We start from the raw sequence: 53,229 nt of genomic DNA, 5'->3' as shown, positions 1-53,229 counted from the left end.
CGGCGACCTACTTTTGCTCTTGGGCAAAAGTAGGCAAAAACCGCTGGCTCCTGCATCCGGCCCCTGCGCTGCGCTCCGGGGTTCCCTCGCTCCGGCATTACTCCCGGTGGGACGCGGCGAAGGGCCATCCATGGCCCTGCGCCGCTTGCCGGGCATCCATGCCCGGCACCCACCTCCGTAATGCCTCCCCTCGGCCTCCTGACGTCGCGATTGGCGGCGCCTGGACTGTTGCGAAAGAAAAGCAAAAGTGGCGGTGGCGGAGCCTGCGATGGGCCGCAAAGCGGCCCTTTGAGTCTGGAGGGGCTCCACCGTTTGAAGGCTTGGGGCTGCTTTGCAGCCCATCGCAGGCTGTCGCCAGCTCCCACCGAGGTTGCGCCGCTCTCAAGACTTGCGAAAGCCCTGTGGGAGCCGGCTTGCCGGCGATGGGCTGTACAGCTGCCTCACAAATCTGAGGTCATTACCGTTGGATAAACAACGCCAGCCCTCAAGGATTCTGCGCCAAATGCCCCGCCGTCAACACTCGCTTGGCCTGCAGGTACGCCCGCGCCCAATAGCTGTTGGATAGATAATCCAACCGCACCGTCCCGCCGCTGGAAGGTGCATGCACGAACCGCCCCTCTCCCACGTAGATCCCCGCGTGGCTGACCTGCGAGCCGCCACCGGTGGCGAAGAACACCAGGTCACCCGACTGCAACGCATTGATGTCGACATTAGGCGCCCGCATCACGATCATTTCACGCGTCGACCGCGGCAGCTTGATCCCCGCCGCATCCCGGTACACATAACCGATCAACCCACTGCAATCGAACCCCGAGTCCGGCGTATTGCCACCCCAGCGGTATGGCGTGCCCACCAAACCGATGGCGCGGAACAATACATCCTCCGCCACGGGGGAAAAAGCAGGTTGCGGGTTGAACGTTACCGTCGGCTTGGCCACCGGTGCAGGTACCGGGGCCCGGCTCGAGCAGGCCGCGAGCAATGCCGCCAGGGAAAGGAATGCGAAGCGCGCCAACATCGCCATGGTCAGAACATCCTGTCTGGAACCGTCCGGCCGCAGCCGAAGCCAAAAGAGTTGAGGAATTAGATTAGACGCTTTCTATAAATGCGCACGGCGGCGAGCTTTTTCAGCATCGCCGCCGCGGCAGGGTACAGCATTTTGATATCAGTTGCGCGAGATCGTGGTCGGCGCCATGGCCAAGGCGCGCTTGGCCTCGATGAAGGTCTTGCTCCAGTAGCGATCGCCCAGGTTGTCGATGCGCACACCACCGCTGCGGCGGCTGCTGGAGTGGATGAACTGGTTGTCACCCAGGTAGATGCCGGCGTGGCTCACTCGACCGCGGCCGTTGGTGCTGAAGAACAGCAGGTCGCCTGGCTTGAGCTTGTTGCGGGCAACCTTTGGCGCGTCGACGTTGATCATCTCGCGGGTCGAACGCGGCAGTTTCACGCCAGCTTCCTCACGGAACAGGTAGCCGATGAAACCACTGCAGTCGAAACCGGACTTCTCCGAGGTACCGCCATAACGGTAACGGGTGCCGATCAACGACATGCCACGCTCCAGGATACTGTCGGCCAGGGCCGGCAGCTCATAGGGCTTGCTGTTGCTGGAAAAGGCTTCCAGGTCGTCTTCAGTGGCCACCGGCTCTTCACCGAAAACGGAAGAGGCAGATGGCTTGGTCAGCTCGGCGGTGTGCGCGGCGAGCGATTGTTGATCCTGTGGCTGGGAAACAGGGCCTTGGGAGGCGCAGCCAAAAAGCAGGGTCACGAGTGCAAATGGCACGAGGGGTGCGAAGCGCGTCAGCATGGGCACGACCGTGTCTGTAATCCTTTAGAAGGGGGAAACTATGCCCTCTATCATGGCCATTTGCAAATTTTATCGAAAAAAATGTGACTTTTCTGTTTTCAGGCTCTGGGGCGCTGTTTTCAGGGTGCTACCAACCCAGGGTTTCCTTGAGGAACGGGATGGTCAGCTTGCGTTGCGCCTGGAGAGAAGCCTGGTCGAGACGCTCGAGCAGATCGAACAGCGCACTCATGCTTCGAGCGCCACGGGTGAGGATGAAATGGCCGACTTCGTCGGTCAGGTGCAGGCCGCGGCGCGAGGCCCGCAACTGCAAGGCGCGCAGCTTGTCTTCGTCGGACAGGCCGCGCATCTGGAAGATCAACGCCAGGGTCAAGCGCGACTTGAGGTCGGGCAACTTGATCGGCAGCTCGCGCGGTGAGCTGGAGGCTGCCAGCAACAGGCGCCGGCCACTGTCACGCAAGCGGTTGAACAAGTGGAACATGGCCTCTTCCCAATCGGCCTTGCCGGCGATCACGTGCAGATCGTCGATGCACACCAGTTCGTATTGCTCCAGGTAATCGAGCAACGTCACGCCACGGTCGAGCAATTGTGCCAGGGGGAGGTAGACAGCCGGTTCGCCCAATTGCTGGAAACGGTGGGTCGCGGCCTGGAGCAGGTGCGTACGACCAACACCCTGCTTGCCCCATAGATAGATGAGGCTCTCGGTCCAGCCGGCGTCGGCTTCGCAAAGCCGTTCGACGTAACCCAATGCCGCGGCATTGGCGCCCGGATAGTAGTTGATGAAGGTGGCGTCATCGCGCAGACGCACACCCAGGGGCAACTGGATCGGTTTCATGCTGGCTGGCGGTCGCGAGGACCACAGGGGGCCTTTGGTGAACAGTGTGCAAAGTCTATACCCGCAACGCGGACGGCACAATCTGTGAGGGTAATAGGGCAAGTAAAATCAATGGGTTGCATGACATTTTGGCCTTGCCGGCACGGTTGCATGACAAGGGCTTCGCCCTTGATCGCGCGGCAAGCCCGCGCCTATAAGGGCCGCGACGCGGCCCCTGCCCTGCTAAAGCTTCGGGTCGATATCCCCGGCGTACATGTCCGACTCCTTGTAAAGGTCATGCACATGCCGCAGCAATACCATGATCACCGCCGCCACCGGCAAGGCCAGCAGCACGCCGGTGAAGCCGAACAGCTCGCCACCGGCCAGGATCGCGAAGATCACCGCAACCGGGTGCAGGCCGATACGGTCGCCTACCAACAGCGGCGTCAGCACCATGCCTTCGAGCGCCTGACCGACCATGAACACTGCGACGATGCCGAGCATCGCGTAGGGGTCGCCGCCGAACTGGAACAGGCCCGCGACCAATGCCGCGCCGATACCGATGATGAACCCCATGTACGGCACGATGGCCGCAAGCCCGGCCAACAGGCCGATCAGTAACCCCAGCTCCAGGCCCACCAGCATCAGGCCGCCGGCGTAGATCAAGCCAAGCGCCAGCATCACCAGCAGCTGGCCGCGAACGAACGCCCCCAGCACCTCATGGCACTCCCCCGCCAGGCCCATGACCTGCGCTTCGCGCTGGCGAGGCAGCAGGCTGCGCAGCTTGGCCATCATCACGTCCCAATCGCGCAGCAGGTAGAACCCCACCACCGGGATCAGCACCAGATTGGCCAGCCAGGCGAGCAAGGCCAGCCCCGACGCCGTGGCCTGGGACACCACCACGCCGACAATATCGGTGGTCTGGCCCATGTGCGCACCAATGGCGGCCTTGATCTTGTCGAATCTCCAGAAGCCATCGGCCAGGCCCAGCCGGCCCTGCACCCAAGGCAGGGCCACATGCTGCAGCCAGTCGAGCATCTGCGGTGCCAATTCGTACAAGCGCACCAACTGCTTGGCCAACATCGGCACCAACACCAGCAGCAAGGCAAGGAACAGCAGGGCGAACAGACTGAACACCACCACCACGCCCCAGGTCCGAGACAGCCCCAGGCGCTCCAGGCGATCGACCAGCGGGTCGGCCAGGTAGGCGAGCAGGATGCCGACCAGGAACGGCGACAGGATGTTATGCAGGCAATAGAGGAGCACGGCGACCAGCAACGCCACACCCAGCCACGCCCAACGGCGCATATCGATCATGCGTTGCACTCCCTACCAGCGAAAGCGCAGGCCGTCGAACGGCTTGGGCGCAGCCGGCTGGGGCGTGCCCGGTGGCTGCGGCGCCGCAACGGCATCGGGCAGCGGCGCAGGCGCCTGCTCGGGCGGCAGCTCCTGGAGCTTGGCCAGGCCCAACTGGGCACGCAGTTGTTCGCGGTTGCCGGTGACGCTGTAGGTCAGGGTGTCGCCTTCGGCCTGGTGCAGGCGTGGGCCGTAAGGCTCGAGCACGCGGCCGAGCTCGGCATAGCGCTGCAGGTTCATGCCCTGCACCTGGATCTGCAACTGGCTGCTGGCCCCCGGGCGGGTGACGTAGCGGGGGGCCAGGCGACTGCTGATCGCCAGCATCACCGCATCGGCCAAGGCTGCCTGGTCGGCGGCCTCGACGCTCCCCTGCTCGCGCTGGTCGCCCAGCCACAGCTGCCATTTACCCCGCCACTTGCCGTCCGCTTCCTGGGCATGCACCGCCAGCATGGCATCAGCGTTGTAGCGTTCGGACGCTTCGCGCAAGGGCGCCGGGTCGTTGCCCTCCAGTTGCTTGGCGTCAGCCACCAATTGTTCCTGCAGGTCGCCCAGCGGCAAGCGCAGCGGCAGGCCGCGATGCTGGGCGGCACGGCGCAACGGCCCGGCGGCCGACTGCCCGTCCCCCACCAGGTTGCTGCCCTCGACGCTGTCGTTCAGCCACCAGCCGAGGATCGATGGCCGGTTGCTGCCCCACAGGGCCAGCCCGGCCTGGCGCAGGGCGCGCTCGGTACTGCCAGGGTCGAACTCCACCACCAGGGTTTCGGGCGGGCCCGCCTCGGTGCCGACCTGGTTGATGATTTGCTGTGGATCTTTGCGCAACGCCGCAAGGCCTGGGCTCTGGGCCGCCTTGGGGTCGCCGGTCAGACGCAGTACCAGGGTGTCCAGGGCCTTGCTGGTGGCCTGGGCGCGGGCTTCGCTGCCCTGCCCGTCGATCGGCTCACGGACCTGATAGAGCCCGGAGACGGTTTCGGCCTGTGCGACGGCACTGCCCACGACCAGGCAAGCGACCGCCAGGTGATTGAGAAAACGCATGGAGGATTCCTGTCCAGATGACCAAGGGGCGCCGGGCCCCGACCTGCCGTTGTGACCCCGGCACGGCGCAAAACGCTCCGCCGTGCCAGCCGATTCGGCCCACCGCCATTCCTATTACCTTATACAGGCACCGCCCCGGCAACCAGTCGCAGCCTGTGAAAGGATGTTTTTTGCCAGATTCACGCCCTGCCCGTCGGCCTGAGGATGGCCGCTGCCCGGCAACCCTGATAAAATCGCGCGCCTTCGCAGACCAGTGACGTACAGGCAGCCGCCGCCCTTCGAGCCGGCCTTGGCCGTCGCGGTCGTTTTCCCGAATCCCTCCCTCCTAAAGGCCTGGATCAATGAGCAAGCAACCCTCCCTGAGCTACAAGGACGCCGGTGTAGACATCGACGCCGGCGAAGCACTGGTCGAACGCATCAAGGGCGTGGCCAAGCGCACCGCACGCCCTGAAGTCATGGGTGGCCTGGGCGGCTTCGGCGCCCTCTGCGAGATCCCGGCCGGCTACAAGCAGCCGGTTCTGGTCTCCGGCACCGATGGCGTGGGCACCAAGCTGCGCCTGGCGCTGAACCTGAACAAGCACGACAGCATCGGCCAGGACCTGGTCGCCATGTGCGTCAACGACCTGGTGGTCTGCGGTGCCGAGCCGCTGTTCTTCCTCGACTACTATGCCACCGGCAAGCTCAACGTCGATGTAGCCGCCACCGTGGTCACTGGAATCGGCGCCGGCTGCGAGCTGGCCGGCTGCTCCCTGGTCGGTGGTGAAACCGCCGAAATGCCAGGCATGTACGAGGGCGAAGACTACGATCTGGCCGGCTTCTGCGTCGGCGTAGTGGAAAAGGCCGAGATCATCGACGGCTCCAAGGTCGCCACCGGCGACGCCTTGATTGCCCTGCCGTCCTCCGGCCCGCACTCCAACGGCTACTCGCTGATCCGCAAGATCCTCGAAGTATCCGGCACCGACATCGAGAACACCCAGCTCGACGGCAAGCCACTGGCCGACCTGCTGATGGCGCCGACCCGTATCTATGTCAAGCCGCTGCTCAAGCTGATCAAGGACACCGGTGCGGTCAAGGCCATGGCCCACATCACCGGCGGCGGCCTGCTGGACAACATCCCACGCGTGCTGCCGGCCAATGCCCAGGCCGTGATCGACGTGGCCAGCTGGCAGCGTCCAGCGGTGTTCGACTTCCTGCAGGAAAAAGGCAACGTCGACGAGCACGAGATGCATCGCGTCCTGAACTGCGGCGTCGGCATGGTCATCTGCGTGGCGCAAGACAAGGTCGACACTGCCCTGGGCGTGCTGCGTGACGCTGGCGAGCAGCCATGGGTCATCGGCCAGATCGCCGAGGCGCCGGCCGGTGCCGCCCAGGTCGAGCTGCAGAACCTCAAGGCGCACTGATGCCAAGCAAGACCTGTAATGTCGTGGTACTGCTGTCGGGTTCCGGCAGCAACCTGCAAGCACTGATCGACGCCAACCGTGGCGACGCTAGCCCCGTACGCATTCGCGGCGTGATTTCCAATCGCGCCGACGCCTACGGCCTGCAACGCGCCCAGGCGGCCGGCATCGAAACCGCTGTGCTCGCGCACGGCGACTTCGAGGGCCGCGAAGCCTTCGATACTGCGCTGATGGCGCTGATCGACGGCTTCGAGCCGGACCTGGTGGTGCTCGCCGGCTTCATGCGCATCCTGAGCGGCGGGTTCGTCCGCCACTACCAGGGCCGTCTGCTCAACATCCACCCGTCGCTGCTGCCCAAGTACAAAGGGCTGCACACCCACCAGCGGGCACTGGAAGCGGGCGACGCGGAGCATGGTTGCAGCGTACACTTCGTCACCGAGGAACTCGATGGCGGCCCCTTGGTCGTACAGGCAGTGGTACCGGTTGAGCCAGGCGATACACCCGACAGCCTGGCCCAGCGTGTTCATCGCCAGGAACACCAGATCTACCCGCTGGCGGTGCGCTGGTTCGCCGAAGGACGCTTGCGTCTGGGCGAACAGGGTGCATTACTGGATGGCCAGCCCTTGGCGGCCAGCGGTCACTTGATTCGACCCTAGGAGAATTTATGCGTCGCGCCCTGCTCTTGGCTCTCGCTGTACTCGCCCTGCCGCTCCAGGCAGCTGATCTGAAGCCTTTCTCGGCCAGCTACACCGCCGACTGGAAGCAGCTGCCCATGAGTGGCACCGCCGAGCGCAGCCTGGTGAAGAATGCCAACGGTACCTGGGACCTTAATTTCAAGGCTTCCATGATGATCGCCAGCCTGACCGAACAAAGCACCCTGCGCCTGGACAACGACACCCTGCTGCCGCAGAAGTACCACTTCGAACGTGGCGGCCTGGGCAAGGCGAAGAAGGTCGATCTGACCTTCGATTGGAACAGCAAGAAAGTCACCGGCTCCGACCGTGGCGATGCCGTCAGCCTGCCGCTCAACCGTGGTGTGCTGGACAAATCCTCTTACCAGCTGGCCCTGCAGCATGATGTGGCCGCCGGCAAGAAGAGCATGACCTACCAGGTGGTCGATGGTGACGAGATCGACACCTATGACTTCCGCGTGCTCGGCACCGAGAAAGTCACCACCAAGACCGGCCAGGTCGATGCCGTGAAGGTCGAGCGCGTGCGCGACCCGAGCCAGAGCAAGCGCATCACCGAGCTGTGGTTCGCCAAGGACTGGGACTACCTGCTGGTGCAACTGCGCCAGGTCGAGACCGATGGCAAGGAATATGTGATCGTGCTGCAGGACGGTACGGTCGATGGCAAATCGGTGAAGGGCAACTGATCACCACTGCCTGCAATACCCAAGAGCCCCGCTTGATGCGGGGCTTCTTTTTACCTGGGATTTGTTCGCTGCCTGGGCCGGCCCTATCGCGGGACAAGACCGCTCCCACAGATTTTGCCGCTGTAAGCCTATAGGCTTGTCCCGCGACTAGGCTTGTCCCGCGACAGGCAGCCCAGGATGAAACTTGTTTCATCGTCGTTTTAATTTACTTAGCCTGCTAACAAACTCTATAAAAGAGACCTGCGACACGTTGCCGCAGCCAATCGAAAGTGGAGTTTACCGATGACAGTCCAAGTAACCGAACGCGACGAATCGAAAATGTCCCACGAAAGCCAGGCCCATGGCCTGCGGATCTGGGACGTGCACCAGCAAGGCGAACTGGTGGGCATGTTCCACTCCGAACAGGAGGCCCAGCAATATCGCAGCGAGCTGGAATGCCTGGAGAACCAGCGCACTACGCAGTGACCTCAGAGCATAGAGGGGCCGCTTCGCGGCCCTTTCGCGGCACAAGGCCGCTCCTACAAGGACCGTGCGAGTCCTGTAGGAGCGGGCCAATTACCACATGAGGTCGTCTGGAATCTTGTAGGCGGCGTACGGATCGTCCTCGTCCGCTTCCTCGACATGGGTGTTGAGCAGCAGGATACGATGCGGGTCACGTTCCTGGATCTTCACTGCGGCTTCGCGCGGGATCACCTCGTAACCGCCGCCGAAGGAGACGATCGCCAGAGCACCATTGCTGAGCTTGGTGCGCATCAGGGCATTGACGGAGATGCGCTTGACCTTCTTGTCATCGACGAAGTTGTAGTAGTCCTCGGTGTTGAGCTTGGGCAGCCGGGTTGCCTCGATCAACTGCTTGATCTGCGCGGCACGGGCCTTCTGCTCGGCCTTTTCCTGCAGTTGGCGGTTCAGCTCCTGGTCTTTCCTGGCCTTCTCGGCCATGGCTTCCTTGGCCTGGCGCTGCTGGGTGTCGTCGACTTCGACCTGCCCTTTGTGCTCCAGACGTTTCTGTTTCTTCTCGGCTTTGTTGACCTGCTTGACCTGTTTCTGGTTGACCAGACCGGCCTTGAGCAATTGGTCGCGAAGGGAAAGGCTCATGTATTCACTCACTTATGCAACAGCTCAGCCGCAGCTGGGCAGGTTCTTTTCCTGACGCTTGGCTTCGCCCCACAGGGCGTCCAGCTCATCAAGAGTACAATCTTCGATCGGGCGGCCACTGTCGCGCAATGCCTGTTCGATGAAGCGGAAACGTCGCTCGAACTTGCGGTTGGCCCGGCGCAGGGCATTTTCCGGGTCGTGCTTGAGGTGCCGGGCGAGGTTGACGGTGGCGAACAGCAGGTCGCCGATTTCATCCTCGAGGGCATCGTCATCGCCGTCGGCCATGGCCTGCAGCACTTCATCCAGTTCTTCACGGACCTTGTCCAGCACTGGCAAGGCGTCAGGCCAGTCGAAGCCGACGGTGGCCGCGCGTTTTTGCAGCTTGGCCGCGCGCGACAGGGCCGGCAACGCCGCCGGCACGTCATCGAGCAGCGACAACTGCTCGGGCTCGCTCTTCTCGGCACGCTCCTGGGCCTTGATCTCTTCCCAGCGCGACTTGACCTGGGCCTCGCTCAGGCTGGGCGTATCCAGTGGCGCGTACAGGTCCCCGGTGGGGAAGACATGTGGATGCCGGCGGACCAGCTTGCGGGTGATGCTATCGACCACGCCATCGAAGGCGAAGCGGCCTTCTTCCCGGGCCAGCTGGCTGTAGTAGACCACCTGGAACAGCAGGTCGCCCAACTCGCCTTGGAGGTGTTCGAAGTCGCCACGCTCGATGGTGTCGGCGACTTCGTAGGCCTCTTCGAGGGTGTGCGGGACGATGCTCGCGTAGTTCTGCTTCAGGTCCCAGGGGCAGCCGTGTTGCGGATCGCGCAGACGGGCCATGAGGTGCAGCAGGTCGTCGAGGGTGTAGGACATCGGGTTCTCTCATACGGCGCAGGCTTCGCCTGCGATCGCGGGGCAAGCCCGCTCCTACAGGTACAGCGCACCCCTGTGGGAGCGGGCTTGCCCCGCGATGGGCCGCAAAGCGGCCCCGGGGTCTCAAGGGGTACGGTTACGCCGCGTCTCGATGATGTTCGGCAACTGCGAGATCCGGCCCAGCAGGCGCCCGAGGGCATCCAGACCGGGGATCTCGATGGTCAGCGACATCAAGGCGGTGTTGTCTTCCTTGTTCGAGCGGGTATTGACCGCCAGCACGTTGATCTTCTCGTTGAGCAGTACCTGCGACACGTCGCGCAGCAGCCCCGGGCGGTCGTAGGCACGGATGATGATGTCAACGGGGTAGGTCTGCACCGGGATCGGCCCCCAGCTGACCTGGATCATCCGCTCCGGCTCCTTGCCGGCCAGCTGCAGCACCGAGGCGCAGTCCTGGCGGTGAATGCTCACGCCACGGCCCTGGGTGATATAGCCGACGATGGCGTCGCCCGGCAGCGGCTGGCAGCAGCCGGCCATCTGCGTGAGCAGGTTGCCGACGCCCTGGATCTGGATGTCGCCACGCTTGCCGGAACGGGTGCCGCTGGCCTTGCGCGGGATCAGTTCGATCTGCTCGTTGCGCTCGGGCTCGAGCAGCTGCTGGGCGGCATTGACCATGTGGGCCAGGCGCAGGTCGCCAGCACCCAGGGCGGCGAACATGTCCTCGGCGGTCTTGACGTTGGCCTTCTCGGCCAGGCGCTCGAAGTCGACCTGGGGCAGGCCCAGGCGGCTCAGCTCACGCTCGAGCAAGGTCTTGCCGGCGGCGACGTTCTGGTCGCGGGCCTGCAGCTTGAACCAATGGACGATCTTGGCCCGGGCCCGGGATGTAGTGACATAGCCCAGGTTGGAGTTCAGCCAGTCACGACTCGGGCTGCCGTGCTTGCTGGTGATGATTTCCACCTGCTCGCCGGTCTGCAGGCTGTAGTTCAGCGGCACGATGCGGCCGTTGATCTTGGCGCCCCGGCAGTTGTGGCCGATCTCGGTGTGTACGCGGTAGGCAAAGTCCAGCGGCGTGGCGCCCTTGGGCAGGTCGATGGCATGGCCGTCCGGGGTGAACACATAGACCCGGTCCGGCTCGATATCGACCCGCAGTTGCTCGGCCAGGCCGCCGATGTCGCCCAGCTCCTCGTGCCACTCGAGCACCTGGCGCAGCCAGGAGATCTTCTCTTCGTAGTGGTTGGAGCTGGACTTGACGTCGGTACCCTTGTAGCGCCAGTGGGCGCAGACGCCCAGCTCGGCCTCCTCGTGCATGGCGTGGGTGCGGATCTGCACCTCGAGCACCTTGCCCTCCGGGCCGATCACCGCGGTGTGCAACGAGCGGTAGCCGTTTTCCTTGGGGTTGGCGATGTAGTCGTCGAACTCCTTGGGGATGTGCCGCCAGAGGGTATGGACAATACCGAGCGCGGTGTAGCAGTCGCGGATCTCCGGTACCAGTACGCGCACCGCACGCACGTCGTAGATCTGGCTGAACTCCAGGCCCTTACGCTGCATTTTGCGCCAGATGGAATAGATGTGCTTCGCCCGGCCGCTGATGTCGGCGTTGACGCCCGTGGCCAGCAGCTCGTTCTGCAGTTGGTTCATCACATCGGTGATGAAGCGCTCGCGGTCGAGGCGACGCTCGTGCAAGAGCTTGGCGATCTGCTTGTACTGATCGGGTTCGAGGTAGCGGAAGGACAAGTCCTCCAACTCCCACTTGATGTGGCCGATGCCCAGACGGTGGGCGAGCGGTGCATAGATGTCGAACACTTCGCGCGCCACGCGCAGGCGTTTTTCGTCATCGGCGGCCTTGACCGCACGGATGGCGCAGGTACGTTCGGCCAGCTTGATCAGGGCGACGCGCACGTCGTCGACCATGGCCACCAACATCTTGCGCAGGTTCTCCACCTGGGCCTGGGAGCCAAGCACCAATGACTGGCGCGGGCTGAGGCTGGCGCTGATGGCCGCCATGCGCAGCACACCGTCGATCAGCTTGGAGACCACCGGGCCGAACCGCTGGCCGACCTCGGCCAGGGTCACTTTGCCTTCGCGCACCGAGCGATAGATCACGGCCGCCACGAGGGAGTCCTGGTCGAGCTTGAGGTCCGCGAGGATTTCAGCGATCTCCAGGCCCGCCTGGAAGCTGGACGTGCCATCGGCCCAGGAATGCTTGGCCGGGTTGCCCTTCTTCTCGACTTCCTGGGCAAAATCGCAGGCCTCCTTGAGCGCCTTGCGGTCCAGCGCCGAGTCGACGCTCACCACATGATCCAGCCATGCTTCGAGATTGATACTGCCGTCGGTATTGACCGGCTGGTGCACTCTCACCTGTACCATCTTTCTTTTACCTTTCCATACAGCGCACCCCACGGATGCGCTGGCAATCACCGTACGACGCCCATTCCCTGGACACCGCACCAAGGGGCCAGCCTGGCTAGCCCGCTTCGAATAACGCCATGGCCTCGACATGTGCCGTCTGAGGAAACATGTCGAGAATCCCGGCCCTTGTTAACCGGTACCCCTGCCCTACCAGCACCTGGGCGTCTCGCGCCAGCGTGGCCGGGTTGCAGGACACATAGACCAACCGCTTGGCCTTGAGGCGTGCGATATTTTGCACCACCTCGAAAGCACCGTCGCGCGGTGGATCCAAGAGTACCGCAGAAAAGCCCTCGGCGGCCCATCCGGCGCCATCCAAAGGCTGCGATAAATCGGCCTGAAAAAAGCGTGCATTATGCACTTTGTTGTCCCCGGCGTTGGCCGCCGCCCGCTCGACCATGGCCTGGACACCTTCCACCGCCACCACTTCACGGGCCTGCCGGGCCAACGGCAGGGCGAAGTTGCCCAGGCCGCAGAACAGGTCCAGCACCCGCTCCTCAGGTTGCGGCGCGAGCCAGGCCAGGGCCTGCTCGATCATCGCCGTGTTGACCTGGGCGTTGACCTGCACGAAGTCCCCTGGCCGCCAGGCAAGCTCCAGCCCCCAAGGCTCGAGGACAAAGCCCAGCGCCTGGCCTGCCCGTACCGGCGCCGGCTCGCCTTCGCCCTGCAGCCACAGCTGGGCGCCGACGGCTTCGCAGAAGGCCTCCAGACGCGCCAGGTCGTCTGCCGGCAGCGACGCGACATGACGCACCAGCACCGCCTCGGCGGTACCGCTGAACAACTCGACATGCCCGAGCGCTTGGGGTTTGCCCAAGCTGCGCAACACGTCCGGCAACTGGCGGAAAATCGTTTGCAAGGGCTGTACCAGAACCAGGCACTCATCGATGGCGACGATGTCCTGGCTGGCCTCGGCGCGAAAACCTACGTCCAGCCGGCGTGCCTTGGGGTCCCACCGCACCGCCACCCGCGCGCGTCGCCGATAGCCGAACTCAGGGCCCACCAACGGTGCGGCCCATTGCTCAGGCTGTATACCCGCCACGCGCTGCAGCTGCTCGGCCAACAGGCGCTGCTTGAGCGCCAACTGCTCCTCATGGGGCTGGTGCTGAAGGTTGCAACCACCGCAGCGGGCGTAATACCGGCAAGGGGCTTCGCGCCGTTCAGGGCTGGCCTGCAGCACCCGCTCCAGGCGTGCCTCGACCACCTTGCCGCGCGCACCGAGCACCCGGGCTTCGACAGCCTCCCCTGCCAGGGCACCGCTGACGAACCAGGTACGCCCTTCCAGGAAAGCGATGCCTCGGCCGTCACCGGCCAGGCGTTCGATGTCCAGGCGTTGTTTCTTGCCGACCGGCACCTGGGGCGCACGGTTGCCGCCGGCCGGTTGGAACCGCAGGCCGCCGCTGCTTTTCTTTCTGGACATCAGGTTGCGTCGAACAGGCCGGTGGACAGGTAGCGGTCGCCACGGTCGCAGATGATCGCCACCATGACCGCATTCTCGACCTCGCGGGACAGGCGCAGCATGGCTGCTACCGCACCACCGGAAGACACACCACAGAAAATGCCTTCTTCACGGGCCAGACGGCGGGTGGTCTGCTCGGCTTCTTCCTGGGACATATCGACCACGCGGTCGACACGGCTGGCGTCGAAGATCTTCGGCAGGTACTCCTCGGGCCAGCGACGGATGCCAGGGATGGCCGAGCCTTCCATCGGCTGCAGGCCGACGATCTGCACCGCCGGGTTCTGCTCCTTGAGGTACTGCGAGCAGCCCATGATGGTGCCGGTGGTGCCCATGGAGCTGATGAAGTGGGTGATGCTGCCCTGGGTCTGCTGCCAGATCTCCGGGCCTGTGCTGGTGTAGTGGGCGACCGGGTTGTCGCCGTTGGCAAACTGGTCGAGCACCAAGCCGCGGCCTTCGGCCTGCAGTTTGTCGGCCAGGTCGCGCGCGCCCTCCATGCCCTCCTCTTTGCTGACCAGCAGCAGCTCGGCGCCATAGGCGGTCATCGCCGCCTTGCGCTCGGCAGTGGAGTTGTCGGGCATGATCAGGATCATCTTGTAGCCCTTGATCGCCGCTGCCATGGCCAGGGCGATGCCGGTGTTGCCGGAGGTGGCTTCGATCAGGGTGTCGCCCGGCTTGATCTGGCCGCGCAGTTCGGCACGGGTGATCATCGACAGGGCCGGGCGGTCCTTCACGGAGCCTGCCGGATTGTTGCCTTCGAGCTTGAGCAGGAGGGTGTTGGTAGTCTCGCCTGCGATACGCTGCAGGCGAACCAGAGGCGTATTGCCGACGCAATCGGCGATGGTTGGGTACTGCAAGGTCATGGCGTAGTTCACAATCCGGACGGCAGGGGCGACTATCATACCGGCAAACGTTTCCTCGCCATATCACGCAATCTGCAGTCTCTATAGCTATAAGACATAAGGAAGCGGTGCCTGTGGGATCGAGCGCGGCCCGCGCGGCGCTCGGCCTCACAGGCGGCGGCCACCTCATGCCCTACGCAGCCGATCGCGCAAGCCCTACAGGGGGTGTGATGGCGGGTAGGCGCATGCACAGACGCAGCCCTTGCTTGCCGTTCTCTGCCCACAGGGTGCCACCCTGGCGCTGGATCGCGCTGCGGGCGATGCTCAGGCCCAGACCGAATCCACCGTCGCCCGGGCGGGAGCCGTCCAGGCGCGAGAACGGGGCGAAGATGCGCTCCAGGTCTTCTTCGGCCACCCCGCCCCCCTGGTCTTCCAGGACGATGCGCCAATACCCACCCTCACGCTGGCCTCCCAGGCGCACAAGCCCCTGTTCGGGGGAATGGCGGATCGCGTTGCGCAGCATGTTCTCCAGGGCCTGGGCCAAGTGGTTGAGGTTGCCTTGCACCCAGCATTCGGCCGGCAGTTCACAGCGCAAACGCGCCGGCGCCCAGCCGCTTTCATAGCAGGCATCCTCAGCGAGCATGTCCCACAGCGCCTGGAGCTGGATCGGCTCGAGGTTCATCGGCGCACGCTCGGCATCCTGCCAGGCCAGTTGCAGGGTGTTCTCCACCAGTTGCTGCATGCAGTCCACCTCACGGCCCACACGTTCGGCCAGGCGCTGCAGGTCGGTTTCGCCGTCACAGGCCACGCGCAGGCGGCTGAGCGGTGTACGCATCTCGTGGGACAGGTCACGCAACATCTGCTGCTGCATGGCCACGGTGCCCTGCAGGCGCTCGGCCATCTGGTCGAAGGCCCGGGCCAGTTCGCCCAGTTCGTCGTGTCGGCCGATGGTGCGCGAATCCAGGCGTGCCGAGAGCTGGTCGGCGCGCCAGGCATTGGCCTGCTCGCGCAACTGGTTCAGCGGTACGATCAGCATGCGGTACAGGCCCACGCATAGCAGCAGGGTGAACAAGCCCGGGATGATGCCGTTGGTCAGCACTTGCCAGAACAGACGGTAGCGGCCAGGGTTGAGGCGCTCCGGCAGCTCGATCACCAACATGCCCTGCTCCGGTGCGCCGGGGAACGGCAGGCGCAGCCAGGGTTGGGTGATGCTGCGCCGACTCATGGGCCAATCGACACCCCGCAGGTGCGTCAGTTGCTGAACCTCAGCAAGAGACAGGCTGGCGCTGCCCAACGGCCGGAGTTCGGCATCAAGCACGCCGACCCAGCCCGCCCCCTGCTCGCGCATCTGCGCCTGCCATCGGTCGACGCCGGCCTGCCCACCTTCGCGCCAGGCACGCTCGGCTTCGCCGGCCCAGGCCAGCAACTCCTCTCGGGCCGATGCGTCGAGGTAGGCATTGCGGGTTTCCATATGCCGGCCCCAGGTGTAGCTCAGGCCGATCATCAGCAGGCAGAAGCCCACCAGGAGGATGGACAGCTTCCAGAACAGCGAGTGACGGTCGAGCACCGTCAATCCGCCTCGCCGGCGCAGAGCATATAGCCCTTGCCCCAGACCGTCCGGATCTGCCGTTCGTGGTAGCCGATCACCTTGAGCTTGCGGCGGATCTGGCTGACATGCATGTCCAGGCTGCGGTCGTGACGCGAATAGCCTCGCTGCAGGACTTGCTGATAAAGGAACGGCTTGCTCAGTACTTCGTCTTGGCTGCGATTGAGGGTATCGAGCAGACGGTATTCGCTGGGTGTCAACCCAGCCCACAGACCATCGAGCCAGACGTCGCAGGCGGCATCGTCGAAGCGCAGCTGACCGTTGGCCACCTCGCGCGAAACCTGGTGACGCCGCTCGAGGGCGACGCGGCGCAGGATCGCCTCGATGCGAACACGCAGTTCGGCCATGCTGAAGGGCTTGGGCAGATAGTCATCGGCGCCGCGCTGGAAACCGGTGATGCGGTCGGCCTCGGCCCCCAGGGCCGACATCAGGATCACCGGGGTGGCGCTGTGCCTGCGCAATTGGGCCAGTGCATCCAGGCCATTGAGGCCGGGCAGCAGGATGTCCATCAGGACCACATCGAACACCTGGCGTCCAGCGGCCTTCAGGCCCTCCAGGCCATTGCGGCACCAGGTCACCTGGAAGCCGTCACGCTGCAGCTCCTCGTTCAGGTAGGCGCCAAGTACGGGGTCGTCCTCGATGGCGAGAATAGAGGACTGGTTAACAGCTACGGGATTCATTGGCTTGTGACATTGATTCTCAGTTGCGCAATTATTGGCCATGCGGACACGCCAAGGCAACCGGGTTTCGACCGGTGACGGCTTTTGGCCACCCTCTGCGGGCTCGCATTCGCGTCGACTGCCCCCCTGGCTGCATAAAACGGATACAAATAAGTGCAACAGGCCGGCTGCCGGGGTAACGTTCTGCCTGGAGCCGTCCCTATGATGACGGCATACAGGCACATGACAGGAGACAGATGTGCTCGATCGCTTGGGAATCAGAAGCCGGGTCCTGCTGTTGGCCCTGCTGCCCGCCGGCCTGATGGCATTGGTGCTGGGGAGCTATTTCACCTGGCTGCAGCAGAACGAGCTGCGCACCCAGCTGTTCCAACGCGGCAAAATGCTTGCCGAACAGTTGGCCCCGCTGGCAGCGCCGGCCTTGGCCCACCCGGCCCAGGCCCAGCTCGAACGGATCGCCGCCCAGGCCCTGGAACAAACCGACGTGCGCGCCGTGGCATTTCTTGCCCCGGACCGCACGCGCCTGGCCCATGCCGGCCCCAGCATGCTCAACCTGGCGCCCACCGGCGGCACCGGCACACAGCTGCTGCAGCGTACCGGCAACGATGCCACCCGTTACCTGATGCCGGTGTTCGGCCATCACCGCGACCTGGCCACCGAGGCCGTGCCCGCCGAGGCCGAGCGCCTGCTGGGCTGGGTGGAAATCGAACTGTCCCACGACGGCACCTTGCTGCGCGGCTACCGCAGCCTGTTCACCAGCGTGCTGCTGATCCTCGGCTGCCTGGCACTGACCGCCCTGCTCGCCCTGCGCATGAGCCGCACCATCAACGACCCGATCAGCCGCATCAAGCACGCCGTCACCCAGCTGAAGGACGGCAACCTGGAGGAGCGCCTGCCGGCCATGGGCAGCCACGAGCTGGACGAGCTCGCCGCGGGCATCAACCGCATGGCCGAAACCTTGCACAATGCCCATGAAGAGCTGCAGCACAGCATCGATCAGGCTACCGAGGACGTGCGCCAGAACCTGGAGACCATCGAGATCCAGAACATCGAGCTGGACATGGCGCGCAAGGAGGCCCTGGAGGCCAGCCGCATCAAGTCCGAGTTCCTGGCCAACATGAGCCATGAGATCCGCACGCCGCTCAACGGTATCCTCGGCTTCACCCACCTGCTGCAACGCAGCGAGCTGACGCCGCGCCAGCTCGACTACCTGAACACCATCGAGAAATCCGCCGACAATCTGCTGGGGATCATCAACGAGATCCTCGACTTCTCCAAGATCGAGGCCGGCAAGCTGGTGCTCGACAGCATTCCCTTCAACCTGCGCGACCTGATCCAGGACACCCTGACCATTCTTGCCCCGGCCGCCCATGCCAAGCAGTTGGAGCTGCTCAGCCTGGTCTACCGCGACACGCCTTTGTCGCTGGTCGGCGACCCGCTGCGGCTCAAGCAGATCCTCACCAACCTGGTAAGCAACGCGATCAAGTTCACCCGCGAAGGCACCATCGTGGTACGGGCCATACTCGAGGACGAGCAGGAAGACAACGTGCAGCTGCGCATCAGCGTGCAGGACACCGGCATCGGCCTGTCGCCCCAGGACGTGCGCACCCTGTTCCAAGCCTTCAGCCAGGCCGACAACTCGTTGTCGCGCCAGCCCGGCGGCACCGGCCTTGGGCTGGTGATCTCCAAGCGTTTGATCGAACAGATGGGCGGTGAGATCGGCGTCGACAGCACGCCAGGCGAAGGGTCGCAGTTCTGGATCAGCCTGAGCCTGCCCCGGGCCCATGACGATGCCGAGGAACAGCCCTTGCAGCCGCTGCTCGGGCGCCGCGCGGCCATCGTCGACGGCCACGAGCTGGCTCGCCAGGCGCTGGAACATCAACTGGAGGACTGTGGCCTGAGCGTCAGCCTGTTCGCGTCCTTCGACCAGTTGCTGCAAGGCGCCCAAGCCGCCGCCCAGGCGGGCCAGCCATTCGACTTCGCCGTGCTCGGGGCCAACCTGGGCAGCCTCTCGCCGGAGCAGCTCGGTCATTACCACCAGCAACTCGAGCGCCTCGACTGCCTGTGCGTGGTGCTGTGCCCGACCACCGAACACGCGCTGTACCATCCCTACCTGCCCAATGGCCATGGCCAGTTGCTGTCCAAGCCGGCCTGCACACGCAAGCTGCGCCGTCTGCTGCTGGAACTGGTGCAGCCGCGTCGGCCATTGGCCGAGCCACGCAGCAGCGGTAGCCAGCGGGCGCCGAAGATCCTGTGCGTGGACGACAACCCGGCCAACCTGTTGTTGGTGCAAACCTTGCTCGAAGGCCTGGGCGCCGAGGTGCTGGCGCTCGACAATGGCTTCGCGGCGGTGCAGGCCGTGCAGAACGAGCTCTTCGACCTGGTGCTGATGGACGTGCAGATGCCGGGCATGGACGGCCGCGCCTGCACCGAGCAGATCCGCCGCTGGGAAGCCAGCCAGAGCGGCAACCCGCTGCCCATCGTCGCCCTTACCGCCCATGCCATGGCCAACGAGAAACGCGCCTTGCTGCACAGCGGCATGGACGACTACCTGACCAAGCCGATCAGCGAGCGTCAGCTGGCCCAGGTGGTGATGAAGTGGACCGGACTGAGCCTGGCCCCGCAGCAACAGGAACGCGCACAGGAGCGCCTGCCCGACAGCACCGAGCTGAAAGTGCTCGACCCTGACGAAGGGCTGCGCCTGGCGGCGGGCAAGCCGGACCTGGCCGCCGATATGCTGGCCATGCTGCTGGCCTCGCTGGAGACCGACCGCGACTCGATCCGCAACGCCCGCGAGCGCGGCGACCGCACGGCCATGATAGAACAGGTGCACCGGCTCAACGGCGCCTCGCGCTATTGTGGCGTGCCGCAGCTGCGCGCTGCCTGCCAACGCAGCGAGACCCTGCTCAAGCAGGACAGCCCCCAGGCCTTGCAGGCCCTGGATGAGCTGGACCGGGCCATCACCCGTCTGGCGGCCCAGGCGCGGCTGAGCGCCTGAGCTCAAGGCCCCGATCGCCGGCACTGGCGACGCCTGTTCCCTCCGCGAAAGAGCGCCATAGATCAAGGTCCATGGGCTCGGACTGGCTACACTGGGCGCAACACGAAACCCAGAGGTGCCCCATGCGCGTCCTGTTGTTCAGCAGCCAGCACTACGACCAGGAAAGCTTCGACCAGGCTGCCGGAAACCATGGCCTGGAGCTACATTACCAGTCCGCCCGCCTGACCTTGGATACCGCGCCGCTGGCCAACGGCTTCGCGGTGGTCTGTGCCTTCATCAATGACGAGCTGGACGCGCCGGTGCTCGAACGCCTGGCCGCAGGCGGTACTCGCCTGATCGCCCTGCGCTCGGCCGGCTACAACCATGTCGACCTGGCCGCCGCTCGGCGCCTGGGGCTGGCGGTGGTGCGGGTGCCGGCCTATTCGCCCCACGCCGTGGCCGAACATGCCGTGGCCCTGATCCTGGCCCTCAACCGCCGCCTGCACCGGGCCTACAACCGCACCCGCGAAGGTGACTTCACCTTGCATGGGCTGACCGGCTTCGACCTGCATGGCAAAACCGTGGGGGTCATCGGCACTGGCCAGATCGGCGAAGCCTTCGCCCGCATCATGGCGGGGTTCGGCTGCCAGCTGCTCGCCTACGACCCCACGCCCAACCCGGCGCTGCTGGCCTTGGGAGCGCGTTACCTGCCGCTGCCCGAACTGCTGCGCCAAGCGCGGATCATCAGCCTGCACTGCCCGCTGACCGAGCAGACACGCCACCTGATCAACGCGCAAAGCCTTGCGCAACTGCAACCCGGCGCCATGCTGATCAACACCGGGCGCGGCGCGCTGGTCGACACCCCAGCCCTGGTCGACGCGCTCAAGAGCGGCCAGCTGGGCTATCTGGGCCTGGACGTCTATGAAGAGGAGGCCCAGCTGTTCTTCGAGGACCGTTCCGACCTGCCGCTGCAAGATGATGTGCTGGCCCGGCTGCTGACCTTCCCCAACGTGATCGTCACCGCGCACCAGGCGTTTCTTACCCGCGAAGCCCTGGATGCCATCGCCGCCACCACCCTGGACAATATCGTCCGCTGGGCGGCAGGCGATGCGCAGAATCTGGTCATGGGTTAGTGCTAGGATACGCGGCAATTCTGGAGGACCCATGGTCGAACACGATTTCCGCTACACCCTATTCAACCCGCAACACACGCTGATCGAATGCCGCGCCCTGGTGCCCGGCCGCTACCAGGTCACCGGCAACGGTGGCTCGATGCACAAGGACGATGTCCTGCTGGTGACCCTCAAGGGCAGCAAGGACCTGTCCATGCGCCTGACCGTGGAAAGCGTGCGCCACCTGATCAACCCTCGCGGCCAGTGGGTCGCCGTCGCCAGCGGCCCAGTGTTCAACGAGCTGGAGATTCTCAACTGGCAGGTCAAGTGCGACGCTTGCCAGGCCCAACTGGACTTCGAATTCGCCGTGGACGCCAAGCTCGGCAAGAAGGCGCGTCAACCGGCGGCCAGCGCCCGTATCGCCGAACTGGGCTGGAGCAGCCAGGGCGAACGGCACCTGTGTCCGGCTTGCCAGGGGAGCGCGCAGTGAAACATCTGTTGAGCACCGCGCTGGCTGCCACCGCACTGGTGGGTTGTGCCTCCGAACCTTCGCCCCTGCAGCAGGAGCGCGGCTATGTGCTGGAGTGGATCGGCGAACGTCCACTGATCGACTACAGCCACCTGACCCTGATTCTGGGCGAGGACGGCCGCGCCTATGGCAATGCCGGCTGCAACCATTGGTTCGCGCCCTATACCCTGGAAGGCGATCGCATCAGCTTCGGCAAGGTCGGCAAGACCCGCAAGCTGTGCGCACCGGCGCTGATGGACCAGGAAAAACGCTTCCTGCAGGCGCTGGAGACCGTGCAGCGCTGGGACGTCTCGCCGATCGAGCAGATCCGCTTCTGGCCGGCCGTGGGCAAGCCGCTGCGGTTCTGGCCTGAGGAAGGCTGAAATGATCGGGGGCGCTTCGCGCCCCTTTCGCGGCACAAGGCGCTCCTACACGCCTCGCGCCAGCTTGTAGGAGCGGCCTTGTGCCGCGATGGGCTGCAAAGCAGCCCCGGAATCGATCAGGCGCCGCCCTTGAGCGCCTTGATCTTGGCCTGCAGCCCTTCGAGGGTCTGCTCGCCCATCAACTGCTCGCGTACCTTGCCCTTGTCGTCGATGATGTAGGTCACCGGCAGCGCCTCGCTGCGCGGCAGCTCGTAGCGCTCGGCCGGGTCCTGGGCGAGCACGGTGAAGGCGATGCCGAGGGTATCGGCCGCCTGCTTGAGGTCCTGCCCCTGCAGCCCGTCGAAGTTGACCCCCACCACCTTGATGCCCTGGGCCTCCCACTGCTTGGCCGCCGCGTTGAGCTCGGGGATTTCCGTGCGGCACGGGCCGCACCACTCGGCCCAGTAGTTGAGCACCACCCAGTGCCCATCGATCTGCTCGGCCTTTACCGTATTGCCGTGCTGGTCCACGCCGTAATCCGCACCGCAACCGCCGAGCAACAGGCTCGCAGTGATGGCCAGTACAGCTGCCAAACGCCTTGCCATGGGTCAATCCTTCTAGAAGATTCAAGCAAACTACACAGTCGCTGCGGTTAGAATAGCCGCCACACCCAGCTGGATGCGACCCGTCATGACTGATCTGACCCTCTATCATAACCCGCGCTGCTCGAAATCCCGCGGCGCCCTGGAACTGCTCGAAGCACGCGGCCTGGCCCCGACCATCGTGCGCTACCTGGAGACCCCGCCGGACACCGCCACGCTCAAGGCCCTGCTCGGCAAGCTGGGCATCGCCCCGCGCCAGCTGCTGCGTACCGGTGAGGATGAATACAAGGCCCTGGACCTGGCCAACCCGGCACTGACCGACGCGCAGCTGATCGAGGCCATGGCCCAGCACCCGAAACTGATCGAACGGCCGATCCTGGTCGTCGGCGACAGGGCCGTGATCGGCCGCCCGCCTGAGAAAGTGCTGGAGATCCTGCCGTGAGCGAACCCTACGTCCTGGTTCTCTACTACAGCCGCCATGGCTCGACCAGCGAGATGGCCCGGCATATCGCCCGCGGTGTCGAGATGGCCGGCCTGGAGGCGCGCCTGCGTACCGTGCCGGCGATTTCCACCGAGTGCGAAGCCGTGGCGCCGGACATCCCGGCCAGCGGCGCGCTCTATGCCACCCTGGACGATCTGCGCCATTGCGCGGGCCTGGCCATGGGCAGCCCGACACGCTTCGGCAACATGGCCGCGCCGCTGAAGTACTTCCTAGACGGCACCAGCAGCCTGTGGCTGGGCGGCGAGCTGGTCGGCAAGCCGGCAGCGGTGTTCACCTCCACCGCGAGCCTGCACGGCGGCCAGGAAACCACCCTGCTGTCGATGATGCTGCCGCTGATGCACCACGGCATGCTGGTGCTGGGCCTGCCCTACAGCGAGTCGGCGTTGCTCGAAACCCGTGGCGGCGGCACGCCTTATGGCGCCAGCCATCATGCAGGTGCCGATGGCAAGCGTGAGCTCGACCCGCATGAGATCGCCTTGTGCCGCGCGCTCGGCCAACGCCTGGCGAACACCGCCAAAGCCTTGGAGGCCGCGCGTGGCTAAAAAGCCTAAGGTGTTGCCGCCACTGGAGTGGCTGGCTCCGCGTCTGCGCCTGACGCGAGCATCGAGCCTGGCCTTCTTCTTCGGCCTGATCGCCCTGTTGGTGGTGAACAACCTGTGGTTCGCCGACCTCCACGGGGCGCGGGTCGAGGTGATCCTGGCGATCGAACTGGTGCCGCTGCTCGTGTTGCTGCCAGGCATGCTGATGGGCGGCGCCCGGGCGCATGCCTGGACCTGCTTCGTGGTGAATCTCTATTTCATCAAAGGCGTACTGGCGGCGTTCGACCCGGCGCGAGCAGTGTTCGGCTGGATCGAGGTGCTGGTGAGCCTGGGGCTGTTCGTCAGTGCGCTGCTGTATGTGCGCTGGAAGTTCCAGCATGAGCGGCGGCTGGCCGGCGAGGGGCTTTGAGCGCTAGGGTTGCCGCGCAGCCCAATCGCGGGACAAGCCCGCTCCCACAGGGGGGCTGCGTGACCTCAACGCTGTGGGGCTCAATGGTTGACGGTATGCGCCAGCATCACCGACAGCTGGCACAGCGGTCGCCCGCTTTCTGCATGCCATTGATTGAAGGCCTGCTGCACCAATGCCAGGTCGCGTTGGCTGGTGGGCTGCTTGTCGATCACCCCCTGGGCGATCAAGGCCGCGCTCATGTCATCGGTGGGGATGAAGGTGTCCTTGCCGACCATGCGCAGGAAGCGCGGTGCCGACAGCCCACCTAGCTGGTTACCGTGCTTGGCCAGGTACTTCCACAAGCCGACGATGTCGGTCACCGGCCAGTCGGCGATGAATGCGCCGAAACTGCCGTGCACCTTCTCGATGTCGAGGATCATCTGCGCATTGCGCGGCACGCTCTTGAGCTTGCCCAGGTGGCGAATGATCCGTTCGTCCTGCATCAGCCGCTCCAGGTGTTCGGCGCCCATCAGCACCACCTTCTGCGGCTCGAAGCCGAAGAACACCTGCTCGAACGCGGGCCACTTGGCATCCACCAGGCTGTGCTTGAGCCCGGCGCGGAATACGCGCAGGGCCAGCGTCGACAGGTAGCGGTCATCGCCGATGTCGCGCAGTTGCGCAGGGGTACGCGGCTGCGGCAGGAAGGCTTCGAGGGCCTGGGCCGAGCCGAAGCGGTTCAGGCAGTATTCATGCAGCCACTGGTAGTCACGCATGGGTCAGATATTCAGCACGTCGAGAAAACGCGGGGTGGCGCTCTCGTCGATCTTCAGGCTGGTGAAATCGAACAGGTTGCGGTCGGCCAGTTGCGACGGCGCCACATTCTGCAGGGCCCGGAAGATGTTCTCGGTGCGGCCCGGGTGCTTGCGCTCCCATTCCAGCAGCATTTCCTTGACCACCTGGCGCTGCAGGTTCTCCTGGGAGCCGCACAGGTTGCACGGGATGATCGGGAATTCCTTCATGTCCGAGTAGGCCTGGATGTCCTTCTCGCTGCAGTAGGCCAGCGGGCGGATGACCACGTTGCGGCCGTCGTCGGCGCGCAGCTTCGGCGGCATGCCCTTGAGCGAGCCGTTGAAGAACATGTTGAGGAAGAAGGTCTCGACGATGTCGTCGCGATGGTGCCCCAGGGCCATCTTGGTGGCGCCGATCTCGTCGGCGAAGGTATAGAGCGTGCCACGGCGCAGGCGCGAGCACAGCGAGCAGGTGGTCTTGCCTTCGGGGATCAGTTCCTTGACCACCGAGTAGGTGTCCTTTTCGACGATGTGGTACTCGATGCCCAGGGTCTTGAGGTAGGCCGGCAGCACATGCTCGGGGAAGCCTGGCTGCTTCTGGTCCATGTTCACCGCGACGATCTCGAACTTGATCGGCGCCACCTTCTGCAGGTGCAACAGAACGTCGAGCATGGTGTAGCTGTCCTTGCCGCCGGACAGACAGACCATGACCTTGTCGCCATCCTCGATCATGTTGTAGTCGGTGATGGCTTCGCCGGCGAGACGACGCAGGCGTTTTTGCAGTTTGTTCTGGTTGACCGAGAGGGTGCCCATAGCGCTTGGATCCGCGAGGTGTGACAAAAGCGGGCTATTTTACGCACAAACCGAGCACAGGCGTAGGCCATTCCGATAAAGAATCAAGGGCGCGCCTGACAGCGCAATTTGCTCTAAAAAGCCGGTTTTTTGCCGGCAACGGCTTCCTATACTCCCTGATAAGGCCACACGACCGCTTGCATCGGTGTCCAGGCCTCGGGCCGCAAGCGCTCCATTTGGGGGGCGTTTGACAACGACGATAGGAGTGACCGGCATGATCCATCACGTTCTGGGGCTGTTTACCCACCCTGACCAGGAGTGGAAGGAGATCCGTGGCGAGGACGAAAGCATCAGCCACATGTACCTGACCCATACGCTGATACTGGCAGCGATCCCTGCCGTGTCGGCCTTCATCGGCACCACCCAGGTCGGCTGGGTCATCGGCGATCGACCGGCGGTGATGCTGACCATGGAAAGCGCGCTATGGATGAGCATCATGTCCTACCTGGCGATGCTCGCCGGCGTCGCAGTGATGGGCGCCTTCATCCACTGGATGGCCCGTACCTACGATGCCACGCCGTCCATGGCGCAGTGCGTGGCCTTTGCCACCTATACCGCCACCCCGCTGTTCATCGGCGGCCTGGCGGCGCTCTACCCGCACCTCTGGCTGGGCATGCTGGTGGGCACGGCGGCCATTTGCTACACGGTCTACCTGCTCTACGTCGGCCTGCCAACCTTCATGAACATCCCCACCGACGAAGGCTTCCTGTTCTCCAGTTCCGTACTGGCGGTGGGCCTGGTGGTGTTGGTGGCGATCATGGCCGCCACGGTGATCATCTGGGGGCTGGGTGTGGGGCCTGTCTATACCAATTAGAGACATTGCGACACAGGAGCATGACCAGGGGCCGCCATCGAGGCGGCCTCTGGCTGTGCGCTGACCGGTGGCTCGGCAGGCATGGGGCGCTTGCGGCATAATGCCCCGGCCAGGAGAACCACCCCGCCATGCCCGAGCTGCTCAAACAACGCGTCGAAACCTGTTACCAGCAAGCCGAAGCCTTCTTCAGACGCCCCTTCCCCCGCCCGGAAGTCAGCTTCAAGCTGCGCGGCCAGAAGGCCGGCGTCGCCCATCTGCACGAGAACCTGCTGCGCTTCAACCTGCAGCTGTATCGCGAGAACCAGGAAGACTTCCTGCGCCAGACCGTTGCCCATGAGGTCGCGCACCTGGTCGCGCACCAAGTGTTCGGCGACCGCATCCAGGCCCATGGCGAGGAATGGCAGTTGATCATGCGCGGGGTCTACGAGCTGCCGCCCAACCGGTGCCACAACTATGAAGTGCAGCGGCGGGTGGTGACACGCTATATCTACCGTTGCCCGTGCCCGGAAAGCGATTTCCCGTTCACGGCCCAGCGGCACAAGCTGGTGCGCCAGGGGCGGCGGTACCTGTGTCGGCGGTGCCGGGAGATATTGGTGTACAGCGGCGAGACGCGCGTCGAATGAACCACCTCTATCGCGGGGCGAGCACAGCCAGACACAGACATGAAAAAGGCGACCCGAAGGTCGCCTTTTCAGTTCATGCCTGGATCAACGTGCCGGGCCTTCTGCCACGCCCAGGTCATCGAGCGGGCGGCTTTCGACCAGCGGTGCACCGCCAGAGGCCAGCTCGGTCTGCAGCTGGTCGGTGTCCAGTTCGTTGACCCACTTGGCCACGACCACAGTGGCCACGGCGTTGCCGATCAGGTTGGTCAGGGCGCGGGCCTCGGACATGAAGCGGTCGATACCCAGGATCAGCGCCAGGCCTGCAACCGGCAGGTGGCCCACCGCCGACAAGGTAGCGGCCAGAACGATGAAGCCGGAACCGGTGACGCCCGCAGCGCCCTTGGAGGCAATCAGCAGCACCAGCAGCAGGGTGATCTGGTGGGTGATGTCCATGGTGGTGTCGGTCGCCTGGGCGATGAACACAGCAGCCATGGTCAGGTAGATCGAGGTGCCGTCCAGGTTGAACGAGTAGCCGGTCGGAATCACCAGGCCCACCACGGACTTCTTCGCACCCAGGCGTTCCATCTTGGCCAGCATGCGTGGCAGCGCCGACTCCGAGGAGGACGTGCCGAGCACGATCATCAGTTCTTCACGGATGTAGCGGATCAGCTTGAGTACGCTGAAGCCGTGGAAGCGGCAGATGCTGCCCAGTACCACCAGGATGAACAGCAGGCAGGTGACATAGAAGCAGATCATCAGGTAGCTCAGCTGCACCAGCGAGCCCACGCCGTACTGGCCGATGGTGAAGGCCATGGCGCCGAAGGCACCGATCGGGGCCAGCTTCATGATCATGTTGATGATGTTGAACATGACATGGGCGAAGCGGTCGATCAGGTCCAGTACCGGCTTGCCGTAGCTGCCCAGGCGGTGCAGGGCAAAGCCGAACAGCACGGAGAACATCAGCACCTGCAGGATGTCGCCGTTGGCGAAGGCGCCGACCACGGTGTTGGGGATGATGTTGAGCAGGAAGCCGACGGTGGTCTGCTGCGCGCCGGCGGCGGCATACGCGGCCACGCTGCTGGCGTTCAGGGTGCTGACGTCGACGTGCATGCCGGCGCCCGGCTGGACCACGTTGACCACCACCAGGCCGATGATCAGGGCGATGGTGGAGACGATTTCAAAATACAGGAGTGCGTAGCCGCCGGTCTTGCCGACCGACTTCATGCTCTGCATGCCAGCGATGCCGCTGACGACGGTACAGAAGATGATCGGGGCGATGACCATTTTGATCAGTTTGACGAATCCGTCACCCAGGGGTTTGAGGGCGACGCCGGTTTCCGGGTAATAGTGACCGAGCAGGATACCGATGGTGATGGCGACCAACACCTGGATATACAGCGATTTGTACAGCGGCTGACGTGTCGTCATGGCTCAATTTCCTCAAGTGTGCCAAGCCCACCCTTCCCAGGGTGTTGCGGCACCTAAAGCGCGAACCCTCCTGCACCTGGAGGGATTTGTCGTTGTGGTCGAGCTGCCTGGGCAGGCCGATGCCAGGTCAATAGCAAGGCCGATGCCAAAGTGCTCGCAATGGGTGCAGGGGCCGTGTTTCAGGGCTTTTTATGCCCAAGGATCGGGCAGTCGCGCAGGAGAACGCTGGCGGATTTCCGCCCGCTGGCGGGTTTGGAACGCGGGAGATGGCGGGAATCCGCCCGGCGGGTGTTGCCTTTATCGCGGGACAAGCCCGCTCCTGCAAGGGCACTGCCAACCCTATGGGAGCGGCGGTTCGGCTTGCACCGCGATGCAGGCGACACTCAGTCCAGATGGAAGACGATTCGGAAGGCCGCGCCGCCCAAGGGCGAATCGTCCAGGCTCAGCTCGGCGTCGTAGCTGTCGATGATGTCCTTGACCACCGCAAGGCCGATGCCCTGTCCCGGGTGCTGGCGGTCGAGCCGCTCGCCCCGCTGGAGAATGCGCTCACGCTGGCCAGCCGGCACACCGGGGCCGTCGTCCTCGACGCACAACGTCAGTTGCCCAGGTGCCTGCTGCAGGCTCACCCGCACCAGGCCGAGGCTCAGGCGGTAGGCGTTTTCCAGCAGGTTGCCGAACAATTCCAGCGCAGCCCCTTGCTCCATCGGCAGCCAGGCACGCTCGGGAATGTCCAGGGTGACCGCCACGCGCTTGTCGCGATAGACCTTGTCCAACGTGCTGCACAGGCTGTCGAGCACCGGCCGCAGTTGCACCCGGTGACGCACCAGACCGCTCTTGCGCAGGCTGGCACGCTGCAGCTGGTAGTCGATCTGCTGGCTCATGCGCTCGATCTGGCTTTGCAGCACCCGCGCCTGCTCGCGCTCGCTGTTGCCCTGCCCGAGGCTCTCGCCGACCCCCTGCAACACCGCCAGCGGGGTCTTGAGGCTGTGCGCCAGATCATCCAGCGAGTCGCGGTAGCGTTGGCGCTGCTCGCGCTCACTGCGCAGCAGGCGGTTGAGCGAGCCGGTCAGGCGCAACAGCTCCCGGGGGTGTTCGCGGCTCAGGCCATCACGCGCGCCGGCCTCTACTTCGTCCAACTCCACGCTCAGCTGGCGCAGCGAACGCAGACCCCAGGTCAGGCCGGCCCAGAGCAGCAGCATCAGCACCAGCAGCGCGGCGCCAAAGCCCAGGTAGAGTTTTTCCTGCAGGCCATCGAGGGTCTGCTGGTAGTCGCGCACCGGTTGCAGGGCGACGATACTGTAGGCCGCGCTCTTGCCGCCGAGCAGCTTGATCTCCACGTCATAGACGAAGTACTCCTCGCCATCGTCCTGGCGGATGCGGTCGAATTCGTTGCCGCGCCCGTCGTAGCGTGGGTGGTAGTTGATGTGTTGTTCGGAGGTCGCGCGCGAACGCCACACCAGGGTGCCGTCACGGTCGAAGATGTAGCCACGCAAGCCGGTATAGGGCAGGTTGTAGCGCTCGTCGGGCAGCAGCTCGGGCATCTGCAGTTGGCCATTCTCGATGCGCGCCGCAGAGATGAGGGTGGTGACATCCGAGGCCAGGCGCTGCTCGATCGACTCCTGCAAGGCCAGGCTGAAGGCCTTCTGCAAGGCCGGCAACAGGGCCAGCATGAACAGCAGGGCCAGCAGCGCCGCCGCCAGCATCAGGCGCAGGCGCAGCGAGCGGATCATCGGCAACGCTCGGTGAACAGGTAGCCCAGGCCGCGCACCGTATCGATGGGCTTGAAGCCCCGGTCGCCCTCGAGCTTGCGCCGCAGGCGGCCGACCAGTACTTCGATGACGTTGGGGTCACGTTCCTCGTCATCGGGGTAGAGCTGCTCCATCAGCCGGTCCTTGGCCACCACCTGCTGGTGATGACGCATGAGGTATTCGAGGATGCGGTATTCATAGGCGGTCAGGGCCAGCGGTTGCTCACCCAGCGTCGCCTGCTTGCGGTTGAGGTCCAGCACCAGCGGGCCGGCTGAGATCGTCGACTGGGTGAAGCCGCTGGAGCGCCGCAGCAAGGCGTTGAGGCGCGCCTCCAGCTCTTCGAACTGGAACGGCTTGACCACATAGTCGTCGGCGCCGGCGGCCAGGCCCTCGACCTTGTCCTGCCAGTTGCCGCGCGCGGTGAGGATCAGGATCGGGAAGCGCTTGCCCTGGCTGCGCAGCTGGCGGATCAGGTCCAACCCGCTCATGCCCGGCAGGCCCAGGTCGACTACGGCCAGGTCGTGGTTGTATTGCTCGGCCTGGTACAGCGCTTCCTCGGCATTGGCCACCGCCTCGACCACGTGCCCGCTTTCGCCCAGGCGCGTGTACAGGTGGTGACGCAGCAGCGCTTCGTCCTCGACCACCAGCAATTTCATGTCACTCTCCTTGCTTCATTGCCTGACAGCCCCTATCGCGGGACAAGCCCGCTCCCACAAGATCAACGACGATTCCTGTGGGAGCGGGCTTGTCCCGTGTCAGGGCCGGCACAGCATACCAGTGAATGTCCGAGCCCCAGCCAAGTCAGAAGGTGTAGTTGGCTGACAGGTAAGTCTGGGCGCTGCTGGTCAAGCGCAGGGCGCCGGCCTTGGGTGCGCCGTGCTCGGCCAGTTCGGTGCTGGCATTGCTGCGCAGGTAACGGTAGCCCAGTTCCACCGAGGCGTTGTCGGTGATCTGCTGCAGCACGCCGGCCTGTAAGCCCACCGCATAGCCCAGGTCGGTGTCGCGGCTGTAGCCCGTGGATTCCTGGGTCAGCTTGGTCAGGCCCAGGCTCGCGCCGCCGAACAGCTTGGTGGTGTCGCCGACCGGCAGGAACCTGTCGTAGCTGCCCAGCAGGTTTTCCTGGCGCAGCTTGATACCGCTGTGGTCGCCCGAGACGTTGTCATAGGTCATGTAGTAGCGGGCATCGTCGTTGATCTTGCCCAGGCGCACGCCCCAGGTGCTGTCCTTGCCGATGATACCGTCGGTGTTCAGATGACCGGTGTTACGTTGCAGCAGGCCGGACTTGCGCACCTTGTCGCTGGTCTGGCCGTAGGTCAGGCTGGCGAAGGTGTCGTCTGCGGCGTGGGCGGTGAGGCTGGCGGCGCAAACGGCCATGGCGACCATCAGGGTGTTGAGTGCTTTCATGGGTTTGGTACTCCAGTTGGATGCGTTGTTTCGGTCTGGGGGCTAGAGTAGGGAGGGCGCCCTGAACCGCCGCTGAACCCTGGCTGAACCCTGGCTGAACGAGCCCGTTCTTTGCCTAAATAAGGAGGTACCGACCATGCGCTCCCTGCTTGCCCTGGCCTTGTTATGCAGCGCCACCTTCGCCCAGGCGGCGGTGCAGACCCGCGAAATCCCCTACCAGGATGCCGACGGCCAGCGCCTGGTGGGCTACTACGCCTATGACGATACGCTCGATGGCAAGCGCCCGGGCATCATCGTGGTGCATGAATGGTGGGGGTTGAACGATTACGCCAAGCGCCGCGCCCGGGACCTGGCGGCCCTCGGCTACAGCGCCCTGGCCATCGACATGTACGGCGATGGCAAGAGCACCGAACACCCTCAGGATGCCCAGGCGTTCATGGCCGCCGCGATGAAAGGCCCCAAGGCTGCGGCCCGGCGCTTCGATGCAGGCCTCGAGTTGCTTGCCCTGCAACCTTACACGGACAAGGACAAGCTGGCCGCTGTCGGCTACTGCTTCGGCGGCAAGGTGGTGCTCGACGCCGCCCGGCGCGGCGAGCCCCTGGCCGCAGTGGTGAGCTTCCACGGGGCATTGGCGACCCAGGCTCCGGCGACACCTGGCAGTGTCAAGGCCAAGGTACTGGTCGAACATGGCGCGGCCGACAGCATGGTCACCGAGCAGCAGGTGGAGGCGTTCAAGAAGGAAATGGACGCGGCGGGAGCGAGCTTCGAGTTCGTCAGCATTCCCGGCGCCAAGCATGGATTCACCAACCCCGACGCTGACCGGTTGAGCCATGGCGGGCATGGGGGGCCGGATATCGGCTACAGCAAGTCGGCCGATGAGAGTTCGTGGGCGGATATGCAAGCATTCTTGAAGAAAGTGTTCGACTGAGGATTGCCGGGGCCGCTTGGCGGCCCTTTCGCGGCACAAGGCCGCTCCTACGGGTACAGCGTCACGCCATTCCCTGTAGGAGCGGCCTTGTGCCGCGAAAGGGCTGCAAAGCAGCCCAAAAATGACCGAGCGCTGGCACAATAGCCACCATGACCAGACTTCCCACTTGCTGTACTCCACTCCAACACCACTGGCCTCTGCCCCGCCCGGTCCCTGGGGCGGTGTTGGTCAGTTGCACCTTCGACCCCACCCGCCTGGCCGCAGACGATTTCCAGCGTGCCGGTGTCGAGCAGAGCGCCAGCCTGCACCGCTCGGTGGCCAAGCGCCAGGCCGAATACCTGGCCGGCCGGGTCTGCGCCCGCGCCGCCCTGCAGCAGCTGGACGGACGCGACTACGTGCCGGGCACCCATGAGGACCGCTCGCCGATCTGGCCGACCGGCATCCACGGCTCGATCACCCACGGCAAGGGCTGGGCGGCGGCAGTGGTGGCTGCCGATGGCGATACCCAGGGCCTGGGCCTGGATCAGGAAACCCTGCTCGATGAAGCGCGCGCCGAACGGCTGGCGGGGGAAATCCTCACCCCGGCGGAGCTGCAGCGCCTGGATCGCAGTCAGCTCGGCCTGGCCGTGACCTTGACCTTCTCGCTCAAAGAGAGCCTGTTCAAGGCGCTCTACCCCTTGACCCGGCAGCGCTTCTATTTCGAACACGCCGAACTGCTGGCGTGGTCCGCCGACGGGCAGGCCCGGCTGCGCCTGCTCACCGACCTGTCGCCCCAGTGGCGCAGCGGCCAGGAGCTCGAAGGCCAGTTCAGCGTCCGCGATGGGGCATTGCTCAGCCTGATCAGCGTATAGGGTTCAGGACGGCGCCCGGGTGCTGGGCCAGCTAAGGCTGAAACAGGCCCCGCCCAGCGCCTGGCTGCGGCCCACCATCGCCCGCCCGCCATGCCAGTAGATGATCCGGCGCACGATCGACAGGCCCAGGCCATGCCCGCCCGAGGCCCGGGTGCGGCTGTCGTCCAGCCGGGTGAAAGGCGTGAAGATACGATCCCACACGCCCTCCGGAATCCCAGGCCCATCGTCCTCGACATCGATCCGGCAGCGCTCCTGGCCCAACTGGTAGCTCAGCCGCACCTGGCTTTCGGCGTGACGCATGGCATTGCCCACCAGGTTCTGCAGGGCTCGATGCAGGTAACGTGGTTCGGCATCGACCCAGGCTCCGTCCGCCTCGCCGCCCAAACACTCGCCACGCACCACCTTGACCTCGGCGCGCAGGGGCGAAAGCTCCTGGATCACCCGCGCCAGCAAGGCATCGAGATCCACCGCCTGGAACTTCAGTGCCGGCGTGCCCTGCTCCAGGCGGGCGTAGGTCAGCATCTCGTCGACCAGCTTGTCCAGGTCCTGGATATCGCTGTCCATGCCGGCCAGGTGCTTGGCCCTGGCCTGTTCGGTGCCGGCGCTCTCGATCATCTCCAGGCCGAAGCGCAGGCGCGCCACAGGTGTGCGCAACTCGTGGGAGACCGCCCGCACCAGCTCGCGCTGCATGGTCAACGACCGCTGCAGGTGCTCGGCCATGCCGTTGAAGGCTTCGGCCAGCCGCCCCACCGAGTCGGCATCGCCGGCCGGCACGCGGGTGTCCAGGCTACCCTGGGCCAGGCGCGTGGCGGCGACTTCGAGCCCCGACAGGCGCCGCTCCAGCTGACGCACCAGCAGGTACACCACCAGACCGATCAGGCACAGGCCAAGGAAGGCAATGAGGATCAACAGCTGTGGCGGATATGGGTTGAGCTGGTACAACGGCCCGATTTCCAACACCCAGGGCGACCCGGTCAACCCCGAGAAGACACGCACCGAATCGCCATCCCTGCCCAGCGCCATCACCGTATCGCCCTCCTCCACCCGCCGCCGCTGGTCATCGTCCAAGCCGACCCGCTCCAGCCGTTGCAGGGCGACATTGAAGCCGAAGCCTTTGCTTTCCTTCAGTTCGGCCAGGCGCCGTTGCTGCTCGGTCACCGGGTAGCGCACCAGCTCGTCCGCCAGCAGGTAAAGGGTGGCGCGAGCGAGCTGTTCGCTGACCTGCTTGACCTCGGCCACCAACAACTGCGCCTCGTTGCCGATCTGGCGCAGCACCCGCACCGCGTGGGCGCCGGTTTTCTCCACCACCACCAGCCCACGGCGCAGCCGCGCGCGCTGGCTGCCGTCGAGGGTGAAAGCCGATGTTGGCTGCAGCTCCAGCGGCACGCCGAGCAAACGCTCCCAGATCAGTAGCGAGCGCTTACGCTCCACCGGGTCCTGCACGGCCAGGTTGTCGGCCATCAGGCTGAACGTGCCCTGCGCCAGCCGCTCGCGGTGTTGCTCGGCACGTACCTGGTTGACCAGGTGCAGGCTGAGCACGCCGAGTATCGCCACCAGCACCAGCACGGCCAGCATCCCGCCATAGATGCGCAGGAAGATCGAGTTCATGGCGCCCCGCCTTGGGCGGCCTCGCCGACGAACAGGTAGCCCTTGCTGCGCAGGGTCTTGATCAGCCGGGGATGAATCGGGTCGTCCCCGATCTTGGGACGGATCTTGGATATGCGCACATCGATGGAACGGTCCTGGCCGTCATAGCCGACGCCGCGCAGGGAGGTGAAGATCTCCTCGCGCGACAGCACCCGGCCGGCGTTGCTGGCGAGCAGCCAGAGCAGGTCGAACTCGGCGCTGGTCAGGTCGATCGCCTGCTCGCTCAGCCAGGCTTCGCGCAGGCGGCTGTCGATACGCAAGGCGCCGAAGGCCAGCGCCTGGCGCTTGGCCTCCGGCGCCTCACTGCGCCGCAACAGGGCGGTGATACGCGCCAGCAGCACGCGTGGGCGCACAGGCTTGCAGACATAGTCGTCGGCCCCCATGTCCAGGCCCTGCACCTGGTCGAGCTCATCGCTGCGCGCGGTGAGCATCAGGATGGGGCCTGCATACTGGCCGCGCACACGCCGGCAGATGCTCAAGCCGTCTTCACCGGGCAGCATCAGGTCGAGGATCACCAGGTCAGGCTGGCTGTCGATGATGCGTCGCACGGCCCGACCGCCATCGCCTTCCACCGCAACCTCGTAGCCGTTGGCCTGCAGGTATTCGGCGGTGAGCTCCGCCAGGCGCTGGTCGTCCTCGACGATCAAAATCCGGTTGCTGGGCTGGTCCATGAGTCGCCTGTGCTGTTTATTCTTGTTCTGGTGCTGCCGATGGCTTGGCGGTGTCCGCGTCACCAAAAGGCAACAATGCCTGCCGATACTACGTGCCGCACCCGGCCCTGCCAACCATGCCAAGGCGCCGGTCGGAGGGCCTGGATCGGCGTGCTTTTCGTGATAGGGTTCGCACCCGAAAAAATCTGCGATGGGGCATCGGGACGCAGAAAAAAAGTGAAGACCAGCTAGGACAAGGCCTACAGCGCATACCCACGGATCACACACAAAGTACGCACAACTTATCCACAGACGCTCGCCTTGCAAAGGCCCCAATACCGCATTATCTTGTATCCCCATCGCAGCGAACCACTAGATATTGGGTTTGACTCACTATCGCCAACACCAGTCGGCACAGAAATTCAAGCGATTTTTCTGGCTGAACTTAACGTGGTTTCACCAGCAAACCGCTCCAGCGGAAGCATTGAGAGCAACAGCTTTGGCCCCAGCGCCAACAGCATTTGACTTCGGCCAGGGAGCGGCAGGTTATTGCCCCTTATTCCTGAGTCTGTCCCGAAGTCGGTACGCCCGAGCGGGCGGACGCGCGTGCATGTGCGTCCCCCACCCGGCACCAGGCTAGTGGATGGAACGGTGGGCGCCCAAAAGGCGCCTGAACATATAGAAACTGTGGAGACACCCACCCATGCAAACCGACACAACTCGCGAGAACCCGCAGGCGAAGGTGCCGCAGGCCGCCGATTCGAACCAGGATCTGGCTGCTACGGCTCCAGGCCAACTGCGCGTGATCAAGCGCAACGGCACTGTCGTTCCCTACACCGACGACAAGATCACCGTTGCCATCACCAAGGCGTTCCTCGCAGTTGAAGGCGGCACGGCCGCTGCCTCGTCGCGCATCCATGACACCGTCGCGCGCCTGACCGAGCAGGTCACCGCGACCTTCAAGCGCCGCATGCCGTCGGGTGGCACCATCCACATCGAAGAAATCCAGGACCAGGTCGAACTGGCCCTGATGCGCGCCGGCGAGCAGAAAGTCGCCCGCGACTATGTGATCTACCGTGAGCAACGTGCCAAGGAGCGCGCCACCCGCGCCCACACCGACGCCGTGGTCGAGCCGCACCCGAGCATCCGCATCACCCTGGCCGACGGCAGCCTGGCGCCGCTGGACATGGCGCGCCTGAACACCATCATCAGCGAAGCCTGCGAAGGCCTGGCCGAGGTCGACGGCGAGCTGATCCAGCGCGACACCCTGAAGAACCTGTACGACGGCGTGGCCATCAAGGACGTCAACACCGCCCTGGTGATGACCGCCCGTACCCTGGTCGAGCGCGAGCCGAACTACTCCTTCGTCACCGCCCGCCTGCTGATGGACACCCTGCGCGCCGAGGCGCTGGGCTTCCTGAACGTCGCCGACAGCGCCACCCACCACGAGATGGCCGAGCTGTACGCCAAGGCCCTGCCGGCCTACGTCGAGAAAGGCGTCGAGTTCGAGCTGCTGGACCCTGCACTGAAGGGCTACGACCTGGAGCGCATGGGCAAGGCCATCGACCACGAGCGTGACCAGCAATTCACCTACCTGGGCCTGCAGACCCTGTACGACCGTTACTTCATCCACAAGGATGGCGTGCGCTTCGAGCTGCCGCAGGTGTTCTTCATGCGCGTGGCCATGGGCCTTGCGCTGCAGGAGAAGGACAAGGAAGCCCGTGCGATCGAGTTCTACAACCTGCTGTCCTCGTTCGACTACATGGCCTCGACCCCGACCCTGTTCAACGCCGGTACCCTGCGTCCACAGCTGTCGAGCTGCTACCTGACCACCGTGCCGGACGACCTGTCGGGCATCTACAAGGCCATCCACGACAACGCCATGCTGTCGAAATTCGCCGGTGGCCTGGGCAACGACTGGACCCCGGTGCGTGCCCTGGGCTCGTACATCAAGGGCACCAACGGCAAGTCGCAGGGCGTCGTGCCGTTCCTGAAAGTGGTCAACGACACCGCCGTGGCGGTCAACCAGGGCGGCAAGCGCAAGGGCGCAGTCTGCGCCTACCTGGAAACCTGGCACCTGGACATCGAGGAATTCCTCGAGCTGCGCAAGAACACCGGTGACGACCGTCGCCGTACCCACGACATGAACACCGCCAACTGGATCCCGGACCTGTTCATGAAGCGTGTGTTCGACGACGGCAAGTGGACCCTGTTCTCGCCTTCGGAAGTGCCTGACCTGCACGATCTGACCGGCAAGGCCTTCGAAGAGCGCTACGAGTACTACGAAGCCCTGACCGAGTACAACAAGATCAAGGTGTTCAAAGTCGTCCAGGCCAAGGACCTGTGGCGCAAGATGCTGTCGATGCTGTTCGAGACCGGCCACCCGTGGCTGACCTTCAAGGACCCGTGCAACCTGCGCTCGCCGCAGCAGCACGTGGGCGTGGTCCACAGCTCGAACCTGTGCACCGAGATCACCCTGAACACCAACGCCGACGAAATCGCGGTGTGCAACCTGGGCTCGATCAACCTGCCGAACCACATCGTCGATGGCAAGCTCGATACCGCCAAGCTGGCGCGTACCGTCAAGACTGCCGTGCGCATGCTCGACAACGTGATCGACATCAACTACTACTCCGTGCCCCAGGCGCAGAACTCGAACTTCAAGCACCGCCCGGTCGGCCTGGGCATCATGGGCTTCCAGGACGCGCTGTACCTGCAGCACATCCCGTATGGCTCGGACGCTGCAGTCGAGTTCGCCGACAAGTCGATGGAGGCCGTCAGCTACTACGCCATCCAGGCATCCTGTGACCTGGCCGACGAGCGTGGCGCCTACCAGACCTTCGAAGGTTCGCTGTGGTCCAAGGGCATCCTGCCGCTGGACAGCCAGCAGATCCTGATCGAGGCCCGTGGCGCCAAGTACATCGACGTCAACCTGGAAGAGTCCCTGGACTGGGCGCCGATCCGCGAGCGCGTCAAGAAAGGCATCCGCAACTCGAACATCATGGCCATCGCGCCGACCGCGACCATCGCCAACATCACCGGCGTGTCGCAGTCGATCGAGCCGACGTACCAGAACCTGTACGTCAAGTCGAACCTGTCGGGCGAGTTCACTGTGATCAACCCGTACCTGGTCCGCGACCTGAAGGCCCGCGGCCTGTGGGACTCGGTCATGATCAACGACCTGAAGTACTACGACGGTTCGGTGCAGCAGATCGAGCGTATCCCGCAAGAGCTGAAGGACCTGTACGCCACCGCGTTCGAAGTCGAGACCAAGTGGATCGTCGATGCCGCCTCCCGTCGCCAGAAGTGGATCGACCAGGCCCAGTCGCTGAACCTGTACATCGCCGGCGCCTCGGGCAAGAAGCTGGACGTGACCTACCGCATGGCCTGGTACCGTGGTCTGAAGACCACCTACTACCTCCGTGCCCTGGCCGCCACCAGCACCGAGAAGTCGACCATCAACACCGGCAAGCTCAACGCCGTTTCCAGCGGCGGCGACAGCGCCCCGGTCCAGGCAGCGGGCCCGGCCCCGGTGCCGAAGGCCTGCGCGATCGACGAACCAGACTGCGAAGCCTGCCAGTAACACCCCATGCCGCGGGAGGCGCCTTCGGGCGCCCCTTGCGGCATTTTTGTATCCGCGTCATCGAGAGGTCGTGCCCCCTGCACACCTGTTTCGCCAAGGGATAAAACAGCCAGACCCGGTGCTCCCAGGCACCGGGCCTCTGTCCCAACACGGAAGACAAACGATGGCTCGGAAGAAAACAGTAGTACGCAAGATTGGCCGCAACGCCGAAACCGGCCGTTTCACCACGGTCGAAGAGGCGCGCCAGCATCCGAAGACGCATATCGTCCAGACGCTGCGCTACCGCTGCCACTAAGCCCTCGCCCGGGTGGTTCCGGCCTCCTGGGCGCGGCTTTTTGCCGCTCCCTCCCCCTGCGCAAAAACACAATATTTTGTGCCAAGTCAAAAATTCAGACACCACATCTGCGATTTTTCCGCTACACTTCTTCCCCGTGGAAACGACGCGTGATTCGTGAACGGATGCGCCCCACACCGGTCGAAAATTTACAGCAGGCCGGTTGAGCGTCGCTCCGATCGGTAGCGAATTCCGTTATACTTCGCCCCCCTCGAAAAAGGGTTTAGCCAATGATCGACTGCGTGACACAAGCCGTACCCCAACGCTTGGCCGGCCCGCACGTTTTATCGTTGCCACACTGTTTCCAAGCGACCTGGCCCCTCCTGCGAGGCAAGGACAGGCGCTGACCCCGACAATTCCAAACGTGACGAGCGCCCGCGCTCATTGCCCGCCGTATTGCCCTAAGGGCCTTGCGTAGTACAGGCGTCACCTTTCTAAAATCCAACCGGTTGCCCCGCGCAACCCTCTAGCAGGAGCCAGGAACCATGCTGAGCTGGGACGAATTCGACAAGGAAGACGGCGAAGTCGCCGCCAAAGGCAACGCCGCTGCACAAGGCAACGCTGCCGCCGCCACCCTCGACAAGCTGGACAGCGCCGGCGACGCCGCCGCCCAGGAAGCCCGCGTAGCGACCGCCGACGACTCCGATGCCGTCAAGCGCGCCAAGGCTGCCCTGAACGAACTCGACATCGCCGAAGGCCTGGCCGAGCTGGAAGGCTCCTCCGCTCGCGTGCGCGTCGACGAAAAGCGCATGATCAACTGCCGCGCCGACCTGAACCAGCTGGTACCGTTCAAGTACGACTGGGCCTGGCAGAAGTACCTCGACGGCTGCGCCAACCACTGGATGCCGCAAGAGGTCAACATGACCGCCGACATCGCCCTGTGGAAGAGCATGGACGGCCTGACCGAAGACGAGCGCCGCATCGTGATGCGCAACCTTGGCTTCTTCTCCACCGCCGACTCCCTGGTGGCCAACAACCTGGCCCTGGCCGTGTACCGCCTGATCACCAACCCCGAGTGCCGCCAGTACATCCTGCGCCAGGCGTTCGAAGAGGCGATCCACACCCACGCCTACCAGTACTGCATCGAGTCGCTGGGCATGGATGAAGGCGAGATCTTCAACATGTACCACGAGATCCCGTCGGTGGCGAAGAAAGCCGCCTGGGGCCTGAAGTACACCCGCGCCATCTCCGACCCGGAATTCAACACCGGCACCGTCGAGACCGACAAGGAGCTGCTGCGCAACCTGATCGCCTACTACTGCGTGCTGGAAGGCATCTTCTTCTATTGCGGCTTCACCCAGATCCTCTCCATGGGTCGCCGCAACAAGATGACCGGCGTCGCCGAGCAGTTCCAGTACATCCTGCGTGACGAGTCCATGCACCTGAACTTCGGCATCGACGTGATCAACCAGATCAAGATCGAGAACCCGCACCTGTGGGACGCCGCGATGAAGGAAGAAGCGACCCAGATGATCCTGCAGGGTACCCAGCTGGAGATCGAATACGCCCGCGACACCATGCCTCGCGGTGTATTGGGCATGAACGCGGCGATGATGGAGGACTACCTCAAGTTCATCGCCAACCGTCGCCTGACCCAGATTGGTCTGAAAGAAGAGTATCCAGGGACTACCAACCCGTTCCCGTGGATGAGCGAGATCATGGACTTGAAGAAAGAGAAGAACTTCTTCGAGACGCGAGTGATCGAGTATCAGACTGGTGGGGCGTTGAGCTGGGATTGATATCCGAGCGACGCATAGGGAAGGCTGCCGATTGGCAGCCTTTTTTCGTTTGGGCGGGCCTCTTCGTAGATAATTCCGCTCCCAGAGGTACTGCGCGGATTTCAGGTTCACGCTGTTCCTGTGGGAGCGGCCGTGGCCGCGAACACTGGCGCAGCCGGTGCCCGCACATCCATACAGAAGCCGCGTTACATCAGCGACAACACGCTACCTCGCAGCTTTCGCCGCCTCCCGGTTGGCCCTGCGAATGTCCCGGTAGCCCACCAGGCGCACGCGCATTTCCCGATAGCGCTGGGTATTGATGACCAGCAAGGCCAGCAGCCCGAACAGCAAAACCGAGACGTAGCCGCCCATGTGCGGCCGGTAAGCGTAGCTCGGCAGCGCGGCCAACACGGCCAGCCCGTTCAGACCGATCAGCCCTCGCAAGCCCCAGGCATATCCACGCACCAGCGCGATATGCGAAGCGGCGCTCACCACCCATGCCAGCGCCAGTGCCAGCACCGACAGCGACCGGTCCGGACTACGCAGATAGGTGGAGAACACCAGTGAAACACAGCCGCCAATGGCAAAACAGGACAGCAGGAACTCGGCGATAAAAACGCCGAAATAGCGGGAAAGAAATCTTTGCAGCTCCTGACCCTTTTGAAACGTCGATCCCTTCATATGAGTGAGCACTGTCGTCCTTGAAAACCGTGGTTAGCGGATAGCTTACCTTGACAATTGCAAATGAATAAACCATAAGAAGCCGACTTCGAAGTGCCTGTCAGCGAGATATCATTTCGGCACTTTATGTAGGTTTCGCACCTGTGCATATCAGCAACTCCGCACAGGCACACGCCCTCACCCAGGGCCGATAGGAGATCGAATTCTGGTGAATGAATCGCCGTTACTCTCGCTGTTCCCGCAGGCCGGTTCTGGGGAACTGAAAATGAATCGTGTGTCCAAAAACCTGCCGACGCTGCTGGCTGCAATCGCCCTGAATGCATGCGCACAGACGCCCGTTCCGTCATCGAATGCGGGGCCTGAAGTTACCCTGGCCGGGCACAAACTTACACTTGTGAACCACGAAGGTCGTTGCGCACTGCGCAGCTCCGATGCATCACTGCTACAGCTGGACATGCCCTGGCCTTGCCAATTCAGCCCGGAACGGGATGGAAGCAAGCCTCGCGTGGAACAGTTCAATGGTGTGCCGATCATCATCGTCAGCCATGTGCAACCAGCCCCGTCGCAGCCCGGACATTGCGACAGCCAGTACCAGGCTGTTCGCCAAATGGGCAACCGCCTCGAACCTTCCATCCTGGCACGTGGCGCCAGTTGCTCGAACGGCCCTGTGGACCAGAAGAACTTCGTAGGGCTGTTCGAGTGGTAACCGAAATCGCGGGCTACCCATCGCTACGCCAGGTCGTTCGCACGCGCAAAGGGTGTTATCAGGCATGAAGAAAATCCTCTTGTCCCGACACGATCGCGGCTTCGGCCAGATCGGTGGCGCGGCTTTGCTCAAGGACCTCTCCTTGTGGCCGACAAACCCGGAAACCGGCATGTTGATGACGCCCATCCTGACCCTGAGCGAGCGGTTCCAACCGGCCACGTTCGTCCCGCCAGGCATGGCCATCACAGTTTTCCTCGCCGTCGAGCAACATCAGGATGGCAGTTTCAGCCGCCCTCTCCAGCGTCGCTATACGGTCAATCAACAGGCGGAGCTGCAAGACGTCATCAGCAGCGGCTTTGCCCGGGTCATCCTGCACGAACTTGCCAGCCAACCACTGGAGCCCGGCAATCCCCCCTTGCTGCTGGAGCGAGCGTTCATCGATTTCGAAGAAATGACTGACGAGGAGCATGACGAGGAACATCAGGATGAGGACAGCGGGATCGGCCTGAGCAAACCCAGCGGCAGGCCCTGCTGGCTGCAGGACCCGATCTACGAACCAGCGCGCTACATGTTCATGATGCAACTGGTAGATGCTGACGTGGCCGAAGCCAGCCCTCAGCATGCAGGGCTGTTCGGCGAAGGTATCGGCTATCTGTTCGTGGACATGCAGGCGCGCCGTGGCAAGCAAGGCGACGACGCCGGTTTCTTCTTCATTCAGTTCACCTGAATGACCAACCAGGACCAAGGTCCATCCATGAATATCGCTACGGCACGAACGGCAAGAGCTCGGGGGCCTGGTATGAATATCTACCATTTAGACAACGCGCCAACGCCCTGGGGAGACTGGGGCGCAGCACTGATCCAGGGCGTGATCGCCTGGGATGAAGATACCGACATGGACAGCATCAACCGCGTCGGGCCGTACACGCCGGCTGCGTATATCCGGTCGGGTTCGCTGGTGCTCACCCAGCCGGTCAAGGAAGCCCTGGAGAAAAGCGGCCTGAAGGGGGTCGGGCGTTACGAGCACCTGGAAAAAACCCATGTCGTGCACATCGACTGGCTGCACTGGGATACCAGCAAACCCATTACCGAATACCTCGATCTGGAAGGCGGGCCGACCTCGATCATCGACGCCCTGCCCCATGACCCTGAGCTTGCCGCACGTATGCCGGAGTACTGGCAGGCATTCGTGGTGGGTAAGCTCAACCTGCTCAAGGACCCGCAGCATGACCCTGCCGACCTCGGCCAGTATCTCAAGGTGCTCAAGGTCGACGAGCAAGCCGATTTCTTCAAAGGGGATGTCTATCGTGGGTACTTCCTGAGCGAACGGGCCAAGGAGTGGCTGGAACAGCAGTGCCCAGGCTGCTTTATATTCACCCTGCTTCGTTGAATCAGCCCAGCTGCTGAGCCCTCAGCGCCTGCGCCAGCATGTCAATGACGCTGCACGTGGTGCGCAGGCCCGCTCCCACAAAGGTGAACATCAAGCCTGCGCCACCTCCCCTGCTTGAGCTTTCGGCGCCTGCAGCAAGCTATGCAGGGTATTGATGAATACGTCGAAGCTCATGATCCCGCTGCCTACGGTGGACAGTACCGTCTGCTCGCTTTCGTCCTTGATCACCACCAGCTCGGTCCAGGCGTTGAGGTCGAGGTTGCGTAGGCTGGACATCGGCACCCGACGCCCATCCACATCGAGAGCATCCCGGGTGATGGTGAGGGTCTTGGTATTCAGCGCGAAGAAGTCGCCTTTCATACGCTTGCTCCACACTTGAGCGCTGTCGATGTAGCTGAAACGCACCGCGCCGCCGTTTTCCAGGGTGGCGAGCGCACTGGGCAGGCGCTCGTTCAGGTGCAGGTCGCGCACCAGGTCGATGAAGGCATAGAGGTCCTTGAGGTGGGGGTTGACGCGACGGAACGGCTCGCTGGCATTGCGGCGGTACGCCAGGTTGTTGTGCAAACCGGCAACGGCTGTCTGGCCGGAGGCGAACAGGTAGAGATCGTTCATCTCGCTGAAAGGCACATAGTCACGCTGGGTGCCGATGATCTGGCAGATGCCTTTTTCATACACTTCATAGCGAGCGTTGCGCAGCTTCTTCTGCCACATGGCCAGGCCGAACATGCACAGGGCAAGCACTGCCAGCAGGCCAAGGGTGAAGTTCAGCAAGCCTTGCGGACCATCGAACTGCAAGGTGGTGCCACGGCGGGTTTCGACGGAAATGGGACCAGACACATCCGTTGGTAGTATCGTGCCCAGGAAGCCAACGAAGGCGGCCAAGCCCAGGCAGACGATACCGATGACGACCAAGCTGATGATCAGCGCCTTGCCATAACCGTAGGTACCGAGCAGATTCCCGGTGGCTGGGGATGAGTTCTGTTGCATGGTCGAGCCTCCTTGCGTGATGGATAAACGTCAGTGTTCGAAGCAGGCGGCGATCAGCACCGCCTGCATGAAACATTGCTTTGGGGTTGGAGCGTTGGTCCTTTTCGCTCTGGTCGGGACAGCACCTCCCAGGGCCATGCGCCTATTGCGATGAACGGAGCGTTGCTGGAATCAGGGCTGGCAGGTTAGCGGGATGAGCATTCCCCCAGCAAGTGCGCTGGGGCGAACAGCCCACAAGATGGGACTTGTCTCACAGCAAGGAAAGAAACGGCCGACACCGAGAAGTATCGGATTGATCGTGTCAGTTGCGCTGTTTGAAGTACCGATACAGGCTACGCGCGGCCTCCACGACCTGAGGCACGCACGCTTGGTGCTCATCGAAGCTCATGGAGTCGAGCAGTTCGAAGTTGTCTTCCAGGCCATGCAGCGAAATGGCCTTGAGCAACCGGTCCTGTTCGGGCGGTAATTCGTCCCAGCCCGCGACCTGTGTACCGCGCATGTAGCCGAAGCACCATTCTTCCAGAATGATCGCCGGCCCCTCCTCGCCTTCGCTCTCCTCGAACAGCGGCTCGAAGTGGTCGAGATGATCGGCCAATTCGCCGGCCCGTTGATGGTAATAACGCAGCATCAGAGCGGTGTAGGCTTCTTCATCGGCCGGCTTCTTGAACTTGGGTACCTTGCCGCCGGAAACGGCCGGCAGCCATTGTTCGGGAAGGATATTGACCGGAGAGCTGGCCAGGGCAGTGAAGAACCCGTCGAGTTCGGCCAGGTTGAGCACGGAGAAGTCATTGCCGTACGTGATCAACAGGTCTTCTAGGCGGTCGAGTTCTTTTTCGCTGAGGGCAGGGAGCATAAAGTGAGTCCTGATGGAAATCTTCGTCGCACCCTAGCACATAAGCCAACGAGGCAACGCTTGCCTTGCCCACCCCTTCGGCGGAGCGGGCAAGGTTTTCAGCGCAAATAATCGCGCACTGAGCTCTGCAACCCATTACCCAACAACGCCCAGAGCAGTATCCGGCATTTGCGGGGGCATAGGTGACCGGCCATATGCATACCCTTTTTCTGCAAATCGATTTCACTACCCACGAATCCGTAGCTGGCGCTGGCTGTCGTTCCCCTGCCAGTACGAGTCGCAACGATGACCGGGATCTGCCGCGCGATGCGCTCCAGGCTCGACGCCCAGCGTTCGGACACATGTCCAGCACCAAACCCGGCAATGACCAGCCCTTCATAGCCCAGGCCAAGAGTTGCATCCAGCAAGCCCGTGTCAGCATCCAGACAGCTTTCCATCAATGCGACCTGATGCTGAACACGGTCTGGTTCAGGCAGAATGGTGCGATGCCCTGGCATGTGCCAATAGTGCACCTGGCCTTCGAACAGTTGGCCTACAGGGCCGCCATTCGGAGACTCGAATGCATTGACCGACAAGCTGTCACCCTTGCGTACACGGGCCGCGCCATGTATCTGATCATTCATTACGACCAATACGCCTCGATCTCGACTTTCTCTGGCCAATGCCACGTACGCCGCCGCCAGCAAGTTGGCCGGGCCATCCGCCCCTGGCTCACCCGCCGAACGCATGGCCCCCGTCAATACCAGAGGGACGTCAAAGGGCCAGAACAGGTCCAGGAAATACGCGCTCTCTTCCAGGCTGTCGGTACCCTGGGTAATCACTATACCGTGGGCACCACGCTCAACTTCCTCCTGCGCCCATCGCAATACGTCGATCATCTGCGCGAATCCCATAGAGGCACTTGGCACCAGTCCCAGCGTAGCGGTACTGACCTGGGCAATCTCGCCAAGCCGGGGCAGGAAAGCGAGCAACGCCTCACAGTCCAGCTGCGGCGTAACCCCTTGCCCCATGATCGTAGCCTGCATGCTGATCGTGCCGCCCAGGCTGCCGATCGATAACCTGGGAAAACCGTCCGTTTCTTTCATCCTTGACCTCCTGCAATCAGGCTGAGCAACGGCACGATCGCCAAGGTGCTGATGGCCATCGATAGCACGTTGCCAATATAACCATGCATGTACCCCGGCAGCCGCTGGGTGATGGCCACAGCCAGTGGTGGCGCGATCAACGCTCCCAGGCTTGCGCTGAGGACGATGACCTGCCAACTGCCTCCAAGTGTCAGGACAGCAGCCGGCACAATGGAGACGATGGGGATGTAGGTCGGATACCAACCTCTTTCTCGCCACTGACGCCGCCAGATCACGACACCGATCAACGAAGCCAATGCCTGGCCGCCCACCAGTTCCAGAACCAGATACGACCCATAGGCGGGCCCCCCAGGGCCCAGCGCAAACGCGAGCAACACCCCGAGCAGCAACCCAAGGCTCGCCAGCTCGTTGCCAAAGAATGGAGCCTCGCTGAAGTCCGCGAGCACACGTCGCAAGGTCCAGCCAAGTCCCTGACCAACCTGGCCTGCCGGTGCCGCGACTTTGGGCTGGAAAGGCGTTCGTGCATGTCGAACCCATTGTGGATAACGCTTGCACAGTACGAAGGCGGCAATGCTCGCAACAGCCATGCCGAGCACGTTACCGACCACCAGGGGCAGATTCAGCGGATAACACAGCACGTTGACGAACAGAAGGCTCGCCGGGGTAACCAGCAGTGCTCCCAGCACAGCCCCCACGATCGACACACGCCAGCCGCCACCAAATACAAGCACCATGGCAGCAGGCAGCGATACGAATGCGACAAACGTTGGCTGCCAGATACCGGCCGCCAAGGTCCATCCCCACAAGGCATGGCTCAATAACAGCCCCAACAGCGAACTGAAGAACAGCCAGGGCCAGAGCCCGGTTCCGTAACAAATGGGGAAGCCTTGCCAACGGTAGCCCTCGGCATGTGCCCAATGAGCCAGGCAAGCCCCCAGCAGTAACCCCAAGGCTGGCAGTTCATGCTTGTAAAACGCAACTTCGCTGATATCGCCGATAATCCAACGCAATCGACTCAGCGGCTCGTCCAGGGTAACCAGCCATTGCCCATAGTCCGGCCAATGGCCCAGCGTCAAGCTGCCGGTCAGCAGCCCCCATAGACAAAGCAGGATCAGCATCACGGGCCATGGCCGCCCGTCGGAGAAACGTTTATCCACGACGGTCTCCTCAGCGCGGCAATGCTGGATGCTGGCGATAACCGAGCATACCGTCGTACAGGTCGACACGACGGTCACGGGGCAAGTCGTTCAGGCTGTTCCAGATAGGGGCTGTACGGGCGCAGCTCAAATCCACATCCGCGTAGAGAATGCATTCCTCCTCAGCGCTGGCGACCTCACCGATGGGCCAGCCGTTCGTGCCTGCGATCAGCGAGCAGCCAAGGAAGCGCCCGCCCCGCTCCCTGCCGATGCGATTGGCTGCGGCAATGTAGATATTGTTGGCATGGGCGGCGGTCATGGTCAGGTAGGACGCCATGCAGCGCCCGGCTTCGTCGAACAGCGGCGGAGGTGTCCACACCCAATTGTTCAGGCTGCAGATGATGTCGGCGCCCTGCAAGGCCATCAGGCGCGGAACCTCCGGGAACCAGATATCCCAGCAGATGAGCAGGCCGATACGACCGATCGGCGTCTCGAATACAGGAAACCCAAAATTGCCAGGGGTGAACCACAGCTTCTCCTGATTCCACAGATGGGCTTTGCGGTAGTGTCCCAGCAGGCCATCCGGCCCAAACAATACCGCACTGTCGTAAAGCTTCAGACCTTCGCGTTCGACGAAGCCAGCGGCCAGGTAGACCTTGTAATCACAGGCGAATGTACACCATGCCTCCAGGCTGCGGCCCTCCTGCAGGGTCTCGGCATGGGCATAGGCTTCCTCGCGGGACTGGAAGGTATAGCCCGTATTGGCCAGCTCTGGCAGTACAATGAGGTTGGCGCCCTCACGCGCGGCGCGGCGAGCCAATGCCAGGCCTCGGCAGAGGTTACCGTCACAGTGCTCGACCCCTACCTGGGGATCGTACTGGATGACGGCGATACGGACGGGGCTCACGGGTGGGTTCTGTTCGGGCATTACTGGCTTCCTTCTTGTGGTTATTGGAAGGTCGCCAGTAAAACGGGGTTGTCAGTGCCAAATACAGCCAGGCACCTCCTGCAATTAGGTAGGAAAATTCTGAAGCAACGGAAAGAACAGCCAGTGCGTTATTCTTTCCGCTACCCCTCATTCCTGTAGCCGGTAGTGAGGATAATCTTCTAGGGTAAATCCACCATTATAGATAGCTGAGGTGAAATGGCAGATATTGATGACCGCATCGATAGCGGTCCGCAGGCAGGGTTCGCTCCAGCCTGCATCCACCGAGAACGACTCGCCAACCAAATAAAGGCCAGACCGCCAGCTCAATTCTCGATTGTACTTCATTAAGTTCACCGCATCGTAATAAGTACCCGCGCGATACAGCTTGGCGCAACCAAGGGCGTTACTATCTGTTACCCAGCGTTGTACTCGGATATTTCGGCTATCGACATAGGGTGAAATTGGCTCACCGATATTGGTGCAGCGCAGCAGGATCCGATCCAATTCCTTTAGGCATTTCACACCCAGTTCCATATCGGTAAATGAGGCCAGCTTGGTAGCATCATCTTCCCAAGTATAACTGAGCAAAATGCAGTCATAGGCATAGCGCTCGTTATAGCGGTAGGCATAGACGTCATGTACAAAGCTGTCAGTTATCAGAATTTGAGGGATATGCGGGTTGCGGTCGAGGAAGGCTTTTTGCAGCGGTGCATATACCTTGCAGCTGGTTTCCCAATGGGCGTTTTTCCATGCACTGATGATACGTTGTGGTAACAAATCACGGCTAAAGCCATCCAGTCGGATATTGGTCTCAATCAGCCAAGACGGCAAAGTGAGAATCACTGCATCGAAATCTTGGTTCAATGTTCGCGTCTTGGATGCATCACTGTGGTGCCAACGGTATTCGACGCGGATCCTTCCATTCGACATCTTGTGCAGCCCACATACCGAGCTGTCGGTAAGCAGACCATCACTCCGCTCCAAACACTGGTTATAGAGCGACTGACCAATTTCTTCGATATCCATGAACAACAGACACTCATCAAGTGCTGCCAACCCAAGATAGGTAGGCGCCTGGAATCTCAACCCCTTGCTATCAGGCACTGTATCCGTTTCGAGATAGGGGGCAGCATAAGGCATACCTTGCTCATCCACACGCCCATGCACCAGTTGCAGATGGCTACTGAAGCCGAAGATCGCTGTACGTAGTGGATAAAGGCAACAAACATCATAAAAGGCTCCCCAGCTACCATCCCCGATGCCTATCGAGTAAAAAATCGCTGACTCAGCATCACTCATCCCCAATCCACCGAAGTCGCCTGGATTCCCAGGGTCCCAGCTCTCAATCGTTGGTAAATGCACCAGATCACGGAAAGATAGCCGGTGATAACGTTCGACGATTGCGCTCCAACAGCCCTCCCACGTCCCCGTTCCGAAAACCGTAGCTACCTGTTCAGCCATCAGACGTGCAAACCTTTGCCATTTACCGTAAACCCGTAGCAGGGCCTCCGTTGGAGGGGGAGTGTCACCGAGTGGATTACGCCAGATCAACAACTGGGGATCATCCTCTGCCAGTAATTGCCCTTCTTGAAGATAGATACCCGTGGCATTGACCCAAGGTGTTCCGGGATTGGGAAAATCCGAAATGCGTAAATCGAACAGCTTGGCGTAATAAGCCATCATTGAACGCCCGTCCTTGGGCGGCTCACCAGTCCTATTAAAAAATGGCATACGCATCGCCCCCATTTCGAAAGGCGTCGATGGTTGCTTGTGATCACTTGGATCGTTGATCACCGTCAGATGCCGTCCGCCAACGCGCTGAGATTGCTCGATCAAGGTGATGTTACGAAACCCACAGCGCAGCAATTCGCGGGCAGCGGTAAGCCCCGTCACACCCGCACCAACGATGCAAATGCGATAGTCCACTCGAGAGGCCTGTGCAACACCGCCGTACTGCTCAACGAGGCGGCGGTAATCAAAACAGAGGTCTGGAGGATTGGGAAACCGCACAGCCCACGGTTGAATAGGCGACTCAGGCTCGATTGCCAGGTCTGCGGGATGGTTATGACTCGATCCGATGGTCATGGGCCTTCGATTCTCCTAGGCGAATGGGAGAACCGAGAGTGACGGATACCAAGTAAAGGAAGCGGTGAATAGCTATTACCCGGCAATAGTGAAATAAACTGCGGTAAAGCAATCGCCGGCAAGCCGGCTCCTACCAGGATAACGTGATCCTTTGTGGGAGCCGGCTTGCCGGCGATCAACGCATGACGGCTTTATACGGCCAGCGCACGCTCACGCAGTTCTTGGTTGAGGATGCGGTCGTTCTCGCTGTAGTCGACCGGGCAGTCGATCACATGCACGCCCGGGGTCTTGATGCAGTGCTCGAGCAGCGGCAGCAGGCCTTCGGCGCTTTCGACGCGGTGACCGTTGGCACCGTATGCTTCGGCGTATTTGACGAAGTCCGGGTTGCCGTAGTCCAGGCCGAAGTCGGTGAAGCCCATGTTGGCCTGCTTCCAGCGGATCATGCCGTAACCGTCGTCACGCAGGATCACCACAGTAATGTGCATGCCCAGGCGTACCGCGGTTTCCAGCTCCTGACTGTTCATCATGAAACCGCCGTCGCCGCACACCGAGATCACTGGGCGGTCCGGGTACACCAGGTGCGCCGCCATGGCCGACGGCAGGCCAGCGCCCATGGTCGCCAGGGCGTTGTCCAGCAGAACGGTGTTAGGCTTGTGAGCCTTGTAGTTTCGGGCGAACCAGATCTTGTAGATGCCGTTGTCCAAGGCCACGATGCCTTCGGACGGCAATACGCGGCGGATATCGGCGACCAGGCGCTGCGGGTAGACCGGGAAGCGGTCGTCATCCTTGCCTTCGGCGATCTGCGCTTCGTTGGCTTCGCGGATGGCCAGCAAGCGGGTGAAGTCCCAGTGTGAGGTGTCGCCCAGGCCTTCGGCGATCTGCCAGACGGCATTGGCGATGTCGCCGATCACTTCGATCTGCGGGAAGTACACGGCGTCGACTTCGGCGGAGCGGAAGTTGACGTGGATGACTTCGGTACCGCCACGCACCATGAAGAATGGTGGCTTCTCGATGACGTCGTGGCCGATGTTGATGATCAGGTCGGCCGCTTCGATAGCGCGGTGCACGAAGTCGCCGGACGACAGCGCGGCGTTGCCCAGGAAGCTCGAATGGCGCTCGTCCACCACACCTTTACCCAGTTGGGTGGTGACGAACGGGATGCCGGTCTTGTCGATCAGTTGCTTGAGGACCTTGGCGGTCATCTTGCGGTTGGCGCCGGCACCGATCACCAGGATCGGGCTGCGGGCGGTGCGCAGCTTCTCGATGGCCGCTTCGATGGCCACGTGCTCGGCCAGTGGGCGGCGGTGCAGGCTCGGCTGGATCGGCATGGCATCGGTCTGCTCGGCAGCGATGTCTTCCGGCAGCTCCAGGTGCACGGCGCCCGGCTTTTCTTCTTCGGCCAGGCGGAAGGCTTCGCGCATGCGGGCCGGGATGTTGTCGGCCGACGCGAACTGGTGGGTGTACTTGGTGATGGGGTCCATCATGCCGCATACGTCGATGATCTGGAAACGACCCTGCTTGGACTTCTTGATCGGCTTCTGCCCGGTGATCATCATCATCGGCATGCCGCCCAGGTAGGCGTAAGCGCTGGCGGTCACCAGGTTGGTGGCGCCAGGGCCGAGGGTCGACAGGCTGACCCCGGTCTTGCCGGTCAGGCGGCCGTAGGTGGCGGCCATGAAGCCTGCGGATTGCTCATGACGGGTCAGGACCAGCTTGATCTTCGACTTGCGCAGGGATTCCAGCAGGTCGAGGTTCTCCTCGCCGGGAATGCCGAACACATACTCGACACCTTCGTTTTCCAGGCATTGCACAACGACATCGGCGGCCTTGGCCATCTTGCTTGCTACCTCAAATGATAGGACGGTGGTGAAGTCCAGAAATGCGCAGCACGGTACGCTGGCATCGCTATGTCCGCAGGTAAGGATCCTCGGAACCTAAGCCTTGACGTAGGCTGCGTGCAGGAAAGTCACGTTAATTATCGGCATTAATTGTCGCAGCTGTCGGCGGGAAGATAAGCGGCCAGTGGTGCAAAAGAGATTTGCTTTTGCATGAAACGCGCCCCCTTGGAGCGGCCTTGTGCCGCGAAGCGGGCGCGCAGCGGCCGTAAGCCCAGGCGACGCGGTGCACCAGGGTGATCGAGGTGGCAGGGTTGGCGGCCGCTACGCGCCCGCTTCGCGGCACAAGGCCGCTCCTACAGGAGGAAGCGCGATTCTTTCGAGGACCAGAAAGACAAAACCCCTACCTGCTCACGCAGATAGGGGTTTTGCGAAATGAATCTTGACGATGACCTACTCTCACATGGGGAAGCCCCACACTACCATCGGCGATGCATCGT

Annotated in this window: 50 protein-coding genes; 21 read left to right on the top strand and 29 right to left on the bottom strand. The window is 63.1% G+C overall.

Going from position 1 to position 53,229, the window contains the following annotated elements; all coding sequences use genetic code 11:
- Window positions 1-484: 484 nt before the first annotated feature.
- From ACNFCI_RS21180 to ACNFCI_RS21160, 5 genes are all read right to left on the bottom strand, one after another.
- Complete coding sequence (locus ACNFCI_RS21180; protein WP_084858702.1) at window positions 485-1,021, bottom strand: C40 family peptidase; 537 nt, start codon at window positions 1,019-1,021, stop codon at window positions 485-487.
- 141 nt (window positions 1,022-1,162) lie between these two features.
- Window positions 1,163-1,801 carry a C40 family peptidase gene (locus ACNFCI_RS21175; protein ID WP_084858701.1) on the bottom strand — a complete coding sequence of 213 codons (639 nt, stop codon included), beginning with the start codon at window positions 1,799-1,801 and terminating at the stop codon, window positions 1,163-1,165.
- 127 nt (window positions 1,802-1,928) lie between these two features.
- Complete coding sequence (gene hda / locus ACNFCI_RS21170; RefSeq protein WP_084858700.1) at window positions 1,929-2,633, bottom strand: DnaA regulatory inactivator Hda; 705 nt, start codon at window positions 2,631-2,633, stop codon at window positions 1,929-1,931.
- 222 nt (window positions 2,634-2,855) lie between these two features.
- A complete protein-coding gene (locus ACNFCI_RS21165; RefSeq protein ID WP_084858699.1) occupies window positions 2,856-3,929 on the bottom strand; it encodes an AI-2E family transporter in 1,074 nt (357 codons plus the stop codon).
- 12 nt (window positions 3,930-3,941) lie between these two features.
- Complete coding sequence (locus ACNFCI_RS21160; protein ID WP_368830150.1) at window positions 3,942-5,000, bottom strand: DUF2066 domain-containing protein; 1,059 nt, start codon at window positions 4,998-5,000, stop codon at window positions 3,942-3,944.
- 341 nt (window positions 5,001-5,341) lie between these two features.
- Here ACNFCI_RS21160 and purM point away from each other — a divergent pair, with 341 nt between their 5' ends.
- The 4 genes from purM to ACNFCI_RS21140 all read left to right on the top strand — a co-directional run bounded on the left by purM (window position 5,342) and on the right by ACNFCI_RS21140 (window position 8,237).
- Complete coding sequence (gene purM, locus ACNFCI_RS21155; protein WP_368830149.1) at window positions 5,342-6,400, top strand: phosphoribosylformylglycinamidine cyclo-ligase; 1,059 nt, start codon at window positions 5,342-5,344, stop codon at window positions 6,398-6,400.
- Window positions 6,400-7,053, top strand: a complete 654-nt coding sequence (gene purN / locus ACNFCI_RS21150) for a phosphoribosylglycinamide formyltransferase (protein ID WP_084858696.1) — start codon at window positions 6,400-6,402, stop codon at window positions 7,051-7,053. The genes purM and purN overlap by 1 nt, the downstream gene beginning before the upstream one ends.
- 8 nt (window positions 7,054-7,061) lie before the next feature.
- Complete coding sequence (locus ACNFCI_RS21145) at window positions 7,062-7,772, top strand: DUF3108 domain-containing protein (RefSeq protein WP_084858695.1); 711 nt, start codon at window positions 7,062-7,064, stop codon at window positions 7,770-7,772.
- A 282-nt stretch (window positions 7,773-8,054) separates the two neighbouring features.
- Window positions 8,055-8,237 carry a hypothetical protein gene (locus ACNFCI_RS21140; protein ID WP_324818162.1) on the top strand — a complete coding sequence of 61 codons (183 nt, stop codon included), beginning with the start codon at window positions 8,055-8,057 and terminating at the stop codon, window positions 8,235-8,237.
- 90 nt (window positions 8,238-8,327) lie between these two features.
- Here ACNFCI_RS21140 and ACNFCI_RS21135 read toward each other — a convergent pair whose 3' ends face one another.
- The 7 genes from ACNFCI_RS21135 to ACNFCI_RS21105 all read right to left on the bottom strand — a co-directional run bounded on the left by ACNFCI_RS21135 (window position 8,328) and on the right by ACNFCI_RS21105 (window position 16,709).
- A complete protein-coding gene (locus ACNFCI_RS21135) occupies window positions 8,328-8,867 on the bottom strand; it encodes a DUF2058 domain-containing protein (protein WP_368830148.1) in 540 nt (179 codons plus the stop codon).
- Window positions 8,868-8,891: 24 nt separating this feature from the next.
- Complete coding sequence (gene mazG, locus ACNFCI_RS21130) at window positions 8,892-9,725, bottom strand: nucleoside triphosphate pyrophosphohydrolase (RefSeq protein ID WP_084858692.1); 834 nt, start codon at window positions 9,723-9,725, stop codon at window positions 8,892-8,894.
- Window positions 9,726-9,848: 123 nt separating this feature from the next.
- Window positions 9,849-12,089 carry a GTP diphosphokinase gene (relA, locus tag ACNFCI_RS21125; RefSeq protein ID WP_084858691.1) on the bottom strand — a complete coding sequence of 747 codons (2,241 nt, stop codon included), beginning with the start codon at window positions 12,087-12,089 and terminating at the stop codon, window positions 9,849-9,851.
- 97 nt (window positions 12,090-12,186) lie between these two features.
- Window positions 12,187-13,545: a 23S rRNA (uracil(1939)-C(5))-methyltransferase RlmD gene (rlmD, locus tag ACNFCI_RS21120; protein WP_084858690.1), complete on the bottom strand. Its 1,359-nt coding sequence runs from the start codon at window positions 13,543-13,545 to the stop codon at window positions 12,187-12,189.
- Window positions 13,545-14,444, bottom strand: a complete 900-nt coding sequence (gene cysM, locus ACNFCI_RS21115) for a cysteine synthase CysM (protein ID WP_084858704.1) — start codon at window positions 14,442-14,444, stop codon at window positions 13,545-13,547. The genes rlmD and cysM overlap by 1 nt, the downstream gene beginning before the upstream one ends.
- A 172-nt stretch (window positions 14,445-14,616) precedes the next feature.
- Window positions 14,617-15,990 (bottom strand): sensor histidine kinase, encoded by a 1,374-nt coding sequence (locus tag ACNFCI_RS21110; RefSeq protein ID WP_084858689.1) that lies wholly within the window; start codon window positions 15,988-15,990, stop codon window positions 14,617-14,619.
- Window positions 15,991-15,992: 2 nt separating this feature from the next.
- A complete protein-coding gene (locus ACNFCI_RS21105) occupies window positions 15,993-16,709 on the bottom strand; it encodes a response regulator transcription factor (protein ID WP_084858688.1) in 717 nt (238 codons plus the stop codon).
- A 238-nt stretch (window positions 16,710-16,947) separates the two neighbouring features.
- Between ACNFCI_RS21105 and ACNFCI_RS21100 the strand changes: the two genes are divergently transcribed.
- The 4 genes from ACNFCI_RS21100 (at window position 16,948) to ACNFCI_RS21085 (ending at window position 21,686) form a co-directional block, all read left to right on the top strand.
- Complete coding sequence (locus ACNFCI_RS21100; protein WP_416768169.1) at window positions 16,948-19,704, top strand: response regulator; 2,757 nt, start codon at window positions 16,948-16,950, stop codon at window positions 19,702-19,704.
- A 122-nt stretch (window positions 19,705-19,826) separates the two neighbouring features.
- Window positions 19,827-20,816: a 2-hydroxyacid dehydrogenase gene (locus tag ACNFCI_RS21095; RefSeq protein ID WP_368830145.1), complete on the top strand. Its 990-nt coding sequence runs from the start codon at window positions 19,827-19,829 to the stop codon at window positions 20,814-20,816.
- A 31-nt stretch (window positions 20,817-20,847) separates the two neighbouring features.
- Complete coding sequence (locus ACNFCI_RS21090; RefSeq protein ID WP_084858685.1) at window positions 20,848-21,285, top strand: hypothetical protein; 438 nt, start codon at window positions 20,848-20,850, stop codon at window positions 21,283-21,285.
- Window positions 21,282-21,686 (top strand): META domain-containing protein, encoded by a 405-nt coding sequence (locus tag ACNFCI_RS21085; protein WP_368830144.1) that lies wholly within the window; start codon window positions 21,282-21,284, stop codon window positions 21,684-21,686. Before ACNFCI_RS21090 ends, ACNFCI_RS21085 begins: the two co-directional genes overlap by 4 nt.
- Before the next feature lie 116 nt (window positions 21,687-21,802).
- On the opposite strand, the gene ACNFCI_RS21080 is transcribed toward ACNFCI_RS21085, so the two are convergent.
- Window positions 21,803-22,270, bottom strand: coding sequence for a TlpA disulfide reductase family protein (locus tag ACNFCI_RS21080; RefSeq protein ID WP_084858683.1), 468 nt, complete (start codon window positions 22,268-22,270; stop codon window positions 21,803-21,805).
- 85 nt (window positions 22,271-22,355) lie between these two features.
- Between ACNFCI_RS21080 and arsC the strand changes: the two genes are divergently transcribed.
- The 3 genes from arsC to ACNFCI_RS21065 are packed head-to-tail and all read left to right on the top strand — an operon-like array spanning window position 22,356 to window position 23,717.
- Window positions 22,356-22,709 (top strand): arsenate reductase (glutaredoxin), encoded by a 354-nt coding sequence (gene arsC, locus ACNFCI_RS21075; RefSeq protein WP_084858682.1) that lies wholly within the window; start codon window positions 22,356-22,358, stop codon window positions 22,707-22,709.
- The gene (wrbA, locus tag ACNFCI_RS21070) at window positions 22,706-23,311 is read left to right on the top strand and encodes an NAD(P)H:quinone oxidoreductase (protein ID WP_084858681.1); all 606 of its coding nucleotides are present in this window, start codon (window positions 22,706-22,708) and stop codon (window positions 23,309-23,311) included. The genes arsC and wrbA overlap by 4 nt, the downstream gene beginning before the upstream one ends.
- A complete protein-coding gene (locus ACNFCI_RS21065) occupies window positions 23,304-23,717 on the top strand; it encodes a DUF2069 domain-containing protein (protein ID WP_084858680.1) in 414 nt (137 codons plus the stop codon). The genes wrbA and ACNFCI_RS21065 overlap by 8 nt, the downstream gene beginning before the upstream one ends.
- A gap of 80 nt (window positions 23,718-23,797) precedes the next feature.
- Here ACNFCI_RS21065 and ACNFCI_RS21060 read toward each other — a convergent pair whose 3' ends face one another.
- On the bottom strand, window positions 23,798-24,469 hold the full coding sequence (locus tag ACNFCI_RS21060; RefSeq protein ID WP_084858679.1) for a DNA-3-methyladenine glycosylase I: 672 nt from the start codon (window positions 24,467-24,469) through the stop codon (window positions 23,798-23,800).
- Window positions 24,470-24,472: 3 nt separating this feature from the next.
- Complete coding sequence (gene ttcA, locus ACNFCI_RS21055) at window positions 24,473-25,297, bottom strand: tRNA 2-thiocytidine(32) synthetase TtcA (RefSeq protein ID WP_084858678.1); 825 nt, start codon at window positions 25,295-25,297, stop codon at window positions 24,473-24,475.
- Between the two features lie 253 nt (window positions 25,298-25,550).
- Here ttcA and ACNFCI_RS21050 point away from each other — a divergent pair, with 253 nt between their 5' ends.
- Together ACNFCI_RS21050 and ACNFCI_RS21045 are read left to right on the top strand one after the other, a co-directional pair.
- On the top strand, window positions 25,551-26,150 hold the full coding sequence (locus tag ACNFCI_RS21050) for a Yip1 family protein (protein WP_070091748.1): 600 nt from the start codon (window positions 25,551-25,553) through the stop codon (window positions 26,148-26,150).
- Window positions 26,151-26,278: 128 nt separating this feature from the next.
- Window positions 26,279-26,773 carry a SprT family zinc-dependent metalloprotease gene (locus tag ACNFCI_RS21045; protein WP_368830143.1) on the top strand — a complete coding sequence of 165 codons (495 nt, stop codon included), beginning with the start codon at window positions 26,279-26,281 and terminating at the stop codon, window positions 26,771-26,773.
- 84 nt (window positions 26,774-26,857) lie between these two features.
- Here the strand turns inward: ACNFCI_RS21045 and ACNFCI_RS21040 are convergent, their stop codons facing one another.
- The 4 genes from ACNFCI_RS21040 to ACNFCI_RS21025 all read right to left on the bottom strand — a co-directional run bounded on the left by ACNFCI_RS21040 (window position 26,858) and on the right by ACNFCI_RS21025 (window position 31,332).
- Window positions 26,858-28,180, bottom strand: coding sequence for a dicarboxylate/amino acid:cation symporter (locus tag ACNFCI_RS21040; RefSeq protein WP_084858676.1), 1,323 nt, complete (start codon window positions 28,178-28,180; stop codon window positions 26,858-26,860).
- A gap of 383 nt (window positions 28,181-28,563) precedes the next feature.
- A complete protein-coding gene (locus ACNFCI_RS21035; protein WP_084858675.1) occupies window positions 28,564-29,910 on the bottom strand; it encodes an ATP-binding protein in 1,347 nt (448 codons plus the stop codon).
- Complete coding sequence (locus tag ACNFCI_RS21030) at window positions 29,907-30,584, bottom strand: response regulator (protein ID WP_084858674.1); 678 nt, start codon at window positions 30,582-30,584, stop codon at window positions 29,907-29,909. Before ACNFCI_RS21030 ends, ACNFCI_RS21035 begins: the two co-directional genes overlap by 4 nt.
- A gap of 145 nt (window positions 30,585-30,729) precedes the next feature.
- Window positions 30,730-31,332: an outer membrane beta-barrel protein gene (locus tag ACNFCI_RS21025; RefSeq protein ID WP_084858673.1), complete on the bottom strand. Its 603-nt coding sequence runs from the start codon at window positions 31,330-31,332 to the stop codon at window positions 30,730-30,732.
- Between the two features lie 136 nt (window positions 31,333-31,468).
- On the opposite strand from ACNFCI_RS21025, the gene ACNFCI_RS21020 reads away from it, so the two are divergent.
- Both ACNFCI_RS21020 and ACNFCI_RS21015 read left to right on the top strand, forming a co-directional pair.
- On the top strand, window positions 31,469-32,260 hold the full coding sequence (locus tag ACNFCI_RS21020; RefSeq protein ID WP_416768168.1) for a dienelactone hydrolase family protein: 792 nt from the start codon (window positions 31,469-31,471) through the stop codon (window positions 32,258-32,260).
- Between the two features lie 149 nt (window positions 32,261-32,409).
- Window positions 32,410-33,111, top strand: a complete 702-nt coding sequence (locus ACNFCI_RS21015) for a 4'-phosphopantetheinyl transferase (RefSeq protein ID WP_368830141.1) — start codon at window positions 32,410-32,412, stop codon at window positions 33,109-33,111.
- Window positions 33,112-33,114: 3 nt separating this feature from the next.
- Here the strand turns inward: ACNFCI_RS21015 and ACNFCI_RS21010 are convergent, their stop codons facing one another.
- Window positions 33,115-34,719: an ATP-binding protein gene (locus ACNFCI_RS21010; protein WP_368830140.1), complete on the bottom strand. Its 1,605-nt coding sequence runs from the start codon at window positions 34,717-34,719 to the stop codon at window positions 33,115-33,117.
- A complete protein-coding gene (locus ACNFCI_RS21005; protein ID WP_084858669.1) occupies window positions 34,716-35,429 on the bottom strand; it encodes a response regulator transcription factor in 714 nt (237 codons plus the stop codon). Before ACNFCI_RS21005 ends, ACNFCI_RS21010 begins: the two co-directional genes overlap by 4 nt.
- 682 nt (window positions 35,430-36,111) lie before the next feature.
- On the opposite strand from ACNFCI_RS21005, the gene ACNFCI_RS21000 reads away from it, so the two are divergent.
- From ACNFCI_RS21000 to ACNFCI_RS20990, 3 genes are all read left to right on the top strand, one after another.
- Complete coding sequence (locus ACNFCI_RS21000) at window positions 36,112-38,991, top strand: ribonucleoside-diphosphate reductase subunit alpha (protein ID WP_084858668.1); 2,880 nt, start codon at window positions 36,112-36,114, stop codon at window positions 38,989-38,991.
- A 163-nt stretch (window positions 38,992-39,154) separates the two neighbouring features.
- Window positions 39,155-39,286 (top strand): hypothetical protein, encoded by a 132-nt coding sequence (locus ACNFCI_RS20995; RefSeq protein ID WP_263498521.1) that lies wholly within the window; start codon window positions 39,155-39,157, stop codon window positions 39,284-39,286.
- 524 nt (window positions 39,287-39,810) lie between these two features.
- The gene (locus ACNFCI_RS20990; protein ID WP_084858667.1) at window positions 39,811-41,064 is read left to right on the top strand and encodes a ribonucleotide-diphosphate reductase subunit beta; all 1,254 of its coding nucleotides are present in this window, start codon (window positions 39,811-39,813) and stop codon (window positions 41,062-41,064) included.
- 204 nt (window positions 41,065-41,268) lie between these two features.
- On the opposite strand, the gene ACNFCI_RS20985 is transcribed toward ACNFCI_RS20990, so the two are convergent.
- Entirely contained in the window at window positions 41,269-41,736 is a 468-nt protein-coding gene (locus ACNFCI_RS20985) for a hypothetical protein (RefSeq protein WP_368830139.1), read from the bottom strand.
- A gap of 196 nt (window positions 41,737-41,932) precedes the next feature.
- On the opposite strand from ACNFCI_RS20985, the gene ACNFCI_RS20980 reads away from it, so the two are divergent.
- The 3 genes from ACNFCI_RS20980 to ACNFCI_RS20970 all read left to right on the top strand — a co-directional run bounded on the left by ACNFCI_RS20980 (window position 41,933) and on the right by ACNFCI_RS20970 (window position 43,820).
- Window positions 41,933-42,430, top strand: a complete 498-nt coding sequence (locus tag ACNFCI_RS20980) for a hypothetical protein (RefSeq protein ID WP_368830138.1) — start codon at window positions 41,933-41,935, stop codon at window positions 42,428-42,430.
- A 64-nt stretch (window positions 42,431-42,494) separates the two neighbouring features.
- Window positions 42,495-43,157, top strand: coding sequence for a hypothetical protein (locus ACNFCI_RS20975; RefSeq protein ID WP_084858664.1), 663 nt, complete (start codon window positions 42,495-42,497; stop codon window positions 43,155-43,157).
- A gap of 72 nt (window positions 43,158-43,229) precedes the next feature.
- Window positions 43,230-43,820, top strand: coding sequence for a hypothetical protein (locus tag ACNFCI_RS20970; protein WP_172403062.1), 591 nt, complete (start codon window positions 43,230-43,232; stop codon window positions 43,818-43,820).
- A 90-nt stretch (window positions 43,821-43,910) separates the two neighbouring features.
- On the opposite strand, the gene ACNFCI_RS20965 is transcribed toward ACNFCI_RS20970, so the two are convergent.
- The 7 genes from ACNFCI_RS20965 to ACNFCI_RS20935 form a co-directional block, all read right to left on the bottom strand.
- Window positions 43,911-44,807 (bottom strand): hypothetical protein, encoded by an 897-nt coding sequence (locus ACNFCI_RS20965; protein WP_324816250.1) that lies wholly within the window; start codon window positions 44,805-44,807, stop codon window positions 43,911-43,913.
- 301 nt (window positions 44,808-45,108) lie between these two features.
- Window positions 45,109-45,660 (bottom strand): UPF0149 family protein, encoded by a 552-nt coding sequence (locus ACNFCI_RS20960; protein ID WP_084858661.1) that lies wholly within the window; start codon window positions 45,658-45,660, stop codon window positions 45,109-45,111.
- 98 nt (window positions 45,661-45,758) lie between these two features.
- Window positions 45,759-46,745 carry an asparaginase gene (locus tag ACNFCI_RS20955; protein WP_084858660.1) on the bottom strand — a complete coding sequence of 329 codons (987 nt, stop codon included), beginning with the start codon at window positions 46,743-46,745 and terminating at the stop codon, window positions 45,759-45,761.
- Entirely contained in the window at window positions 46,742-47,863 is a 1,122-nt protein-coding gene (locus ACNFCI_RS20950; protein ID WP_084858703.1) for a hypothetical protein, read from the bottom strand. Before ACNFCI_RS20950 ends, ACNFCI_RS20955 begins: the two co-directional genes overlap by 4 nt.
- Before the next feature lie 49 nt (window positions 47,864-47,912).
- Window positions 47,913-48,809 (bottom strand): nitrilase family protein, encoded by an 897-nt coding sequence (locus ACNFCI_RS20945; protein ID WP_084858659.1) that lies wholly within the window; start codon window positions 48,807-48,809, stop codon window positions 47,913-47,915.
- Window positions 48,810-48,956: 147 nt separating this feature from the next.
- Window positions 48,957-50,894, bottom strand: a complete 1,938-nt coding sequence (locus ACNFCI_RS20940) for a flavin monoamine oxidase family protein (RefSeq protein WP_368830137.1) — start codon at window positions 50,892-50,894, stop codon at window positions 48,957-48,959.
- A 191-nt stretch (window positions 50,895-51,085) separates the two neighbouring features.
- The gene (locus ACNFCI_RS20935) at window positions 51,086-52,729 is read right to left on the bottom strand and encodes an acetolactate synthase large subunit (RefSeq protein WP_084858657.1); all 1,644 of its coding nucleotides are present in this window, start codon (window positions 52,727-52,729) and stop codon (window positions 51,086-51,088) included.
- Between the last annotated feature and the right edge of the window lie 500 nt (window positions 52,730-53,229).

Origin of the sequence: Pseudomonas sp. NY15356 (genome assembly GCF_048068175.1) — a bacterium.
Taxonomy (GTDB): domain Bacteria; phylum Pseudomonadota; class Gammaproteobacteria; order Pseudomonadales; family Pseudomonadaceae; genus Aquipseudomonas; species Aquipseudomonas putida_K.
The sequence above is the reverse complement of the archived record's forward strand: the minus strand, read 5'-3'. Positions and strand labels throughout refer to the sequence as shown.

Bases quoted from the DNA above. Each gene is read 5' to 3' on its own strand.
- ACNFCI_RS21180 (WP_084858702.1), bottom strand. From the start codon at position 1,021: ATGGCGATGTTGGCGCGCTTCGCATTCCTTTCCCTGGCGGCATTGCTC.
- ACNFCI_RS21175 (WP_084858701.1), bottom strand. From the start codon at position 1,801: ATGCTGACGCGCTTCGCACCCCTCGTGCCATTTGCACTCGTGACCCTG.
- hda (WP_084858700.1), bottom strand. From the start codon at position 2,633: ATGAAACCGATCCAGTTGCCCCTGGGTGTGCGTCTGCGCGATGACGCC.
- ACNFCI_RS21165 (WP_084858699.1), bottom strand. From the start codon at position 3,929: ATGATCGATATGCGCCGTTGGGCGTGGCTGGGTGTGGCGTTGCTGGTC.
- ACNFCI_RS21160 (WP_368830150.1), bottom strand. From the start codon at position 5,000: ATGCGTTTTCTCAATCACCTGGCGGTCGCTTGCCTGGTCGTGGGCAGT.
- purM (WP_368830149.1), top strand. From the start codon at position 5,342: ATGAGCAAGCAACCCTCCCTGAGCTACAAGGACGCCGGTGTAGACATC.
- purN (WP_084858696.1), top strand. From the start codon at position 6,400: ATGCCAAGCAAGACCTGTAATGTCGTGGTACTGCTGTCGGGTTCCGGC.
- ACNFCI_RS21145 (WP_084858695.1), top strand. From the start codon at position 7,062: ATGCGTCGCGCCCTGCTCTTGGCTCTCGCTGTACTCGCCCTGCCGCTC.
- ACNFCI_RS21140 (WP_324818162.1), top strand. From the start codon at position 8,055: ATGACAGTCCAAGTAACCGAACGCGACGAATCGAAAATGTCCCACGAA.
- ACNFCI_RS21135 (WP_368830148.1), bottom strand. From the start codon at position 8,867: ATGAGCCTTTCCCTTCGCGACCAATTGCTCAAGGCCGGTCTGGTCAAC.
- mazG (WP_084858692.1), bottom strand. From the start codon at position 9,725: ATGTCCTACACCCTCGACGACCTGCTGCACCTCATGGCCCGTCTGCGC.
- relA (WP_084858691.1), bottom strand. From the start codon at position 12,089: ATGGTACAGGTGAGAGTGCACCAGCCGGTCAATACCGACGGCAGTATC.
- rlmD (WP_084858690.1), bottom strand. From the start codon at position 13,545: ATGTCCAGAAAGAAAAGCAGCGGCGGCCTGCGGTTCCAACCGGCCGGC.
- cysM (WP_084858704.1), bottom strand. From the start codon at position 14,444: ATGACCTTGCAGTACCCAACCATCGCCGATTGCGTCGGCAATACGCCT.
- ACNFCI_RS21105 (WP_084858688.1), bottom strand. From the start codon at position 16,709: ATGAATCCCGTAGCTGTTAACCAGTCCTCTATTCTCGCCATCGAGGAC.
- ACNFCI_RS21095 (WP_368830145.1), top strand. From the start codon at position 19,827: ATGCGCGTCCTGTTGTTCAGCAGCCAGCACTACGACCAGGAAAGCTTC.
- ACNFCI_RS21090 (WP_084858685.1), top strand. From the start codon at position 20,848: ATGGTCGAACACGATTTCCGCTACACCCTATTCAACCCGCAACACACG.
- ACNFCI_RS21080 (WP_084858683.1), bottom strand. From the start codon at position 22,270: ATGGCAAGGCGTTTGGCAGCTGTACTGGCCATCACTGCGAGCCTGTTG.
- arsC (WP_084858682.1), top strand. From the start codon at position 22,356: ATGACTGATCTGACCCTCTATCATAACCCGCGCTGCTCGAAATCCCGC.
- ACNFCI_RS21060 (WP_084858679.1), bottom strand. From the start codon at position 24,469: ATGCGTGACTACCAGTGGCTGCATGAATACTGCCTGAACCGCTTCGGC.
- ttcA (WP_084858678.1), bottom strand. From the start codon at position 25,297: ATGGGCACCCTCTCGGTCAACCAGAACAAACTGCAAAAACGCCTGCGT.
- ACNFCI_RS21050 (WP_070091748.1), top strand. From the start codon at position 25,551: ATGATCCATCACGTTCTGGGGCTGTTTACCCACCCTGACCAGGAGTGG.
- ACNFCI_RS21045 (WP_368830143.1), top strand. From the start codon at position 26,279: ATGCCCGAGCTGCTCAAACAACGCGTCGAAACCTGTTACCAGCAAGCC.
- ACNFCI_RS21040 (WP_084858676.1), bottom strand. From the start codon at position 28,180: ATGACGACACGTCAGCCGCTGTACAAATCGCTGTATATCCAGGTGTTG.
- ACNFCI_RS21035 (WP_084858675.1), bottom strand. From the start codon at position 29,910: ATGATCCGCTCGCTGCGCCTGCGCCTGATGCTGGCGGCGGCGCTGCTG.
- ACNFCI_RS21030 (WP_084858674.1), bottom strand. From the start codon at position 30,584: ATGAAATTGCTGGTGGTCGAGGACGAAGCGCTGCTGCGTCACCACCTG.
- ACNFCI_RS21025 (WP_084858673.1), bottom strand. From the start codon at position 31,332: ATGAAAGCACTCAACACCCTGATGGTCGCCATGGCCGTTTGCGCCGCC.
- ACNFCI_RS21020 (WP_416768168.1), top strand. From the start codon at position 31,469: ATGCGCTCCCTGCTTGCCCTGGCCTTGTTATGCAGCGCCACCTTCGCC.
- ACNFCI_RS21015 (WP_368830141.1), top strand. From the start codon at position 32,410: ATGACCAGACTTCCCACTTGCTGTACTCCACTCCAACACCACTGGCCT.
- ACNFCI_RS21010 (WP_368830140.1), bottom strand. From the start codon at position 34,719: ATGAACTCGATCTTCCTGCGCATCTATGGCGGGATGCTGGCCGTGCTG.
- ACNFCI_RS21005 (WP_084858669.1), bottom strand. From the start codon at position 35,429: ATGGACCAGCCCAGCAACCGGATTTTGATCGTCGAGGACGACCAGCGC.
- ACNFCI_RS21000 (WP_084858668.1), top strand. From the start codon at position 36,112: ATGCAAACCGACACAACTCGCGAGAACCCGCAGGCGAAGGTGCCGCAG.
- ACNFCI_RS20995 (WP_263498521.1), top strand. From the start codon at position 39,155: ATGGCTCGGAAGAAAACAGTAGTACGCAAGATTGGCCGCAACGCCGAA.
- ACNFCI_RS20990 (WP_084858667.1), top strand. From the start codon at position 39,811: ATGCTGAGCTGGGACGAATTCGACAAGGAAGACGGCGAAGTCGCCGCC.
- ACNFCI_RS20975 (WP_084858664.1), top strand. From the start codon at position 42,495: ATGAAGAAAATCCTCTTGTCCCGACACGATCGCGGCTTCGGCCAGATC.
- ACNFCI_RS20970 (WP_172403062.1), top strand. From the start codon at position 43,230: ATGAATATCTACCATTTAGACAACGCGCCAACGCCCTGGGGAGACTGG.
- ACNFCI_RS20965 (WP_324816250.1), bottom strand. From the start codon at position 44,807: ATGCAACAGAACTCATCCCCAGCCACCGGGAATCTGCTCGGTACCTAC.
- ACNFCI_RS20960 (WP_084858661.1), bottom strand. From the start codon at position 45,660: ATGCTCCCTGCCCTCAGCGAAAAAGAACTCGACCGCCTAGAAGACCTG.
- ACNFCI_RS20955 (WP_084858660.1), bottom strand. From the start codon at position 46,745: ATGAAAGAAACGGACGGTTTTCCCAGGTTATCGATCGGCAGCCTGGGC.
- ACNFCI_RS20950 (WP_084858703.1), bottom strand. From the start codon at position 47,863: ATGCTGATCCTGCTTTGTCTATGGGGGCTGCTGACCGGCAGCTTGACG.
- ACNFCI_RS20945 (WP_084858659.1), bottom strand. From the start codon at position 48,809: ATGCCCGAACAGAACCCACCCGTGAGCCCCGTCCGTATCGCCGTCATC.
- ACNFCI_RS20940 (WP_368830137.1), bottom strand. From the start codon at position 50,894: ATGACCATCGGATCGAGTCATAACCATCCCGCAGACCTGGCAATCGAG.
- ACNFCI_RS20935 (WP_084858657.1), bottom strand. From the start codon at position 52,729: ATGGCCAAGGCCGCCGATGTCGTTGTGCAATGCCTGGAAAACGAAGGT.